This window comes from Carnobacterium viridans, assembly GCF_900102725.1.
Classification (GTDB): domain Bacteria; phylum Bacillota; class Bacilli; order Lactobacillales; family Carnobacteriaceae; genus Carnobacterium_B; species Carnobacterium_B viridans.
Genome location: NZ_FNJW01000008.1, coordinates 1,268,280 through 1,325,950 on the forward strand (window position 1 = coordinate 1,268,280; position 57,671 = coordinate 1,325,950).

General features: G+C 35.2%; 61 protein-coding genes (2 of these 61 cut by a window edge). 27 read left to right on the top strand and 34 right to left on the bottom strand.

The window, feature by feature from the left end; all coding sequences use genetic code 11:
- Positions 1 to 404: the 3' portion of a helix-turn-helix domain-containing protein gene (locus BLT48_RS07480; protein WP_089976781.1), read on the top strand. It extends 112 nt beyond the left edge of the window; only the last 404 of its 516 coding nucleotides appear in the window; the start codon falls outside the window, past its left edge; the stop codon is at positions 402 to 404.
- Between the two features lie 4 nt (positions 405 to 408).
- Here the strand turns inward: BLT48_RS07480 and BLT48_RS07485 are convergent, their stop codons facing one another.
- From BLT48_RS07485 to guaD, 3 genes are all read right to left on the bottom strand, one after another.
- Positions 409 to 888, bottom strand: a complete 480-nt coding sequence (locus BLT48_RS07485; RefSeq protein ID WP_089976784.1) for a DUF5626 family protein — start codon at positions 886 to 888, stop codon at positions 409 to 411.
- Positions 889 to 1,650: 762 nt separating this feature from the next.
- Entirely contained in the window at positions 1,651 to 2,970 is a 1,320-nt protein-coding gene (locus BLT48_RS07490) for a uracil-xanthine permease family protein (protein ID WP_089976787.1), read from the bottom strand.
- Positions 2,957 to 4,354: a guanine deaminase gene (gene guaD, locus BLT48_RS07495; RefSeq protein ID WP_089976791.1), complete on the bottom strand. Its 1,398-nt coding sequence runs from the start codon at positions 4,352 to 4,354 to the stop codon at positions 2,957 to 2,959. Before guaD ends, BLT48_RS07490 begins: the two co-directional genes overlap by 14 nt.
- A gap of 292 nt (positions 4,355 to 4,646) precedes the next feature.
- Here guaD and BLT48_RS07500 point away from each other — a divergent pair, with 292 nt between their 5' ends.
- Positions 4,647 to 5,528, top strand: a complete 882-nt coding sequence (locus BLT48_RS07500) for a coiled-coil domain-containing protein (RefSeq protein WP_226776558.1) — start codon at positions 4,647 to 4,649, stop codon at positions 5,526 to 5,528.
- 219 nt (positions 5,529 to 5,747) lie between these two features.
- Here the strand turns inward: BLT48_RS07500 and BLT48_RS07505 are convergent, their stop codons facing one another.
- Both BLT48_RS07505 and BLT48_RS07510 read right to left on the bottom strand, forming a co-directional pair.
- Complete coding sequence (locus BLT48_RS07505) at positions 5,748 to 6,632, bottom strand: SDR family oxidoreductase (RefSeq protein WP_089976794.1); 885 nt, start codon at positions 6,630 to 6,632, stop codon at positions 5,748 to 5,750.
- Between the two features lie 113 nt (positions 6,633 to 6,745).
- The gene (locus BLT48_RS07510; protein WP_089976798.1) at positions 6,746 to 7,360 is read right to left on the bottom strand and encodes an HAD-IA family hydrolase; all 615 of its coding nucleotides are present in this window, start codon (positions 7,358 to 7,360) and stop codon (positions 6,746 to 6,748) included.
- 112 nt (positions 7,361 to 7,472) lie between these two features.
- On the opposite strand from BLT48_RS07510, the gene BLT48_RS07515 reads away from it, so the two are divergent.
- Positions 7,473 to 7,907 (top strand): GNAT family N-acetyltransferase, encoded by a 435-nt coding sequence (locus tag BLT48_RS07515; protein WP_280513127.1) that lies wholly within the window; start codon positions 7,473 to 7,475, stop codon positions 7,905 to 7,907.
- A 15-nt stretch (positions 7,908 to 7,922) separates the two neighbouring features.
- On the opposite strand, the gene BLT48_RS07520 is transcribed toward BLT48_RS07515, so the two are convergent.
- The 3 genes from BLT48_RS07520 to BLT48_RS07530 form a co-directional block, all read right to left on the bottom strand.
- A complete protein-coding gene (locus BLT48_RS07520; protein ID WP_089976802.1) occupies positions 7,923 to 8,381 on the bottom strand; it encodes an NUDIX hydrolase in 459 nt (152 codons plus the stop codon).
- A gap of 38 nt (positions 8,382 to 8,419) precedes the next feature.
- Entirely contained in the window at positions 8,420 to 9,040 is a 621-nt protein-coding gene (locus BLT48_RS07525; RefSeq protein WP_089976806.1) for a histidine phosphatase family protein, read from the bottom strand.
- Positions 9,041 to 9,217: 177 nt separating this feature from the next.
- Positions 9,218 to 9,964: a DUF2785 domain-containing protein gene (locus tag BLT48_RS07530; protein WP_089976811.1), complete on the bottom strand. Its 747-nt coding sequence runs from the start codon at positions 9,962 to 9,964 to the stop codon at positions 9,218 to 9,220.
- A gap of 253 nt (positions 9,965 to 10,217) precedes the next feature.
- On the opposite strand from BLT48_RS07530, the gene BLT48_RS13660 reads away from it, so the two are divergent.
- A complete protein-coding gene (locus BLT48_RS13660; protein WP_143019109.1) occupies positions 10,218 to 10,502 on the top strand; it encodes a hypothetical protein in 285 nt (94 codons plus the stop codon).
- 146 nt (positions 10,503 to 10,648) lie between these two features.
- Here BLT48_RS13660 and BLT48_RS07535 read toward each other — a convergent pair whose 3' ends face one another.
- Positions 10,649 to 11,299: an NADPH-dependent FMN reductase gene (locus tag BLT48_RS07535; protein ID WP_226776557.1), complete on the bottom strand. Its 651-nt coding sequence runs from the start codon at positions 11,297 to 11,299 to the stop codon at positions 10,649 to 10,651.
- 362 nt (positions 11,300 to 11,661) lie between these two features.
- Here BLT48_RS07535 and BLT48_RS07540 point away from each other — a divergent pair, with 362 nt between their 5' ends.
- The 4 genes from BLT48_RS07540 to BLT48_RS07555 all read left to right on the top strand — a co-directional run bounded on the left by BLT48_RS07540 (position 11,662) and on the right by BLT48_RS07555 (position 14,787).
- Positions 11,662 to 12,597, top strand: a complete 936-nt coding sequence (locus BLT48_RS07540; RefSeq protein ID WP_089976815.1) for a ring-cleaving dioxygenase — start codon at positions 11,662 to 11,664, stop codon at positions 12,595 to 12,597.
- A 42-nt stretch (positions 12,598 to 12,639) separates the two neighbouring features.
- Positions 12,640 to 13,632, top strand: coding sequence for a ring-cleaving dioxygenase (locus BLT48_RS07545; protein WP_089976820.1), 993 nt, complete (start codon positions 12,640 to 12,642; stop codon positions 13,630 to 13,632).
- Between the two features lie 38 nt (positions 13,633 to 13,670).
- On the top strand, positions 13,671 to 14,279 hold the full coding sequence (locus BLT48_RS07550; protein WP_089976825.1) for an alpha/beta hydrolase: 609 nt from the start codon (positions 13,671 to 13,673) through the stop codon (positions 14,277 to 14,279).
- A 253-nt stretch (positions 14,280 to 14,532) separates the two neighbouring features.
- Positions 14,533 to 14,787, top strand: a complete 255-nt coding sequence (locus BLT48_RS07555; RefSeq protein WP_244885813.1) for a hypothetical protein — start codon at positions 14,533 to 14,535, stop codon at positions 14,785 to 14,787.
- A gap of 130 nt (positions 14,788 to 14,917) precedes the next feature.
- On the opposite strand, the gene BLT48_RS07560 is transcribed toward BLT48_RS07555, so the two are convergent.
- The 9 genes from BLT48_RS07560 to BLT48_RS07600 form a co-directional block, all read right to left on the bottom strand.
- Positions 14,918 to 15,334 carry a cupin domain-containing protein gene (locus tag BLT48_RS07560; protein WP_089976833.1) on the bottom strand — a complete coding sequence of 139 codons (417 nt, stop codon included), beginning with the start codon at positions 15,332 to 15,334 and terminating at the stop codon, positions 14,918 to 14,920.
- A gap of 281 nt (positions 15,335 to 15,615) precedes the next feature.
- Positions 15,616 to 15,789, bottom strand: a complete 174-nt coding sequence (locus BLT48_RS07565) for a hypothetical protein (RefSeq protein WP_226776555.1) — start codon at positions 15,787 to 15,789, stop codon at positions 15,616 to 15,618.
- Positions 15,790 to 15,804: 15 nt separating this feature from the next.
- Positions 15,805 to 16,179: a hypothetical protein gene (locus BLT48_RS07570; protein ID WP_035020522.1), complete on the bottom strand. Its 375-nt coding sequence runs from the start codon at positions 16,177 to 16,179 to the stop codon at positions 15,805 to 15,807.
- 124 nt (positions 16,180 to 16,303) lie between these two features.
- The gene (locus BLT48_RS07575; RefSeq protein ID WP_089976837.1) at positions 16,304 to 17,053 is read right to left on the bottom strand and encodes a sulfite exporter TauE/SafE family protein; all 750 of its coding nucleotides are present in this window, start codon (positions 17,051 to 17,053) and stop codon (positions 16,304 to 16,306) included.
- A gap of 140 nt (positions 17,054 to 17,193) precedes the next feature.
- Complete coding sequence (locus BLT48_RS07580; protein WP_089976841.1) at positions 17,194 to 18,372, bottom strand: NupC/NupG family nucleoside CNT transporter; 1,179 nt, start codon at positions 18,370 to 18,372, stop codon at positions 17,194 to 17,196.
- The gene (locus BLT48_RS07585; protein ID WP_089976845.1) at positions 18,369 to 19,031 is read right to left on the bottom strand and encodes a deoxynucleoside kinase; all 663 of its coding nucleotides are present in this window, start codon (positions 19,029 to 19,031) and stop codon (positions 18,369 to 18,371) included. The genes BLT48_RS07580 and BLT48_RS07585 overlap by 4 nt, the downstream gene beginning before the upstream one ends.
- Positions 19,032 to 19,482: 451 nt before the next feature.
- Complete coding sequence (locus tag BLT48_RS07590; RefSeq protein ID WP_089976849.1) at positions 19,483 to 21,381, bottom strand: carbohydrate-binding domain-containing protein; 1,899 nt, start codon at positions 21,379 to 21,381, stop codon at positions 19,483 to 19,485.
- Positions 21,381 to 22,064: a DUF4956 domain-containing protein gene (locus BLT48_RS07595; protein WP_089976852.1), complete on the bottom strand. Its 684-nt coding sequence runs from the start codon at positions 22,062 to 22,064 to the stop codon at positions 21,381 to 21,383. The genes BLT48_RS07590 and BLT48_RS07595 overlap by 1 nt, the downstream gene beginning before the upstream one ends.
- Positions 22,061 to 22,810 carry a polyphosphate polymerase domain-containing protein gene (locus BLT48_RS07600; RefSeq protein ID WP_218123365.1) on the bottom strand — a complete coding sequence of 250 codons (750 nt, stop codon included), beginning with the start codon at positions 22,808 to 22,810 and terminating at the stop codon, positions 22,061 to 22,063. Before BLT48_RS07600 ends, BLT48_RS07595 begins: the two co-directional genes overlap by 4 nt.
- 138 nt (positions 22,811 to 22,948) lie before the next feature.
- On the opposite strand from BLT48_RS07600, the gene BLT48_RS07605 reads away from it, so the two are divergent.
- Positions 22,949 to 23,821 (top strand): nuclease-related domain-containing protein, encoded by an 873-nt coding sequence (locus BLT48_RS07605; protein WP_089976860.1) that lies wholly within the window; start codon positions 22,949 to 22,951, stop codon positions 23,819 to 23,821.
- Between the two features lie 292 nt (positions 23,822 to 24,113).
- On the opposite strand, the gene BLT48_RS07610 is transcribed toward BLT48_RS07605, so the two are convergent.
- A complete protein-coding gene (locus tag BLT48_RS07610; protein WP_089976864.1) occupies positions 24,114 to 25,358 on the bottom strand; it encodes a sensor histidine kinase in 1,245 nt (414 codons plus the stop codon).
- Positions 25,355 to 26,029 carry a response regulator transcription factor gene (locus BLT48_RS07615; RefSeq protein WP_089976868.1) on the bottom strand — a complete coding sequence of 225 codons (675 nt, stop codon included), beginning with the start codon at positions 26,027 to 26,029 and terminating at the stop codon, positions 25,355 to 25,357. Before BLT48_RS07615 ends, BLT48_RS07610 begins: the two co-directional genes overlap by 4 nt.
- A 278-nt stretch (positions 26,030 to 26,307) precedes the next feature.
- Between BLT48_RS07615 and BLT48_RS07620 the strand changes: the two genes are divergently transcribed.
- From BLT48_RS07620 to BLT48_RS07630, 3 genes are all read left to right on the top strand, one after another.
- Positions 26,308 to 26,622, top strand: coding sequence for a PadR family transcriptional regulator (locus tag BLT48_RS07620; RefSeq protein WP_089976871.1), 315 nt, complete (start codon positions 26,308 to 26,310; stop codon positions 26,620 to 26,622).
- A gap of 2 nt (positions 26,623 to 26,624) precedes the next feature.
- Positions 26,625 to 27,155, top strand: a complete 531-nt coding sequence (locus tag BLT48_RS07625; RefSeq protein WP_089976875.1) for a DUF2812 domain-containing protein — start codon at positions 26,625 to 26,627, stop codon at positions 27,153 to 27,155.
- Between the two features lie 185 nt (positions 27,156 to 27,340).
- A complete protein-coding gene (locus tag BLT48_RS07630; RefSeq protein WP_089976880.1) occupies positions 27,341 to 27,943 on the top strand; it encodes a hypothetical protein in 603 nt (200 codons plus the stop codon).
- A 108-nt stretch (positions 27,944 to 28,051) separates the two neighbouring features.
- Here the strand turns inward: BLT48_RS07630 and BLT48_RS07635 are convergent, their stop codons facing one another.
- Together BLT48_RS07635 and codB are read right to left on the bottom strand one after the other, a co-directional pair.
- On the bottom strand, positions 28,052 to 29,323 hold the full coding sequence (locus BLT48_RS07635; RefSeq protein ID WP_089978719.1) for a cytosine deaminase: 1,272 nt from the start codon (positions 29,321 to 29,323) through the stop codon (positions 28,052 to 28,054).
- Positions 29,324 to 29,339: 16 nt separating this feature from the next.
- Positions 29,340 to 30,590: a cytosine permease gene (gene codB, locus BLT48_RS07640; RefSeq protein ID WP_089976884.1), complete on the bottom strand. Its 1,251-nt coding sequence runs from the start codon at positions 30,588 to 30,590 to the stop codon at positions 29,340 to 29,342.
- A gap of 927 nt (positions 30,591 to 31,517) precedes the next feature.
- Between codB and BLT48_RS07645 the strand changes: the two genes are divergently transcribed.
- Positions 31,518 to 31,742: a DUF1858 domain-containing protein gene (locus BLT48_RS07645; RefSeq protein WP_035020550.1), complete on the top strand. Its 225-nt coding sequence runs from the start codon at positions 31,518 to 31,520 to the stop codon at positions 31,740 to 31,742.
- A gap of 4 nt (positions 31,743 to 31,746) precedes the next feature.
- The gene (locus tag BLT48_RS07650) at positions 31,747 to 33,066 is read left to right on the top strand and encodes a DUF438 domain-containing protein (RefSeq protein ID WP_089976889.1); all 1,320 of its coding nucleotides are present in this window, start codon (positions 31,747 to 31,749) and stop codon (positions 33,064 to 33,066) included.
- 102 nt (positions 33,067 to 33,168) lie between these two features.
- On the opposite strand, the gene BLT48_RS07655 is transcribed toward BLT48_RS07650, so the two are convergent.
- Positions 33,169 to 33,771 carry a hypothetical protein gene (locus BLT48_RS07655; RefSeq protein WP_176944096.1) on the bottom strand — a complete coding sequence of 201 codons (603 nt, stop codon included), beginning with the start codon at positions 33,769 to 33,771 and terminating at the stop codon, positions 33,169 to 33,171.
- Positions 33,772 to 33,865: 94 nt separating this feature from the next.
- Positions 33,866 to 34,759 (bottom strand): ROK family protein, encoded by an 894-nt coding sequence (locus BLT48_RS07660; RefSeq protein ID WP_089976897.1) that lies wholly within the window; start codon positions 34,757 to 34,759, stop codon positions 33,866 to 33,868.
- An 810-nt stretch (positions 34,760 to 35,569) separates the two neighbouring features.
- On the opposite strand from BLT48_RS07660, the gene BLT48_RS07665 reads away from it, so the two are divergent.
- The 3 genes from BLT48_RS07665 (at position 35,570) to BLT48_RS07675 (ending at position 38,361) form a co-directional block, all read left to right on the top strand.
- Positions 35,570 to 36,355 carry a DeoR/GlpR family DNA-binding transcription regulator gene (locus tag BLT48_RS07665; RefSeq protein WP_089976901.1) on the top strand — a complete coding sequence of 262 codons (786 nt, stop codon included), beginning with the start codon at positions 35,570 to 35,572 and terminating at the stop codon, positions 36,353 to 36,355.
- Positions 36,345 to 37,730 carry a M24 family metallopeptidase gene (locus BLT48_RS07670; RefSeq protein ID WP_089976905.1) on the top strand — a complete coding sequence of 462 codons (1,386 nt, stop codon included), beginning with the start codon at positions 36,345 to 36,347 and terminating at the stop codon, positions 37,728 to 37,730. The genes BLT48_RS07665 and BLT48_RS07670 overlap by 11 nt, the downstream gene beginning before the upstream one ends.
- A gap of 184 nt (positions 37,731 to 37,914) precedes the next feature.
- The gene (locus BLT48_RS07675; RefSeq protein ID WP_089976908.1) at positions 37,915 to 38,361 is read left to right on the top strand and encodes a hypothetical protein; all 447 of its coding nucleotides are present in this window, start codon (positions 37,915 to 37,917) and stop codon (positions 38,359 to 38,361) included.
- Positions 38,362 to 38,402: 41 nt separating this feature from the next.
- Here BLT48_RS07675 and BLT48_RS07680 read toward each other — a convergent pair whose 3' ends face one another.
- The 3 genes from BLT48_RS07680 to BLT48_RS07690 all read right to left on the bottom strand — a co-directional run bounded on the left by BLT48_RS07680 (position 38,403) and on the right by BLT48_RS07690 (position 40,540).
- Complete coding sequence (locus tag BLT48_RS07680) at positions 38,403 to 39,104, bottom strand: hypothetical protein (protein WP_089976912.1); 702 nt, start codon at positions 39,102 to 39,104, stop codon at positions 38,403 to 38,405.
- A gap of 1 nt (position 39,105) precedes the next feature.
- Positions 39,106 to 39,816: an ABC transporter ATP-binding protein gene (locus BLT48_RS07685; RefSeq protein WP_089976915.1), complete on the bottom strand. Its 711-nt coding sequence runs from the start codon at positions 39,814 to 39,816 to the stop codon at positions 39,106 to 39,108.
- Between the two features lie 88 nt (positions 39,817 to 39,904).
- Positions 39,905 to 40,540, bottom strand: coding sequence for a TetR/AcrR family transcriptional regulator (locus BLT48_RS07690; protein WP_089976919.1), 636 nt, complete (start codon positions 40,538 to 40,540; stop codon positions 39,905 to 39,907).
- A gap of 391 nt (positions 40,541 to 40,931) precedes the next feature.
- Here BLT48_RS07690 and BLT48_RS07695 point away from each other — a divergent pair, with 391 nt between their 5' ends.
- On the top strand, positions 40,932 to 41,948 hold the full coding sequence (locus BLT48_RS07695; RefSeq protein ID WP_089976923.1) for a N(5)-(carboxyethyl)ornithine synthase: 1,017 nt from the start codon (positions 40,932 to 40,934) through the stop codon (positions 41,946 to 41,948).
- 658 nt (positions 41,949 to 42,606) lie between these two features.
- Here BLT48_RS07695 and mgrA read toward each other — a convergent pair.
- Positions 42,607 to 43,596, bottom strand: coding sequence for an L-glyceraldehyde 3-phosphate reductase (gene mgrA, locus BLT48_RS07700; RefSeq protein ID WP_035020580.1), 990 nt, complete (start codon positions 43,594 to 43,596; stop codon positions 42,607 to 42,609).
- 469 nt (positions 43,597 to 44,065) lie between these two features.
- On the opposite strand from mgrA, the gene nrdI reads away from it, so the two are divergent.
- The 4 genes from nrdI to nrdF are packed head-to-tail and all read left to right on the top strand — an operon-like array spanning position 44,066 to position 48,741.
- Positions 44,066 to 44,530, top strand: coding sequence for a class Ib ribonucleoside-diphosphate reductase assembly flavoprotein NrdI (nrdI, locus tag BLT48_RS07705; protein WP_035020583.1), 465 nt, complete (start codon positions 44,066 to 44,068; stop codon positions 44,528 to 44,530).
- A gap of 22 nt (positions 44,531 to 44,552) precedes the next feature.
- Complete coding sequence (gene nrdE, locus BLT48_RS07710) at positions 44,553 to 46,751, top strand: class 1b ribonucleoside-diphosphate reductase subunit alpha (protein ID WP_089976926.1); 2,199 nt, start codon at positions 44,553 to 44,555, stop codon at positions 46,749 to 46,751.
- A 13-nt stretch (positions 46,752 to 46,764) separates the two neighbouring features.
- Positions 46,765 to 47,724, top strand: a complete 960-nt coding sequence (locus BLT48_RS07715; protein ID WP_035020585.1) for a ribonucleotide-diphosphate reductase subunit beta — start codon at positions 46,765 to 46,767, stop codon at positions 47,722 to 47,724.
- Between the two features lie 60 nt (positions 47,725 to 47,784).
- Complete coding sequence (gene nrdF, locus BLT48_RS07720; RefSeq protein ID WP_089976930.1) at positions 47,785 to 48,741, top strand: class 1b ribonucleoside-diphosphate reductase subunit beta; 957 nt, start codon at positions 47,785 to 47,787, stop codon at positions 48,739 to 48,741.
- A gap of 70 nt (positions 48,742 to 48,811) precedes the next feature.
- Here nrdF and BLT48_RS07725 read toward each other — a convergent pair whose 3' ends face one another.
- Together BLT48_RS07725 and BLT48_RS07730 are read right to left on the bottom strand one after the other, a co-directional pair.
- Positions 48,812 to 49,321, bottom strand: coding sequence for a GNAT family N-acetyltransferase (locus tag BLT48_RS07725; RefSeq protein ID WP_089976933.1), 510 nt, complete (start codon positions 49,319 to 49,321; stop codon positions 48,812 to 48,814).
- A gap of 14 nt (positions 49,322 to 49,335) precedes the next feature.
- Positions 49,336 to 49,788, bottom strand: a complete 453-nt coding sequence (locus BLT48_RS07730; RefSeq protein ID WP_089976937.1) for a MarR family winged helix-turn-helix transcriptional regulator — start codon at positions 49,786 to 49,788, stop codon at positions 49,336 to 49,338.
- A gap of 276 nt (positions 49,789 to 50,064) precedes the next feature.
- Between BLT48_RS07730 and BLT48_RS07735 the strand changes: the two genes are divergently transcribed.
- Positions 50,065 to 51,411 carry an FAD-dependent oxidoreductase gene (locus BLT48_RS07735; RefSeq protein ID WP_089976941.1) on the top strand — a complete coding sequence of 449 codons (1,347 nt, stop codon included), beginning with the start codon at positions 50,065 to 50,067 and terminating at the stop codon, positions 51,409 to 51,411.
- A gap of 313 nt (positions 51,412 to 51,724) precedes the next feature.
- Here BLT48_RS07735 and BLT48_RS07740 read toward each other — a convergent pair whose 3' ends face one another.
- From BLT48_RS07740 to aroE, 4 genes are read right to left on the bottom strand one after another with little or no spacing between them, the layout of a single operon-like run.
- Positions 51,725 to 52,561, bottom strand: a complete 837-nt coding sequence (locus tag BLT48_RS07740) for a prephenate dehydrogenase (protein WP_089976944.1) — start codon at positions 52,559 to 52,561, stop codon at positions 51,725 to 51,727.
- Complete coding sequence (gene aroQ / locus BLT48_RS07745) at positions 52,561 to 53,007, bottom strand: type II 3-dehydroquinate dehydratase (protein ID WP_089976947.1); 447 nt, start codon at positions 53,005 to 53,007, stop codon at positions 52,561 to 52,563. The genes BLT48_RS07740 and aroQ overlap by 1 nt, the downstream gene beginning before the upstream one ends.
- Before the next feature lies 1 nt (position 53,008).
- A complete protein-coding gene (locus tag BLT48_RS07750) occupies positions 53,009 to 53,530 on the bottom strand; it encodes a shikimate kinase (RefSeq protein WP_176944097.1) in 522 nt (173 codons plus the stop codon).
- Entirely contained in the window at positions 53,527 to 54,342 is an 816-nt protein-coding gene (aroE, locus tag BLT48_RS07755; protein WP_089976951.1) for a shikimate dehydrogenase, read from the bottom strand. The genes BLT48_RS07750 and aroE overlap by 4 nt, the downstream gene beginning before the upstream one ends.
- A 525-nt stretch (positions 54,343 to 54,867) precedes the next feature.
- On the opposite strand from aroE, the gene BLT48_RS07760 reads away from it, so the two are divergent.
- The 4 genes in view from BLT48_RS07760 to aroA are tightly spaced (at most 21 nt apart) and all read left to right on the top strand, a layout consistent with a single transcriptional unit that may run on beyond the window.
- The gene (locus BLT48_RS07760) at positions 54,868 to 55,404 is read left to right on the top strand and encodes a hypothetical protein (protein WP_035020599.1); all 537 of its coding nucleotides are present in this window, start codon (positions 54,868 to 54,870) and stop codon (positions 55,402 to 55,404) included.
- Positions 55,405 to 55,425: 21 nt separating this feature from the next.
- Positions 55,426 to 56,466 (top strand): 3-deoxy-7-phosphoheptulonate synthase, encoded by a 1,041-nt coding sequence (gene aroF, locus BLT48_RS07765; protein WP_035020601.1) that lies wholly within the window; start codon positions 55,426 to 55,428, stop codon positions 56,464 to 56,466.
- Positions 56,467 to 56,486: 20 nt separating this feature from the next.
- Entirely contained in the window at positions 56,487 to 57,572 is a 1,086-nt protein-coding gene (gene aroB / locus BLT48_RS07770; RefSeq protein WP_035020603.1) for a 3-dehydroquinate synthase, read from the top strand.
- Positions 57,569 to 57,671: the 5' end (the start) of a 3-phosphoshikimate 1-carboxyvinyltransferase gene (gene aroA, locus BLT48_RS07775; protein WP_089976955.1), read on the top strand. The gene runs 1,151 nt beyond the window's last position; 103 of the gene's 1,254 nt are visible here — the first part of the coding sequence; it begins with the start codon at positions 57,569 to 57,571; its stop codon lies off the right edge, out of view. The genes aroB and aroA overlap by 4 nt, the downstream gene beginning before the upstream one ends.

A 57,671-nucleotide genomic window follows, 5' to 3' on the forward strand; every position in this document is an offset into this window, starting at 1 on the left:
GAAATGGCTATCCAGATTTAGACAACTTAGTTAAATTAAGCGTGTATTATGAAGTTTCGATTGATGATTTACTTAAAGAAAATCAAAAACTTAAAAATAAAATCCACGAAAATGAAATTAAAATTGAAGAAAATCACCAAAAATTAGATTTTATCCGTGGATTTGTTGAAAAAGATGAAGGTCTACTATTGTTAACGATTGCCTTTATTGGGTGTTTGATTCCTCCATTAGGTTTTCTTGTGGCTCCAGTTATGATCAAACGAAATAAAAAAACAAATACACTTTATAAGTTTGTTTATTTCGCGTGTGCTTGTTGTCTATTAATTAATCTATTTGCTGTTTATAGTATTGCTGGAGACTATTTAGGATGGGGAACAACCACCGTTGAATACCTTGTTGAATAAACTCTTAATACGTAATAATAATACTGCTTCCGGATAGTTTAGCTCTTAAATTTATAGAAGATTCTAAACCCAATAGTGTTCGTTTTAAATAATAAGTAGCTTGCGTAGAACTATCGACTTTTAAAAGCAAACTTTTAAAGCTCCCAGTATATGCAGTTGCTGAGCCAGTGTGTGCTCGAGTAATTTTATTATTGCTTACATCAATTTTATAGCTTGCTTTCCATTGTAACGCTCGTTCTTTTGTAATTTTGTATGTACCATTACTAACACTACTTGTTGCTAGTAAAAATTGTGGTTCTTTTTCAACGGTAATAGTGTAACTTTCACCTAAATCATTTTCAACTTCAAACTGCTGTAAGCCACCCTGCTCTAAATCATAGATGACGGTGTTCTCAGTTTGAGCTATTGTCTCTGCAGCCTGTGCCTCTTTAGCACCAAAACAAAAAATAGTAAAACAACCTAAAATAAAGACTAATTTCTTCAAATAAATCCCTCCAGATAGTTTTTTTAATAACACCTATAATATAACAGATATAGATGTATTAATTAAGTGTTTTTTCAGTCTATGCAACGATCAGCACCATCAAAGAACTAACTGAAGAGTAATTATTTTACAAAGGAGAACTTGAGAAAACATGCTAGAAATTATGAGGAAATGAGATAATTAAATGAAACTACTATTATATATACTGATATTTCTTATTGGCTATTCCTTATTATGTACTTTAATAGCTTTACTAGTTGCATTATACAAGACACTTAGATATAAAGTATCTTTTAAAGAATCCTACAAAGAAACATTTTTGTTCTTTTTGTTTGAATTATTTGATCCATTTAATTATTTTTAAATGGGATAATTAAATGTGACACACGATCCATAATTGCTTTGCTTCTTTTCGTTTAGGTGAATTTTTGAACTTACTGATGGTTTCGACTAAAAAACACACTCCTTCGAACTTGTACGTATATATATAGTATAGGAAATCTTATATGGTTATACTATTACACCTATTTTTACTTTTTAGTACTTGATAAAAATAGAGCTTCAATTAAGAAAACAAAATTTATTCTAATTTTGAAAAACTATGCAGAACATAAATAATGAATCCTTACTACTACGCAAATTCATAGAAACCTGTAGGAAGGACGTTATTAGTAAACACTCTTAAATAAGAACGCAAAAAGAGAGGTGAATTAAATTCGCCTCTCTTTTTGCGTTTCAAGAATATTATTCAGCAATACTCAATTAATCTTGTGGCAACAATTTGTTTAAAATAATAGCCATTAAAGAGGCTATTGCGATTGGAGAACCAAAGAGATAGCGAACCATAGTCGGTAGACTATTTAAATAGTCAGATGGCAAGAACGTTAACGCTACTACTAATAGAATGGGAATAGAAACAACATACGTTGCCTTTTGTCCGATTGTTTCTTTTTTCAGCACCTGAAAACCACTCATTGCAATAACTCCACAAACAAGTGCGAAGACACCTCCAATAACAGCTGAAGGAATAGATGAAATTAACACAGAAAGTTTTCCCGATAAACCAAAAATAATAAACAACCCACCCGCAGCTAAAAAGACGCGACGGCTAGCAATACCTGTAATAGTAATAATACCAGCATTAGAAGAATATCCTGTTACAGGAGTAGTCCCCAGAAGAGCAGCTGTCATACAACCTAATCCTTCACCAATAACTCCTCGATTAAGGCGATCTTTATCGAGAGGAACTTTAGTTACATTACTTACAGCCAACCACGTACCAGTTGTTTCAGCTAATAAGACTATATAAATAATCAGCATGGTTATTATTGCTGAGAAATCAAATGAAAACGTGAAATCTTTAAATATAAATTGTGGCATAGAAAACCATTTTGCTTCTGCTACAGGTGTCAAATCCAATATCCCCATAAAGCCGGCAAGAATACTCCCAACAAAAAGAGCAATAATAACAGAAGAAATTCGAAAAATACGTCCACCTTTAGATGAGTGATTTCCTAAAATAGAACAGCCAATCATAACTATTCCCGTTATCACTGCTAAAGAAATATTCTGACCTATTGTCCCAACAGCACTTTGATAGATATTATCATTTACAGCTGCAGGCATCAAAGATAGACCGACACAAAAAATAATAGTGCCTCCTACTATCGATGGAACAAAGGAATCAATAAGTTTATGGAATAAACCAGTAAACCCTAAAATGGTTACGACAACAGCACCTACAAAACTAGCACCCATCGCCGTACTCCAACCTTCCATTCCTCCTCCATTAGCGAGTGTAATACCCGCAATGGCACCAATCGGAATAAACGAAGCCCTTTGAGCAACTGGCATTTTCATCAGTAAACCTGACTGGATTATAGTAGCAATGCCAGCAGCGATAAAAGTTGATTGAATCAGTATTGCTGACTGTCCGGAAGAAAAACCTACCGTCATAGCAACAATGAATGGAACAACATAAACATCCATTGCCAGCAAATGTTGTAATCCGAGTAAAAAACTTTGTTTCCAAGATACGTCATCCTCTGTTCCCACTGTCAAAAGCGTTTCAGTATTCTCCATTATAAGTATAACTCTCCTTCTTATTCGCTATTTTTTCTCCTTGTACCCATACAGAAATAATATTTTCACGTTTAGTCAAATAAAGCAGTTTTTGAAAAATATCCTCTAGAGGTTCATTTTCATCAAAAATTGGCATTGATGCTTGAGAAATAGTCGTATCAATTATTTGAGCATCGAATGCATAGTTTTCTGCAAGTCTGCCAATTGGCAAGCTTAAACTTTCTCCACCACCAGCTGTTGCAAAATAAAAAGCTTCTTTCGCTGTGACACGCGAATTGCTCCTACCACCACGGTCTTCAGGCGCTTTCTCTGTATCTACCCCATCTTCCAACACGCGAGAGGATATCACCGTTTGGCGTATTGCCGAGTAGATGCTTGGATCGTATCCTCCAGAAAGATCTGTTCCTAAACCAACCTCAACACCAAGATCATGGAAGTGTTTAATGGGAATCACACTGTTCGCAAAATACGCATTCGAGATAGGACAATGAGCAATAGCACTACCTTTCTCTTTAAAAGTACAAGCATCTGCTTCACTTAAAAAATTACAATGAGCCATAACGGACTTTTCTCTTAACAAACCAAATTCATTTAGTACTTGAGCATCATTTTTTCCAAAACGCTCTTTAACGTAACCATGTTCCCAATCACTTTCGCTACAGTGACTAGTGACATGAACATCATACGCTTCAGCTAATTTCCCTAAACCATCTAATGCTGAATCTGTACAACTCGGTACAAATCGAGGTGTGATAACGGGATAAACCCCTTGTATTGTCTCCTCATGTAAAGCTTTAACACGATTAATGAATCGCTCAGTTTCTTCTAACGCCGTTTGAGTATCATTATCACGGTAATAGTCAGGATTTTGGTCAGGATCGTCCATTATGACTTTTCCCACTAAGCCACGTTGTCCTTTTTCTGCGCAGATTTTAGCCAATTGATAGCTTGATTCTTCATGAACAGTTGCGAAATATAAACCAGTAGTTGTTCCATTTGCCAGTAAGGTATCTACTAAATGGGAATAGACCTTTTTAGCAAATAGTGTATCTTCAAATTTAGATTCTAATGGAAAAGTATAGGTATTCAACCATTGATGTAAAGGAATATCCAATGCTGTCCCACTCTGTGCCCACTGCGGAGCATGAATGTGTAAGTCAATAAATCCCGGTAATAGGTATTGTCCTTCAGTTAATTCAACAAGCTTATGTTCGTCTTTTGCATTTTGAAGTGTTGAATAATAATGTGAATTTGACGGGGATAAACGTTTTACAATCATTCCTCTCTCGTCTATGCAATAGAGATAGTTCTCCAACATTTCAATCTCCTGAGCAGAAATACTAGAAAATCCCGTTCCTTTTAAAACCTTAACAATATCTTTCATACAATCCACCTTCATTCGTCTTATTAGTACATTTCTCATTATATAGTATGAAAAATAGAATAGTCAATACGAATAACGAATTATAATCATCCTCCCATTTCGATTGTTCGCATAATTCACACTGCTTTATTTTTACAATAGTGACTATTAGAAAACTCAAATCCACCAAAGTTAATTTTTAAATTTAAAAAACGTCCTTTTTATTTATTGAGATTCTTATCCTCTTAAGTCATAATAGACACGAAAGATACTTTTATTGTTTTTAAATAATATGTACATAGGAGTGGATTTAATGATAGAACATTATGAAGCATTACAAGCAAAATTAAAATCGTTATTAAAAAAAGAGGAAAGTTCAACAATAAGATTTGAAGAAAATACTTTACGATATGAATCTGCAAAAACTACTTTTGATAAGGAAAGCGAAGACATCGAAAAATTACAGACTGAATCGTTGTCTACTTTCATGAAACGATTAATTGGAAGTTACGAAAAAAAATTAGATAAAGAAATTCAAGAACAACTGACAGCTAAAATAGAATTAGATTTGTCTTTAGCTTTAATGTTAGAATCTAGAGAAGATTTAGCTGATGTTCAATCAACCATTAATCAAACTAGGGCTGAACTTAATCAGTTAAAAGAACTTTTGTACCGACAAGATAGTGATTTTCGTGAAAAAATTAGTACTGAAGAACTTAAACGTGTTCATCTTAAACAAGAATTGATTGAGATTGAAGAAGCTTCTGCAGCCGGAGAAAAAGTCTTGAATGGAATAGATATTGCATTGGAAGACTTAGATTCAGCTGATTCTTTTTCAACCTGGGATATGTTTACAGATAGTAGTTTTATCATTGATATGATGAAATACGATAAAATTGATAAAGCAGAAGCTAAAATGAATCACCTAGAACAGCTCTTAGGACGTTATGCAAAGGAATTAAAAGATGTTTCTTTAGATACTTATCTTAGCTATGAAAAATTTAGTGGTATGGGTAAAACTTTCGATGTTTTCTTTGATAATATTTTTTCTGACTGGGATACAAAAGATAAAATTGGACGAAATATTGAAATGCTTGAAAACCTTGGAACAACCATTAAAGAACTGCAAAATAAACTTGAAACTAATAAAGAAGAGATTCTAAAACAAATCGAAGAGTCTGAAATTTTATATTAAAAGGATGAACAATAAGCTAATAAACTGCTCTTATTTCAGCAGAATGCGGGATTAAATCTCCAAAAAAGAAACTGACAACAGTATTAATAACATACAAAACTATACTCATTAGGCTACAAGTGAGCATTGCGGATAATTTTCACAAAACAGAGAACCGTCCACAGTAAGATAAAAAGCAAAAAAAAGAATTGCCTATAATTGGCAATTCTTTTTTTAAGTTTATAGTTTATCTTTTATCTTGTTTACAATTCCTTTTGTTGGTGTTGTAGCCGGTTCAATATCTATTGATTTTTGGACCATCTCATGTCTTTCACCTAGATTTTCATCAGTCTTTTTATCCCAAAGTTCTTTTTGTCTCTTTTGAACTATAGATCTCATTGCTTTAGGAATAACATTTCGGTAGTCCTTTGTTTCTCCAGTTAGTACTTTAATGGATTCTTTAATAACTTCTTCGGGATCAAATTGTTCATAAGGAAATGCTAATTGCTCGTAATCAAATAGACGCTCTTCTGGATTGTCTCTCCAAGCTCTCCAGGCTTCGAATTCTCGGTCATTGAATCCCGTCAAGAAGGGTCCCGGATTGATAGTTGCTACTTGCACATTAAACTCTTGAAGTTCTTTACTTAACGATTCCGCAAATGCTTCTAATGTGAATTTTGATCCGCCATAAGGTCCTGATATTGGGTCTGCCATTAGCCCTGAAACAGAAGACATAAACACGATTTTCCCACGTTGTTTCTTTGCCATTGCCTTAGCTATTTTTTGGGTCAATAACATTGGTCCGAATACATTCACTTCAAATTGACGGCGTAATTGTTCTTCTGGTATATCTGCCAGTGATCCGCCTTCTGAAATTCCAGCGTTATTCAAAAGGACATCAACATCCCACGTCCACGCTCTTTGTCTATCTGTTGGATTGGTTACATCCAATTTCTCAACTTGTATCTCAATTTTCTTTTCTTTTGCTTCATTTAACAATGCGGATACTTCAGACATTGTTTCGACTCCGGCGATAACTTTTTTCCCTTGTTCCGCCAAACCCAAAGCAATACCCTTTCCAAATCCTGTTCCTGCACCAGTGATTAAATACGTTTCTTGGACCATATACTATTCCTCCTAAAAGTTTAATAGATTGGTTAACTCATTAAGAAGTATAACGGTATATGGAAACCGTTTTCCAGTAATACGCATTCTTCCTTACAACTTATGTTAAAAACCTAAAGAACAGAATACAATTGCTGAAAGTGATCAATTGTGTAATCAGCATATTCATTTTCCTCTTTTTTATTGTTAAAATAACAAGCACTGATTCCAGCGTTTTTTGCAGCCAATAAATCTAGCTCTCGGTCTCCAATCATTAATGCTTCCTCAGGATGAATAGTGTGCTCATTAATCAGATAATTTAGTGCATCAGGGTTTGGTTTTCTTTCAAATCCTTGGTCAAACGTAATAAAATCAGAAAAATAATGATATAAACCATATTTTTTCAGCAATGTCACAGATGAATCTCCTCTGTGAGTATAAAGATAATTTTTTCTATTCGTTGAATGGATATATTTACAGATACCTTCAATGCCTTCAAACGGTTTGGCTAATTCAATTCCTTTAGTTTTCTGTAGAAGTTTATAGTCCTCTATAAACTCACTGCTTATTGCATATTTTTTTTCATAGTATGTTAAAGCAAATGACATAGACACTTGCATGTGTTGTTTGATTTCATCTAACGGCTCTTCTATTCCTTCTTTCTCCAGTAAATCTTTAAAAATTTTTGCCATTACTGGATAAGTATCAAAAAGAGTTCCATCAAAATCCCAAATTACGTGTTTAAACATCTTCCATTTTCCTCCAATAAATAATTTTTCTTAAAAGTATTAGTGAGAATACTTATAATTACAATTGTTATGATAAAATAACCTTACTATTCTTTATGAAAAGAGGACAATTATGATTCGAGTTCGAGATATGCAACTAATCGATGCTGAGGCAATCAACTTACTGAATACTGAGTCTCTAGGATATGACATTTCCATAGAAATAACTAAAAAGCAGATGGAAAAGTTATTAATTAACCCTAACCATCATATTTTTTACATTGCTGAAGAGGAAGAATTAGTTGTGGGGTATGTACATGCCGAATTGTATGAGACACTCTATTCAGAACCTATGCTAAACGTATTGGCTTTGGCAGTTAATCAAACTTATCAGAAAAAAGGTATTGGAAAACAATTAATGCAAAAAATCGAACAAGCAGCTAGTGAACGTGATTTAGTTGGCGTACGCTTAAATTCTGGAGAAACTAGAACCGGAGCTCATAAGTTTTACGAGTCTATTGGCTATAGTAGTGATAAAAATCAAAAAAGATTCCTGAAGATTATCTAGTAGCGTCTATTTGAACTAACGATAAAAACCCAATTCTCCAGAAAAATAGTCTTTTATTGCGTCTTTGTGCTGTTGATTGGCTATTTCTGGTAGATTAGTTTTAGAAAAAAATCCTAAATCTAACGTTTCACTATTCTCAATAGAAAGGTTGCCTTCAACTAATTTAAAAATAAACATTGTTGTAATAGTTTGAGCTTTATCCCCGTTAGGATAGGTATCAAAATAATTGGAATAAACACCTAACAACGATACAACTTTTACATGCAAACCTGTTTCTTCTAGCACTTCTCTGACTGCAGCCTGTTCAACTGTCTCGCCCTTTTCAACAGCCCCACCAGGTAAGCCCCACAAATTTTTATCGCTTCTTAACTGTAGCAAAACTTCATTTTTTTGATTTGTTACGATTCCTCCTGAAAAATTTAAGATAATCTCTTGATTGCCAATATAACTTCTAATCCAAGATATGTAATCCACTCAGCATCTCCTCATTACTACTTTTTATGAGTCCAAATTCATTTAACCTGATCCGTCAACATAGGTTCGCTCAAACCGATAGTTGTGATCTCATTATTTTTAAATACATCAATGGACTCTATTTTTATAGAAATCTGATTTTCAAACGACATTTTTACGATCCAAGGCATTAACCCTTTTATTTTTGAAAAGTCTTCGAAACCAAAATGAGGATTAAAATGATTGATAAGTGTACTTAGAGCCGTTCCATGACTCCCAATAACACAATTCGCTTCCGGATGTAACTGTACTAGTTTCATTAACGCCTTCACATTTCTTAATTGAACTTCTCTTAGACATTCTCCATCAGACAATCTATAGTCAAAATCATTCCATTGTCGCTGACTAAAAGTAGCAAAGTCCTCAACCCACCTAGAGATACCACGTTCTCTAAAGTCATCAATACACGTCACATCAATAACAAGCCTTTCAGATAAGTCTTTAACTGTATCAACTGCTCTGACATAAGGGCTAGAATAGATGTATTGAATATTCTTATCTTTCAAATAGTTGGTAACTAACGCGCTATCTCGTATGCCTTTTTCAGTTAACGGTCTTGAAAACTCATCATGAACTCTAATATCTGACTCAGCGTGCCTAACAAAATAAATATCTCCCATTTCTATTCCTCCTATACACTAAATAGATGAACACCTTTTTCCTTTCAAATTTACTTCTTCCATATTTTTTAGAAAATAGTTTAAGAAGAAAAATGAATACCAAATAACCTAATATGTAAAATAAATAAAAATTGCAACTCTATTCTATTATGTACTTATTTGCTTTAAACAGCCTATCTATAGTTGTTTATGTTCTTCTAAATCAACTTTAAAATACATAGCTCTTAAGTAATTACGAATGTTACTAATTATTCGAGTATCTAAATGACTATAGGTTTTCTTTGATAAAACATGATTAATCAAACTCTCTATTTTGTCGATAAATTCCTGAGAGATTCCATAACGATTAATCAAAGCAGCAGAAGGCGTTGAGAGTCTTTCTATTTCATCATCTTCATAAACAAAAGGACTATTTACACAGAAAATTAGTGCTTCTACCACTTTTTCATACATGCTTTGTTCAAATAATGGATGAGTAATAATCTCATCTAATAAATCAGCACAATGTGCAATCGAGTGTGCCCAACCTTTCTCTTCAGTAAAACCACGTCTATCCTGTTCATTTACAAGATAAAAACAAGCCCTATCTAATACAAAAGAAATTTGAGATTTTTCAAGAAGCTGCTGTTCTTTGTCTTTATTGATTAAAAGTCCTAGAACAAGTGCTGAAAATGAACGTTTATAAACTGAATCACTATTCTTAAATCCAATTCCATACAATAAATACTGATTAGATAGTAATTGATTAAATAAATTTTTTAATTGATCATTCGTTAAATAATCTTTAGTAATCATTCCTATAAAAGCATTATAGATCAATTTATCTCTAATATAAGAGTTAACATTGCCTATATTTAGTAGCATTTCTTTTAAAAGCCATTCACTATCACTATAATTTTTTTCTTCTAGTTTTTTAATCAACATTTTTTTACTCCTTAAACTATTCCTTGTCTTTTTATATCTAATACAAATAAAATAAGTTAAAATTAAAGAATGGTTAACTTAAGAATATAACACTCTAATATTTTAAGTATATTAATCTTAACCCAAAAGAACAATATTTTTTTAATAAAATAAAATTTCTAGGTGGTTTTAATAGATTCTTATGGTAGTGATTACTTAGATTTGATCAGTTAGAAGGGATTTTTAGTCTCAGTTAGTCGAATTGAAGCTTGTTATGCTTACTCAAATAGAAAGTTGCTTTGAGTTAATTGAATTAAGATTTGTTACGTCTACTCAAATGAAAAACACTTCTGAGTTAAACGAATTAAGCCTTATTGTTTCAACTCAATTGAAAAACACTTCTGAGTTAACTGAACTAAGTCTTGTTACGTCAACTCAAACGAAAAACACTTCTGAGTTAATCGAATTAAGGATTATTGCGTCTACTCAAATGAGATTCTACATTGAGTTGATGCTCCATTCGTTTTCATTGTCAAATTTATCTCTTTCGAAACAGTAGTAGCTTATTTTTCTGCTACTATACAAACACTCATTCACAAATCATTGTTAAACTTTAATCTAATAAGGTGAACTCTTAATAAAAGCGTACAAAAAAACAAGCCATATCAGATTTATTCTGGGATGGCTTGTTTTTAATTTGTGTTCTTATCTAATTGTGTTAAGAGCTTTCGTCCATAACAACAAGTCATCAAACATGCCTTGTGCATTTACTTTATTGTAGTCATTTGGTTTGAAAACACTCATGTTTTCAAAGTCCGTCATTAATGAGAAGTTTGTTGTTGTGTGCACTGATGCCACACTCAATTCTCCTAAGATCACACGCATATTTTCGTGAGCACGTGCGCCACCTAAACTGCCGTATCCAACTAATGCTGCTGCTTTGTTCGCTACTTCTACTTTTAAGAAGTCGGTCGCATTTTTCAATGCTCCCCCTACTGCATGGTTGTATTCTGGAGTGATAAACACATATCCATCAAATGAAGCCATTTTTTCAGACCATGCTTGAATAGCTGCGCCAGCTGTTGCTTGACGTTCTTCAGAAAGTTTAGCGCCTAATAATGGTAAGTCGTAATCTGCTAAAGCAACCATTTCATATTCGACACCTTCATCATTTCTGTTTAATGCAAATTCATGGATCCATTCTGTTACTGCTGCTGAGTTTCTTCCTTCACGTACGCTTCCTGAGATAATACCGATTTTCATAATTTTGTTCCCCTTTTCTTCTATTTTATTTGTTTGTTCTTTCTTTCCGAATAAAGCTTCGCTCATTCGAGTAAATACCGATTTGTTAGCCAATGTGTTTCCTCCATTACAGATCATTTAATTGAAGGTCACCCACCAATTAACACTTACATTTCGTAAGTACATTTACTAGTATGCCATAGATCGAATTTTATTACAAGTCTATTTATTCTTAATTAGAGATTTTTACTAAAAATAAGTGATTCTTCTTTTTATACACCTCTAAAGTAAGGTTTCTTCTATAAATAGGTTGTAAAAAAAGGATTAGATTACTCTATTTGACAAAATTAATTAATCGTATTACAATTACCTCGAATTAGTAATATATTAATTCGTAATTAAATTCAAACATTATATGTAGCTTTATAACATTTAAAATCTGTAGTTCAATTATTAAAACATAAGGAGCGATTGATATGAAGAAAACAGCAGGTATTCATCACATTACAGCTATCGTTGGGCACCCTCAAGAAAACGTCGATTTTTATGCTGGTATTTTAGGTTTGCGACTTATTAAAAAAACTGTCAATTTTGATGATCCAGGTACGTATCATCTCTATTTTGGAGATGATGGTGGAAAACCCGGGACTATTATTACCTTCTTTCCTTGGGCTGGAGCTGCACAGGGAAAAATTGGCGGAGGTCAAGTTGGCGTGACCACTTATGCTATTCCAGTTGGATCCTTAGTTTATTGGGAGACTAGATTAAGCAAATTTGCTATCCGTTACGAAAAAACAAGTCGCTTTGGTGAAACCTATTTACAATTTGAAGACTACCATGGTTTACAACTAGAATTAGTTGAACGTGCAGATGGTCAACTTAACCATTGGACTTTTGGGGAAGTAACCCCTGATGTAGCCATAAAAGGATTTGGTGGAGCAATATTGTATTCAACTGATCCAAATTCAACAATTGAAACACTTCAAGAAACGATGGGTTTGGAAAAAATTGCCGAAGAAGACGATCTTATTCGATTGAGAGCTTATGGAGAAATTGGAAATATTATCGATGTTAAACAAAGTGCACTTGCTCAAGGGATAATGGGCGTTGGGACTGTCCACCATATTGCGTGGCGAGCAAAAGATGAAGCCGATCACGTTGATTGGCAAGATTATGTTTATAACAAAGGGTACGGTGTAACAGAAATAAAAGACCGCAACTATTTTAACGCTATCTATTTTAGAGAATATGGCGATATTTTATTTGAAATAGCAACCGATACTCCTGGTTTTGCACATGACGAATCATATGAGACAATGGGACAAAGTTTGAAACTACCAACTCAATATGAAAGCGCGCGAGAAAAATTGATCACTAACCTGATTCCAATTGAAGTCAGAGAATTGGATTAAACGCTATTTTAAAACTAAACCAACTAATTGGAGGAATAATTTATGAACGAATTTACAGGAATCCACCACGTAACCGCAATAACAAGTAGCGCTGAAAAAATCTATGACTTTTATACAAATGTCTTAGGTCTTCGCTTAGTTAAAAAAACCATTAATCAAGATGATATTCACACTTACCATCTATTCTTTGCAGATGAAAGCGGCAGTCCAGGAACAGATATGACCTTTTTTGATTTTCCAAATGTTCCAAAAGGATCAAAAGGAACGGATGACATTTCAAGAACTTCTTTTCGTGTACCAACTGATGCAGCGCTAGATTATTGGGTTAAACGATTCAACAAATATGCGGTTAAACATGGAGAAATCAAAGAAATGTTTGGGGTCAAGACTTTACAATTTGAAGATTTTGATGAACAACAATACCAATTGATCTCGGATGAAAACGATACTGGAGTCGCTTCTGGGAAACCTTGGCATAAAGGTCCTGTCCCTGACGAATTTTCCATTACCGGTTTAGGTCCTATTTTTTTTAGAGTTTCAAATTTTGACTATATGAAGCAAGTTCTTGAAAAAGTTCTTTTATTCAAAGAAATCGCATTTGAGGGGGACTACCACCAATTTGAAGTTGGAGAGTTTGGTGGTAACGGCGCTCAAATCATTGTTGAATCAAATACGAGTATGCCACGTGGAAGACAAGGATACGGCAGCGTACATCATGTTGCTTTCCGTGCAAAAAGCCGTGAGAATCTTGACTATTGGACAGAACGGATGCAAAGTTTTGGACTGCCAAATTCAGGATATGTCGACCGTTTCTATTTTGAATCCACGTACACAAATATCTATCCTGGTATTTTATTTGAGCTAGCTACAGATGAACCGGGTTTCATTGATGATGAAGAATCTATTGAGACTTTAGGTGAAACACTTGCTTTACCGCCAGCTTTTAGAAATGACCGTAGTCGTATTGAGTCATTAGTTCGTCCTATTGATACTGTACGTAGCACAAAAGTATTTGAAAAAGAGTATTTAGAGTAAGTGACCTATTAGGAATAGAATAATGAAGGAGGAATAGTATGAAACATTTATTTATTAAAGGAAAAGATCAAACGAAACCGACTTTGCTTCTACTACATGGAACGGGAGGCACTGAACGTGACCTTCTTCCTCTTGCAGCAGAAATCGATCCAGATGCAAATGTCTTAAGTGTCCGAGGAAATGTTTCAGAAAATGGCATGCCGCGCTTTTTCCGTCGACTTGCTGAAGGGATTTTTGATGAAGAAGATTTAGTTTATCATACAAAAGAAATGAACGAATTTCTTGATGAGGCTGCTAGTCAGTATGAGTTTGACCGTACAAACATTTTAGCTATAGGGTATTCAAATGGTGCAAACATTGCTGCTAGTCTTCTCTTTCATTATGGTGATGCATTGTCTGGAGCTATTTTGCACCACCCGATGGTCCCTAGAAGAGGCATTTCTTTACCTGATTTAACAAGCAAAGCTGTCTTTATCAGTGCTGGAACAAACGATCCAATCTGTCCTTCAAAAGAATCCGAAGAATTGTATGCTACACTGGAAAAAGCACATGCCAAAGTTGAGATTCACTGGGAAAGCAACCAACATCAATTAACGTATAGTGAGGTTGCTGCTGCAGCTAAATGGTACCAACTAACTTATGCTTAAAAAATATTAATTTAGATAATCTAACCAGATTAAAATAATCCTTAAACGAATGATTCTCTTCGCTTAAGGATTATTATTTTTGGTTATTACTAACTTTATTTAATGAGTCCACAAATTAACCTTAGAACACTTAATAAAACTACTCTAGGTTCTACGTAGCTACGTTCCGTTTAACCATATGTTATACTTTATAATAAATGAAAGGAACGTGATATTGATGAAACTATCTTTAACTAATCCGCATACTCACCAAATGAAGCACGTAAAAATTGGTTTTTCATGGACGACCTTTTTTTTTGCTTTTATGCCTGCTCTCTTTCGTGGAGATTTTAAATGGTTCTCTATTCAACTCGTTTGCGCTGCCTTTTCTTTGGACTTTTCCAGCTTAATTTTTGCTTTCATCTACAATAGATTGTACATCAATGACTTACTTGAAAAAGGTTATGTACCGGCAGATAAACATGCTGCTAACGTATTAGCAACCAAAGGGTTTATTGGACGCGATTAAGACTATTGTCTTAGCTTAGTCCGCACTTTTTTTAAAATAGTTATAAAAAACAGATTAGGTGCACAGTTGATTGCCGCACCTAATCTGTTTTTATTTACTTAAATTTTATATAACCGAATCTAGCTATTTTTTAATCAACATGTGGTGGTGCATCTTCTCGCAAAATATGAATTGTTCCTTCTTTGTGCTCTGGTGTAGAGTATAATGTATACAGCTTTAAGGGTTTGCCACCTGTGTTGATGATGTTATGCCACATGTTTTCAGGCACCAATACAGCATCATTCGTGGTAATGGCTCTTTCAAAGTTTAAATTATCTTTGGTTTCACCCATTTTACATACGCCCTGTCCCTCTACAATTCGTATGAACTGATCAATGCCTTCATGAATTTCCAATCCCGCTTCCTCATTTTCCTTAATGGACATCACCGTTAGTTGTAGGTTTTCACCGGTCCAAATCGTGGTACGGAAATTATTATTTTGGATAGTTGCCTCTTCAATGTCGAACATATAAGGTTTTTTGCCATGATCTTTAAATTCCATTGCTATTTCCCTCCTTATGATCTAGTTACTAGTACTTATCTACTTCTTCTACACAGGATTTCACATTTATTGTAGCGCTTTCAAACAAAAAAATCATCTTTAAACACTTTAAATTAAACTATCAATCCTTCTTTCATTTTATCAACCAACAAACGAGCAATTTCACCAGAAGAATGGCTATTGGCGAAAAAATATAACTAATATTATTCAATTTCCGCTTCTATCATTGTTATTTCTCCATCTACTGAAACCTTGCTTATACCTCTATATTTACTCGCTTCGTTTTCCTATTTAATTAGGTACTCGTTATCTACTTTTTCTGTAGAAATGATCGTAGCCTCACCTGTCTGATTGCTGTACTCTTCTATAATTAGTTGTTCGGCCTTGTTTTCGGATATCGTTGCACAGCCAGTTAATGCAAAAACAAGTGAAATATAAGTGAGCAATAGTATTTTACTCATAAAGTAATCTCCCGTTCACTTTATTATTTTTTTAAGAACAACTGCTGAGATAGTAAAGCCAATCAAAAGAGACCCTGAAATTAACAAAAATGAGGGTAAGGCTTGGTTCAAACCAACACCATAAAAATAATTTTGGAATAACTTAAAAACACCGAATCCTACGATAGCAGACGTTAACAATCCGATAACATAAAATAATAAAGTATGAGTAAACGTACTATTATCATTCACTCTTTCATCATCATTGTTCATACTCCCACCTGTGTGTACAGGTTCAGCACTATCTAGCGAATTTTTGTTGGCATCTTGACCAACATTTACTCTAGCATATAAAGAATTTGAAATATTACTTTGTTGATTATACTTATTTTGTTTATCGCGATCGCTCATTTTTAAATCCTCCTTTTATTCTCTACATCTAGTTGTTAACTGATTTGTTTAATCTGAAGCAATTATAACGTTATTACCTTTATTTCGAAAGCGCTATTTTTAATCAATCAAATTATTTGTTCTTTTAGGATACGCTTAAGAAGAGCACCATTCCTAAAAAAATAATAAAAAAGAATAAGAGCGTTTCAAACCGATGAACTGGAAGTCGTTGGCGAATTCCATTGCCAATTTTGTGGGCTAAATAAATTGCGGGAAGAGAAGCAATATAAAAGATAAATAACTCTTTTGACCACAATCCTCCTATCGCTTGTCCAGTAACTATTAAAAGACTTGAAATAATAAAATAGCTTTGTAGAGTACTTTGAAAAGTCTTCATTTCCCAATCTCGGAAGGTTCCATAAATTACAATAGGAATCCCATTCATGTTATAGGCACTTCCAAGAACACCTGATAACAGGCCAAAAGGTAATGGTAAAAAATTACTTTCTTTCCATTTTTTGGGTAACTCCAGTTGAAATCGTTGTTTTATCAATGAATAAACACCATAGAAAAGAAGAAAGATCCCTAAAATTAGTGTTACTCTTTCTTGAGGCATATTTTTGACTAGATAAAGCCCAATAGGAATTCCAACAAAAGTACTAATTGAAAGAAGAATAAGTATACGACGATCAATATACTTCCATGCAGAAAATAGAGCCATGAGCCCGACAGACAAACCAGTTAAACCAATAAGAGAAACACTTGTATGAATAGAAAGCGGCAGTAAAGCTAATAAAGGCATAGAAATAACTGAATCTCCAAACCCAAAAGTAGAACGGGTCAACGAACCTAGAAAAACGGTTATAACTACTAAAATAATGACAGAAACAGGCATTAAAAAAAACTCCTTTTATAATTAAATAGTTAACCTTTATTGTATCATAGTTAAATTTCAAACCTGTATATTAAACAAAAAAGTCATTAACTGTTTAGAGTTAATGACTTTTTAGATCAATATAAAAATATACTGAGTTTTTATAAAAACAATCCAACAAACATTGCTGATAGGATAGGAACAATAAATCCGCCTAACATTCCTCGTAGAGCAAGTTTAGATAAATCATTTTTCCTAGTTGGCGCAAATACTGACAATCCTGTTACGCAAATCGCAATACTGGCAAACGCTCCAAAACTGCCTACAGCAATGGATAACATAGCTACAGCTCGTTCAGATAGTTCAGCCATCATAGGCACTAAGTCGGCATAAGCGACAAATTCATTAATAGACATTTTAGTACCTAAAATTTGCCCAGCAATCATTGCTTCAGAACCGCTTAACCCCATCAACCAACCAATTGGTAGAAAGACATAGCCTAGAGCCTCTGTAAAACTCGTTCCTATTAAGCCTAAAATGCTGTTTAATAAGGCTACAATTGAGATCACGGCAATCAAACTAGCACCAATACCTAGAACCATTTGCAAACCATTATTGATTCCTTCAGCCATCGCAGAAAAAATTGACGTATTAGATCCTTTACGATCTAACGTTACGTCTGATACTTGACTAATTTCTGTTTCAGGTGTCAAAATTTTAGCAACCAGCATTGACCCAAACGGAACTAAAGCAGTTGTGATTAGCAGCCATTTCATAGGAATACCTAACAAATTATACCCTACTAAAATAGAAGCTGACATTGAGCCCATTCCTGAAACCAAAACCGTCATCAGTTCCGAATTCGTCATATTTGGCAGATATTTGGCTACTAAGAAAGGAGCCTCTGTTTGGCCTAGGAACATATTAGCCACAGCTACAAACGACTCTGCTTTCTCTGTGCCTAACAATTTACCTACAGCACCTCCAATTACTTTCACGACCCAACCTACTACACCTAAGTAACCTAGGATACCTGTTAAAGCCGATAGGAAAATAATGACTCCCAGTACATCAATAAAGAAATACCCTTGTCCAAATAAATCTCCAAATACGAAGGTTAGCCCTTCATTAGCAAAACTAAACAACTTTGTTACACCGCTTGCTAATTGTTCAATAATCCAACTACCAATAGGAACTTTAATTAAGAATAATGACAAAACAATTTGCGCTCCTAAAGCAGTAAAGACTGTTCTTTTATTAATAGCTTTTTTATTATCAGATAAGAGATAAACAATCCCCAACATAACGATAATTCCTAAAATCGTGATCAATTTATTCATTTATTACCTATCTCCATCTCTGCTAATTTATCTTTAACCATTGTTACGACCGTATAGGCATCTGCAGGGTTATTGACTACATCAATCTTATCTATGTTGATAATCAACACCTCAGAGGCATCATAATGTTTGGCAACCCAATTGTCATAACCTTCCCAAAGAGCTTTATAATAATCCAGCAACCCTTGATCCTGTTCAAAGTCTCTGCCGCGCAAACCAATACGGTAAAGAACCGTTTCAAAAGACCCTTGCAAATAGATCATTAAATCAGGTGATTTTTTTGGCAATTCTTGTAATTCTTCCATCATATTATTAAGCAACTTTTCATATATATTAAATTCCGTTTCAGAAATACGCCCTAGTTCAGTATTTACTTTCGCAAAATACCAGTCCTCATAGATTGATCGATCTAAAACATTATTTTGATTATGTAGCGCTTCTTTAATACTTTTAAACCGACTATTCAAAAACTCCAATTGCAGTAAAAACGGGTAACGTTTGACTCTTTGCTCCTCTTCGCTTGCTGTATAAAATAAAGGCAATATTTCGTTGTCCTCTACATTTTCATAAAAGACCTCAGTACCCAAAGAGCCTCCCAAAAGTTCAGCCACACTTGTTTTTCCTGCTCCAATCATTCCACCAATTACTAAAATTGCCATCTACCCCTCTCCTTATTTCAAGGAAAAAGAGTAGCCCGTTGAGCTACTCTTTTTCTATTTAGTTAAATAGTATTATCTTGATTATCTTTGTTGCTTTAGTTCAAATTGGTTTGCTAAACAAATTTCAGGCTAACCTTCATTTCATTTAAAACTACTTATTCTATAAATAGTCACAACCTCATCCAGCAGCACCTTAATTATAATACTACTATCCCCAATCTTTTTCAACAAAAAAACACAACATACGCTATTTAAAATAAAAAAAACACAACATGTTGTATTGTCGCTAATTTAATGTTTTCATTTACTTACTATATCTTAAGGCTAAAAGACATCCTAATGTGCTTTATTTATTTTAGAATAGTAGAATGCCAACTTAATTTCCAATAAAAAATAGACAAGGCCAAGGATATTTCCTCTAACTTGTCTATTTTTGTTTATAAACCTTTATTTAATTAAGTGCGGGCATACTATCTGGTTTTTCTCCACTAGGTTTTTGCATGTCATCGCCATTTCCAGGCTGTTGCATGCCGCCTCCCATTTGTCCTGTTGTAGTGCCTACTGTCGTTGATACTGAATCAATTGGAACTTCAAAAGTCTCATCATTAACGGATAAAGCGTATGTTTCATCTACTGCTAAATCAGCTGAACTGAACTGTACAGAAGAAAAACTTTTATCCGCTGTCCATGACAAGAGAACCGTTCCGTCTGCATCACTTAGTTCAATTTCGCTACCCGCTTCATAAGTCGTTTCAAATCCATAAAAAACACTAACTTGACTAGAACTGTCTGAAAAAGTTACAGCCATACCTGAACTACCAGCAGCCATTAATGATCCTCCAGTGATAATAGTATCTCCATTTGAATCAATTGTTCCATTTCCGTCATTTTCCGGCCCACTAACTGTCGTTAATCCTCCAGAAATTTCAATCGTTCCATTTGAATCTAATCCATCGCCGCTACTATTTACTGTCAGTGTACCACCAGAAATGACTAATGCATTTTCACTGCTACCAGCTGTTTCACCGGGACCAGTTTGTTCGCTAGTTGACGAAGTACCGCTAGATGCGTTTAACCCATCATCATTGGCTAAAACCGTTATCTCCCCGTCACTGATTGTGATTGTCTTGCCTTCAATACCCTCATAACTTTCTGTAATCGCAACAGTTGAACCGCTTAATTCCAAATCATTGTCAGCATGTAAGCCATCATCGCCAGAAGTTAATGTCAGAGACCCACCTGAAAGGATTAGATTACCATCTGTATGAACACTGTCATCAGCTGAATCAATTGTGATCGTGCCATCATTAACAATCAACTCACTTACAGATTTCAACCCTTTTGTACTTATTGAACTGATTTCATCGCTATCCGCATTTTCTTCTTCATCGGCCTTTTGAGCAAAGAAATCCATCCCTTCTTGGGTTTTTGCTACTGCATTAGCACTTCCACCACCTGTTGTGATATCAAACGTTCCGCCATCAATTTGAAGCAACGTCTCAACTTGAATACCATCTTGCTCAGCATCAATAGTAAAGTCTCCGCCAGCAATATAAACAAATCCTCTGCCTTCTTCCTGATCATTATCCGATTGGATTGCGTCAGTTCCTGTATTCAACGTAAATATCCCATCTTTGATTTTAACTGCGTCTTTTCCTGACAGGCCTTGACCTGCTGCAGTGATTTGATACGTACCGCTTACGATAGTTAAATCATCCTTTGATACGATTCCGTGATTCGTATTCCCATTTATGATCAAGCTACCAGAACCGTTTACTGTTAAATCAGCCTTACTAAAGATTGTTCCATCAATACTCGTTGCATCAGTTCCTATACCGATAGTTGCTGTGCTGCCGGCTTTATCTGTTAATGTATTTTCTGAATCTTCAGCCAGTGTTACAAAAACTTTTTCAGCTTCTTCAACAAGCAGAGGTGCACTGGTAGAAGAAGTAATATCCACTCCATCCAAAATCAAATGAACTTCTTCGGTATCTGGAGCTATTACTTTTATCTGACCATCTGAGAGTGTCCCACTGATTAGATAAGTTCCTCCTGTTGTAATCGTAACAACATTGCCATTGACTGTTACTCCCTCTCCACTACTTGTGCTTTGGTCATCAGCTAGTTGGATAGTGGTTGTATCAGACTCATCATAACCGACTTCAAGATCATCTGAGCTGAATTCTAAGTCATAGTCCACTGTACTTTCCGAAGTACCAGAGTTAGCAGTTACAGTAGATTCTGTGCTTTGGGCAGTATCAGAAGAAGTTACTTGGCATCCGGCTAACATAACTAAAACAGCTAGCGACAAAAATGGGGTAATTTTCGTATGTTTCATCTTTTTTTTCATTAGAGTTCTTCCTTTCCAGTTAACGAGCGACCACAACTAATTTCCAAGTTTCCATTCCTGCAACGCAAAGCATCAATCAGTTGTTTTTCTTGCATTTGATCCTTCAACTCGATTGTGTATTCAAGACGAAACAGGCTGCCCATATTAGTCGTTTTCACTCTCAGCATTTGGTAACTTGATAAGTGTTGTTCGAAGATATCGTCAAAAATCGTGCTATAATCCAGATTTTCGGGAATAGTGATTCTTAACATACGGACTTGTTCACCCATTTCGCCAAAGCGGGAAAGATTTAAAATCATCATTACACCGCAAATGATTACGGCGAATACTACAGCAAATCCTATATAACCCATACCAGTTGCTAAACCAATAGCCATGGCTAGGAAAATACTGCTGATTTCTTTAGCCGAGCCCGGAACTGATCGGAATCGTACTAGACTGAATGCTCCCATTACTGCAACTCCGGCTCCAACGTTCCCATTAACCAACATGATAACCATTTGCACCATGGCTGGTAATAGAAATAATGTACCTACAAACCCTTTAGAATAATGATTTTGATGCATATAGGTCCATGCAATAAATCCTCCTAAAATTAAACTTGCTAGTGTACAAAAAATAAAACTCGTAATTGAAAACGCAGATGTGTTTTCCATATATAAACTATTAAATAAATCACTCATGCACTATAAACCTCTCTTTCTTTTACTTCTATTGTTGTTTCTCCTTGTTTCTTTAGATAGTCTTGGTACCCATTAGCATATTTAGAAAATTTTGCTGGGTAAATTTGTTGCCCGGATAAAATACGAGCAAGCCATACAGGCATTGCACCGCAAATTTTTATTTCCATCAATAAGTGATTTTCTGGTAAAATCGGCTCTCCATAAGATCCAGATGACAAAGAAAGATCCTCTGTGCGGTATAGAATTTCTTGATCAAAAGTGATCCGAATACTATTATCCAACTTTCCAAAGTAAGCTAGCCTTTTATAAGACAAATACATTGCTGGCTCTAAGTCGGGATAAAAAGCAAGAACCGACTCAAATTCACGTACTTTTTGATTATCATTGACAGATTCAAGCTCATTTTGACGTGCTAAAAACCTTTCTGCATTTTTCAATTGCATTTTGGTTCTTCTTTTATAGACAATTCCATCAAATTTTTTCTTAATTTCAAGATAGACTGAATCTTTTTTTGTTGGAACACCATAACTGCGCAATCGAACTTTTTCTTTGTAGAGCGGCTTACTTATTGAGTGACGTATCAAATACCAACTCGGAGTATCATAGTAAATATTTGTAATCAAATGCTTGCCATATTGGTCCAATTCCATATACGGTCTAAGCTCTATAAGCAATTTATTCCATTGATCATAAGTAATTAAGTACTTTGTTTCCTTTCGTTCAAAAACACTTTGATAATTAGCCATATCCATTACCTCCTTGCTCGATGGATACAATATAAAACTTGGACCTTAATTGAACCTTAAGTCTAAAATTTAAAAGCAGATTTATTTGTAGAATGCGTATTTAGTTAGTGAGGCTAATTTAGCGAGGAGGTCTAATGTATGTATCACCCACGAGAAAAGCCCTATTTATTAATAATAATGGAGTCTTTAGCCGTAAGAGGAACGTTAACCAGCAAACAGAGGCAGTATCTGAAACATTTGCAAAAAGGCTTTGCGGGTGAACAGCTGTTTGACAAGCTGACTGTTCAATTGAATAGCAACTGTTTAACTTTGAACGATTTGTTTCTACAGCCTCATTTATCAAACGCCTTTCAAATTGATTCCTTGATTTTGACTGAAAGGACTCTTTATTTGTATGAAATAAAAAACTATAGTGGAGAATATTATTACGATGAAGAAATGTTAGTGAAGATCCCTAATTTCAAAGTGAGCAATCCTTTGATTCAAGCACAAAATACTAAAAATAAACTCACCATTTTTTTGAAAGAACTCCGGTACGAGATTGAAATTAAAGCTTATGCTACTTATGTTCACCCAGAATTCACTTTATTTAACGCTCCGAAACACGAAGGCATTCTATTGCCTTCACAGCTGAAAAGTCATTTTGATAACATTCAAAAACAAAGTAAGCCTTTGACTAATTTCCATAAAGAAATAGCGGCAGATTTAATTGCTCATCAGACTGATCCGATGTTATTTACTAACGATATTCCAAATTATTCATTTGCTGGTTTGCGCAAAGGGTTATGCTGCGAGGAATGCAATTCATTAGATTTAGAATTGCGTCGCAATCAGTATCACTGCTGTTCATGTGGTTATGAACATTTTATTAATTCTGCGCTCTCAGCATGTATCAAGGAGTACCAACGTCTTTTCCCAAATGATAAGCTGACTACTTCAATACTTTATATTTGGTGTGCTGGAAAGATTTCGAGAAAAAGGATTACTCGAATGCTAAATACACTTAACTGACCTGTAGTGGACAAACTTTCCTTTTTTTGACAGAGTTTGTCCCATTTTCTCTTTTTCGGGACAAACTTTCCTTTTTCTGGCGGAGTTTGTCCCATTTTCTCTTTTTCGGGACAAACTTTCCTTTTTTTGACAGAGTTTGTCCCGTTTTCTCTCTTTCGGGACAAACTTTTCTATTTCTGGAAAAGTTTGTCTTGTTTTCTCTTTTTCAGGAAAAATTCACCACTCTTTTTGTTTAGATTACACAAAAAAGACAAGTCTTCTGATTTATATCAGTAACTTGCCCACATATTTTTCATTTTAATGGCAATACAACTTCAAAAGCAATGGTTTCTTCATTCAACGGACTAGCTTGGATTTGCCCATGATAACTTTCTACTATAGCAGCCGCCAATGACAATCCGATTCCATAACCACCAGCAGTGTGCTTTCTTGCTTGGTCTTCACGGTAAAAGCGATCAAATAGCCGATTAAAGTTTTGCGGCATTTCGCTAACAGTATTGGAAATGATCAATCTAATTTTATGCTGGTGACTATCTAAACGGACTTGAATGGTTCCCGGTTCTCGAACATATTTATTTGCATTATCCATTAACAGTGAACACAACTTGTTGATTGCATCCCTTTCTGATTGGATAATAATATTTGGCTGGATATCTAAAGAAACAGTAACATTTTTTTTTTCACCAATCAGAATGTATGGTTCACATGCTTCTCGTAAAACTTGCGAAAAATTAATAGGTTCAATTTTAGGTTGATAAGTTTCTTCTTCCATCTGTGTTAACTGAAGCATGCTCTCCATTAAACCATTTAAACGGTGAATTTGCTTTCCGGTACTTTTTGTCCACTCAGTATCTCCGTTAAGCATTTGCTGGACGTCATTATTAGCTGAAATAATGGCCAGAGGTGTTTTAATTTCATGACCCATATCGGTAATAAATTGCTTTTGTCGGTCAATACTTTCTTGAACCGGTTTAATAATTTTCTTTGAAAAATAGAAAACCAGTAAAAAAATAAAAACTAAACTAATTAACCCAATTGATAATGAATTTTGCAAGAATGCTCGCATGGTCTGCAATTCTCGTTGACTATCAACGAATAGCAACAAAAAAGTCCCATCCTCTTTCTCTACAACTTTATAACGAAAATCATCTAGATATCCTTTTGTTTTGTTAGAAGCTAAGACATCTTCCGCGTATATCTGGCCAGCTTCAGAATCAACCGACCGAATCTTTGTTGTATCAATTTGGATGATTTGTCGATTTGAATTAGTGATTGCAGTAAAATAACGGGTCTCAAAAGGAGTCTCTATTGAAACTGCTTGATTTGGCGGAATACTCCCAGACTCAAATGCTTTTCCTGAAAATTCCTCATCCGGAAATTTCCCGCCGTTTCCAGCTAAGACACTCAAAATCTCATCAGCTCGTTCAGCTGTATGAAAGTAATTCGTGGCATTCAACGCTACTAAAACGACGAGCATCACAAGAAAAACGATGGCCATTGTAACCAAAATAAATTTTCTCCTCAACTTCTCTATCATTTAGTAACCTCCAGCGAATACCCTACACCACGAGTAGCAACAATTTTGACGTGAACATCCAGCGTTGCTAATTTTTTGCGCAAATTACTTAAATGAACCCAGATACTATTCATTTCAACGTCCGTGTCCCATCCCCAAATTTGTTCAATCATTTGTTCTGCAGAAAACAATTGTTTAGGATTTTCCATCAACAAATGTAAAATTTGAAATTCTTTATTTGACAATTTTAGTTCTTCCTTGTCTTTACTGATGCGCATAGTGTCACTATCCAACTTTAAATCTTCAAAAGTAATTATTTTAGGTTGCAATATCGTTTTGCGCCGAGTCATTGCTCTCACTCGCGCCAGCAATTCTCCCATTGCAAATGGTTTCGTTAAATAATCATCTGCTCCTAAATCCAGCCCATCGATTCTATCCTCAATAGCTGCTTTTGCCGTCAAAAGTAAAACAGGGGTTTGTTTGCCCTCTTTTCGTAATTTCTCTAACACTTCCAGTCCAGAATACGTGGGCATCATGATATCAAGAATAATGCCATCGTATTCAGCTAAATCAGCATATTCATAGGCATCTTTCCCATCATAAACACTATCCACGGCATACCCTTGGCTCTCTAGAATCACTTGGATTGCACGAACCAATTCTTGTTCATCATCTGCTAATAACAGCCTCATATCCCGACCTCCTCAAAACTTCTTTTGATTAGCATATTCTACTCCGCTAAGATGCGCAAGAACATTTATTTTCAATACCTTTTCTTAGCATCACTTTGTAGCTGTTCTTTTATTTACATTCATACCTACCAAAAAGAGATTAAACAAGCTTTAATCTGCCTTATTATTTCAACAATCTGGCAACGACAATTATATCGCGGTACGATACTTTTTCCTTGCTAACGATATCTCACCGTGATATAGTTTAATTAGCAAATACATCGAGGTGTGATATAGCAATGGATATTAAATTAAAGAAATCTTACTTTCCAATGACTGAAACAGCATTCTATATTCTTTTATCTTTAGCTACACCTAGACATGGATATGCAATTATTGATCATGTTAAACAACTGACTAAGAAGCGAATTTCACTAGGACCAGGAACCATTTACGGAACATTATCAAAGATGAAAAAAGATGGTTTGATTGAACCGGTAAAAGAAGAAAACAACCGAAAGATCTATCAAATCACACGATTAGGGGAAAAAATTTTAGAGGCTGAGAAAGCTCGCATCAAAGAGCTTTATATGAATTCTAAGGGAGGGATATAATCATGGAGAAAAAAGTCTTTAAGTTTATTACAGTAGATCAATTAGAAAAAGAGCAAGAATTTTTGCATGAGATGGATTTAAAAGGTTGGCATTTTAAGTGTTACAAGAACTTAAGGTACCATTTTGAACAAAATCCTCCAGCGAATTATGTTTATTGGATCGACTACAAAGAAACACTAGCAGATCTAGATGAGTATCTAGCTATTTTTGAAGATGCAGGTTGGGAAGTCGTTTACTCTTATCCTATATTTCAAGGCAGTTGGATCTATTTTAGAAAACTTAGCACAGATGATTCTCGAGATCTCGAAATTTTTACGGACAGGGATTCGATGGTTGATTTATTAAAAAAAGTAAGAATGCATTGGACTTGGTTTGGAACAGCTATGTCACTTTTGTTGCTTTTTTTTACAATCTTGAATTTATTTATCTCCAAGTCTCTTGTCAGTGGTGTTCCAACAGCCCTTTGTTTCCTTTTTATTGCAATTCTTTACGTAAAACTTTTCATTAATCTAACTAAAAAATCAAGCAACTAGAGCAGAATTAATGTTTTTAATTGATTGTTTTTGAAGAATACGGTACTCCTTACGAGCAAACAGAACATACTTCAGGTCATAACAAATTGATTGCAACACATGATTCAAATTAAATAATAACTATCCTCTATCTTTTGATGATAGAATAGAATAACTAAATAGGCTAATGAAACGAGGTGCTTTACATGAACACAAACGATAGCGATAAACAAAACAGCCATCTTGATTTAACCGATTCAGATGTAAAAGAAGTTTTTACCCTTTATAAAGATCACGAGGAAGTTCCTTATATCTCACCGAAACGCAACTTGAAAGAGTGGTTAGATTTGGTGAATATCGGTTCCGAAAGCTTAGTCCCTAAACGAAACATGATGCGGTTTAAAGAGGGTATCCTTCCCGGTCACCTTATTTTGTTATGGCGTATTCAGTTCGGCACGTTTACAACCAGCAGTGGTTACCCTAAATATTTTGAATATAATTATGGTATCAATGCAGAACAAGCTCTTAAAGAAGTTATTGAAAAAGGGTACGCAGATCAGTTGTCCGCGATGGATTCTTTGCCCTACTTAAATGCTGCTCAACTAAAAGCCGTCTTGAAACAATTTGGACTTAAAGGATACTCCCAGTTGAATAAAGAAGGACTTATGGAACTGGCTCAAGCAGAGTTGACAGAAGACCAAATCAGTTCTTACTTCACTATCAGAGGCTATAAAATCACCCCAGCTGGAACAGAGATACTTGCTAACTATCCAGAAGTCGTTGATCGTCACCCTAAAAAGAAGTATTAATCTATTGTATATGGTAAACAGTAACACATCCTGTTAATATACAGCTGTCTTTTGACATAAAAACAACCCCTAAAAGTTAGATTTTCCTAACTTTTAGGGGTTGTTACTTTAACGACTGAATTGCACAGGTTCCTTGAATCCGTCTATCATGGTCCGTGTTTCACTTAATGTAGTTTCTGCAATTTTTTTGCCTTTTTTATAAGAATAGCGGACCGGTACTTGCCTGCGGATTGCTTCGTACTCATTTTCAGCCGGCAGAACAATAAAGTCAGCTGGCTTTCCTTCTTCAATGCCATAGTGTTCTTCAATATGCAGTGTTTTTGCACTATTGATCGTAATCAAATCCATAGCATTCATAATCTCTTCATAACCTGTCAGTTGAGTGGCATGCAGCCCCATCAACAGAACTTGCAGCATATTTCCTGTTCCTAGTGGATACCAAGGGTCGTAAATATCGTCATGACCGAAACAAACCGTTAAATCAGCTTCCAATAATTCTTTGACACGTGTCAGTCCCCGACGTTTCGGATAGGTATCGAACCTTCCTTGCAAATGCATGTTGACCAATGGATTGGAAACAAAACGAATATCAGATAGTTTCAATAGTCGGAATAATTTAGACGTATATGCGTTATTGTATGATCCCATCGCTGTTGTATGGCTGGCTGTTGTACGTGAGCCCATTCCTCTTTCGTAAGCTTCTTTTGCCACCACTTCTACAAAACGTGATTGTTCATCATCGATTTCATCACAGTGAATATCAACTAGACGATCGTATTTCTCCGCCAAGTCAAAAGCAAACTTAAGGGATTCTACGCCATATTCTCTAGTGAATTCATAGTGCGGAATGCCGCCCACTACATCAGCTCCCATTTTCAAGGCTTCTTCCATCAGTTCTTTTCCATTTGGATAAGATAAGATGCCTTCTTGTGGGAATGCAACGATTTGGATATCGACATAAGGTGCCATTTCTGCTTTTACTTCTAACATAGCTTTTAAGGCCGTTAACTTTGGATCTGTAACATCTACATGTGTGCGTACATACTGAATCCCTTGAGCAATTTGCCATTGTAGGGCTTTTTTTGCACGTGTTTTAACGTCTTCATGTGTTAGAAAAGCTTTGCGTTCAGACCAACGCTGGATGCCTTCGAATAATGTTCCGCTTTGATTCCATTCCGGCTCGCCTGCTGTCAATGTTGTGTCTAAATGGATATGCGGTTCAATAAACGGCGGAAGCACCAGTGAACCGTTGACATCTAAAACATCATTTGTTTTTTCTGCGGCTACCGGCTGCGGTTCAATACCGGTAAACATTCCGTCTTCAATTGTGATTTGCCAAAAGCCTCTTTTTCCTCTTAGCGCTGCATTTTGAATGATCATATATTCCACACTTTCATTAATTATTTTTTTCAACTGTTAGTGCTGTCTTAGCTTTCGGTAATTTCATCAATCCTATATAAACCACAGCAGTGCCCACTAATGCATTTAGCGGAGTAATTCCTGGTGCAAATTGAGCCAAAGCTACACCGATAGCCCAAGCCAGAAGTGCTGTCCAGTTGACGGATACAAAATCTGCTTCTTCAAATTTTGCATAGTTGCGACGCTTCACAAAAAAGTAATCTGCGATGATGATTGCTCCAATCGAGGGAATAGCCGCACTCAGCAAGTTCAAAAAGCCGACAAAATTAGTGTACATCCACATAGCCAGCACGGTACCAACCATTCCGTTCACAAAAACCCAGAATTTTTTAGAGATTTTTGTAATATTGGCAAATCCTAAACCAGAAGCGTAAAGCGCGTTATCATTAGTGGTCCAGATGTTCAGAGCCAGTACTAAAATTGCCGGTATCGCCAAACCTTGTAAAAATAAAACTTCTGAGATATCTGAGAGTCCATAAACCATCGACCCCACAGCTCCAAATAAGAACATCAACGAATTGCCCAGGAAGAAAGCTGTTGAGGTAGCCGCAACAGCTGACCGCGAAGTTTTTGCAAACCGGGCAAAATCGGCTGTCAATGTACCTCCGCTAATAAAGGATCCGATACAGATTGTCAAAGCAGCTGATATAGTGAGACTTGATTGGGGTTCATACTCGAAAAGAGCTGACAAACCGCCCATGAATTGGGTTGCTTCAATAGCAGAGTAGCTTCCTAAAACCGCAATCAAGGGAACCGCTATAAAGCTTAAAATCACCAGCGACTTCATCCCATAAAGAGAAGCCAACGTGATTGCGGTCCCAAAGACGAAAATCAGCAAGTAACTATTCCAGCCCATTTCTTTTGCAATCGGAACAGCAAACATCGCCACACCGACTCCAAACCATCCAACTTGCGTAAAGCCCAATAAGAAGGATGGTAAGTATGAACCTTTCTCACCAAACGAGTATTTTGCCAGCAAGTGAGTAGACAATCCCATTTTAGCTGCAATGTGCGCCAATGTTCCAGTATAAAGACATAGTGCCAAGTTTCCCAACAAAATGACGAGCAAAAATTGAGAGAAAGTTAAACTTAATCCCAATTGCCCTCCTGCTAGCATGCTGGCTGAAAAAAAGGTGAAACCCAGCATTACAGCCATTGTTTTTGCAAAAGAATTCCGGCTCGTTTGCGGTACCGTTTGTAATGAAAACTCTGTATCAATTTTCTTCATTATATTATTTCCTCCCATTTCTATGGGTACCAAAAGCAAAAAAAAGAGACTGAATATCAGATTTCCTGACATTCAGCCTCTTTCTTTAACCTAAGAGAAAAGTGTATATATCCACACTTGCACACATTTCTCTTAGATTTTCATCCGCTTCCTTGTCAGTCTCTCTGGACTGGTTTAAAGGTACCTGTATTTACTTAAGCTTATTATTCCAGAAAAAATTTTCTCTGTCAACTAGAAAATTCTCGACTAAGCTACCTAAATGTAATAAACCGTTACTATTCACGGCCAAATCGAAAAGTAATTTTTCAGCATTCAAATAAAGGTTCTTCATTTTCTGGCGTTGATAAGGAAATTTCCTCCGGATTACGGGATAGCTTGCGGAAAGCCATGGGACCATTTTGAGCCGAAGAACGCGTCTCAAAACTTGCAAGCGTCAAACTTAACGTAGCGGCTAAAGCCGAACGCTAAGTAATTCTCAATGCATCCTCTTTCATGGCTGCAAGCTCCTCCTATTCCTCCGAAAATTTCTGGAATGTGTTAAAAGAAACTCAATTAATTACTGACCAACGTCAAATGTTGCAGAACCATTTATATCACATACTCTTTTTTAATTCCATTAATTTATACCGAAATTTGCTATTATTCAGCTATTGTGTCGGTTTTGTTCACAAGTGATTAATACTAACTAGCATTTTGTTCACTATTTCTTAAACTCTTTTTTATTTTTATGACACAAAATCGCTATACTGTAGAGATAGTTTCAGACAATATTCCTACAATAAACGTTGACATTATGACAAAAAACTCACTCATAAATAGTTAATTTTTCTGTAAAAATTCATTTCCATTCAATATTTTAATTCTAACAGATTCAAATTTGTGATATAATTAACAATGAAGTTCATTGTTAAAAATGGAGTGTTTGTTATGAAAGAAATCAATCTAGACTCTTCTGTTTATGAATTAGTTACAGCGTACCCCGAAATTCAAACTATTCTATTTGATTTAGGTTTAAAAGACATCCAAAAACCTGGCATGTTAACGACTGTAGGAAGATATATGACTATTCCAAAGGGAGCAAAGATGAAAAAAATTGATTTGAAAGTTATTATTGATCAACTAGAACAACTAGGCTTTACTATTAAGGAGTGAGTTTATGGAAAACAATACTGTTCAGCGTCAGAAAAAAATTGTTGAAATTTTAACCTTACTTCATGAAGGTGGAGAGTTTGAAGAAGCTAAGCGTCTCTTCGACGAGTCTTTTGATGGTGTGGATGTCAGCGAAATTACAGCTGCAGAAAGAGAATTGATTGCCAGTGGTTTAGATCCTTCAGAAATCCAACATCTATGTAATGTTCATGCGGCTGTATTTAAAGGTTCTATCAGAGATATCCATCGTTCAAATTACGAACATGAGTATCCTGGCCATCCTGTTCACACTTTAAAGTTGGAAAACAGAGTCATTCACTCACTCTTAGAAGATGAAATCCAAGAAGTTTTTGATCGATTAGCTAAAGGGGACTTTTCTCAAAAAGAGCGTCTACAGCATGCTTTATTAGATTTGACACAAATTGATAAACATTATGCACGAAAAGAAACATTGATTTTTTCTTATATGGAAAGATATGGCATTACTGCGCCACCAAAAGTTATGTGGGGTGTTGATGATGCTATCCGTGCAGCTATAAAAGATGTAAATCTTTATTTAAGTAGCGATAAATTTGCCATTAACCCTCTAAGGGAGAAAATCGAACACATTATAACAGAAGCAGAAGAAATGATTTTTAAAGAAGAAGAAATTATGATTCCAATGGTTCTAGATGTTTTTTCCTTAACAGATTGGCAAAGGATTGCTGAAGATAGCTTAGATATTGGTTTTGCTTTCATTCCTAAGCCTTTAAATTGGAAACCTAGTAAAGATGCACTAGCGCAAGAAAAAGACCAGCAAGAAGCTCGGACACAAGCAGCAAAAAAAGCCGCTGATATGACAGCAGCTATCTCGCAAGCTCCTCCTATTACTGAGACAGAACATTACGATTGGCAGGACGATCCATTAAGTGAAGGCTCTATCGTTTTACCAACTGGTGTCCTTCAGTTAAAAGAATTAACAGCTATTTTTGGTGTTTTACCTGTGGATCTCACTTTTGTAAATCATGAAGATCGCGTACGCTTTTATTCAGAAGGAAAGAATCGTGTTTTTCCTCGTACAAATTCTGTCATTGGACGCGAAGTGATTAATTGCCATCCTCCTAAAAGTATGCATATGGTTCAGAAAATTCTTGACGATTTTAGAAGCGGTGAAAGAAATGAAGCAGAATTTTGGATCAATCTACATGGAAAAATGATTTATATTCGCTATTTTGCTATTCACAATCCTGAAACAACTGACTATCTAGGCTGTTTAGAAGTCACACAAGATATTACCGAAATTCAAAAAATCCAAGGAGAACACCGATTATTGAGTGAGAGCAACTAACCTTATTCAAAAATATTAAAGTTAGGAAAACTATTGAACTTAAGACGATCAAACAACCCATCATTCCATATAAGGATGACCGGTTGTTTGATCGTCTTTTGGTTATCCTAATTTAATTGTAAATTCAAAACCCGTTGAATTTACTTTAAAAGGTCTACCAGGTTCTTTGAAAATAAGTTCAATTCCAGAAACATCATCTGGCAAAGAGGGTGATATAATATAGTTTTGACTCATATGCCCGGTTGTCCCACCGCCAACTTCTGAACGGCAGTCGTATATATCATTAATGGACAATTCAAAAAGATCAGGATTATAGTTGTCTTCACTATTTTCTTTTGCCTCCTCCCAATCTGTATCTAGATACAACACGCTAGCGTTAGCATATTGCCGAATAAAGGTCACCGTATATATGACTCCATTATTTTCATACATCTTAAGTACTGGTACATATTTTTTGAATTCAACAGGCACAACCATTGGCTTGAGACTAGCTTCCATGGCCATTGTCGTAAAGATCGATTGTAAATACTCTTCCTGAAGGTCGTACTCTTCTGCAAAACAAGAAACAACCTCATCTGGTGGAAAAAATATATTTTTTCCTTGAACTACCTTACGTTGGTTTAATAAATTACAAATCTTTTTATCAATGGATAAGAGGCTTTCGTTATAATAAGAATTTGTTCTTTCTATTGGTTCAAAGCTCATATTTAGTTCCTCCATTTTTTCTATATAAAATAATGTTTATCTTTTTAATGACCGGCAATACAACATACGGGTTTATTCAATCAAAAGAAGTGATTTAACTCATTATATTCTTCTTGTAGTCCACCGTTTGTTCAAAATGAGCTACCGCACCAATCAAATTAGCATCATTGTGAAATTTACAAACTTGGATATTTAATTTTACATCTTGTGCCTTTTGACGTTCTAAATAAAAGGAAGTTCGTTCATGCAAGCGTTGAATAAGGTCTTCTCTGACAGATATGCCACCACCAATAACAACCATATCAGGATTAAAACTAATAGAAAGGTTATAAATTCCACGTGCCAAGGCATCAATAAGACCATTCACATATTTCACAGCCAAGGGTTCTCCTCTATCCGCTTCTTTGAAAAGGTACTTTCCATCTACAACTGTATCTAATCCTATTTCTTTTCCATAGCGTTTTGCAGTTTGAACTGGACTTCCCATTTCACTTAACGTATGTTCACCATCTAACAACATATAGCCAAATTCTCCTCCGAAAAGGTCTTTTCCTTTAAATAACTTACGATCAATAACGACGGATCCGCCAATACCAGAACCAATGATTAGGAACAACGCATGTTGGATATTTTTTGCAGCACCATGCCACACTTCTGCTAATGCAGCACAATTAGCATCATTTTCCATTGAAACGGGCACTCCAAATAAATCTTCCCATTCTTTTTTGATTGGAAAGTAATGGAGGTAAGGAACAGCACTGATTCCATTGATAATCCCTTCTTTTGCATCAACAGCACCCGGAGCACTGATGGCCACGCCATTCACTGAATAATTTTTTGTAAAGTTATGATAAACTTTCATCATTTCTTCTTTCATATCATCCCAATTTTTGGGTGTATAAAATGAACCTTTATTGCTTAAGCCTTCATTTTCCCATAATCCAAATTTCACTGCTGATCCGCCGATATCAAATACCACTATACTCATTTAGTCGCTCCTCGTTATTTTAATTAATAACGTTTTCATTTTCTTAATCCATAATTCATTTTAAACCATTTAACAACTTATCTAACCAGTCATTCACCTTTTCTTACAAGTTAAACTATTAAAAAAGGAAAAAGCCAACGACAGAGAATAAAGAACTCTCTTTCCTTTAGAGAGTCCTTTTATTTCTTAGCCTTTATTCTATAAAATAATCTGATTTCCACCATTTTTTTTGCAACTTCTACTTTCACAGATACCTTTTGAATCATTTCATTAATTGTTTCACTAACTCATAATACTGCTTTGAAGAGTAACTTAGAGATATCCTTATTCTATTATATTACCCTCATTATGTTTCTTAGTTTAATCCATTATTAATTCAATTACAATAATTAAAGTATGGTAACTTACAGTATGTAATAAAAAAACTGCATTTTAAAGTCCCATAGAAATTTTAATCTTCGGATAGTTTCTAATAAAATCCTTTTTTATTTTTATTAGTCTTTAGATAATTAGAGGCATAGCACTAAGAAAGTACCGTACCTTTAATAAGATTCCTTGTTACCTACTTTTCATTAACAGATTAATCGATTGTTGAAGGCTTTCTTCTCCATTGCTGCCATCGTTGTTGTTTTCCTGGATACACTTTACTAAGTTTTCAGCCACTATTAAACTAATTACAAAACTTGTAAAGCAATCTATTATTTTTTCTGCACGAAAACAACATAAAACAAAAAAAATATTACATTTAGTTGTTTTGTGTTGTTTTAACTTTATAAAATGTTAAGATAGAAAAGAGCAGGAGGTGTTTTATTGAATCAATTAAAAAGACAAGAATTGATTTTTAATTTGCTAAAAGTCAATGGAGAAGTGTCATCTAATGAACTTGCTGCTGAATTAAGCGTTTCCATGATGACGATCAACCGTGATCTTAAAGAGATTTCCACATGGGAAGGTATCCATCTTGTACATGGAGGAGCTGTTTACCGAGGAGAAAATGCTTTAGAAAATCCTATCTCTATTAAAGAAGAAGTTAGTGTTCAAGAAAAAAAACAAATTGGTAAGTTTTGTAGAAGCTTAGTCAAACCCGGCAGTGCTGTTTTTATTGAGACAGGAACTACTGCTCTGGCTGTGGCAAGAGAAATATTTACTATTGAAGGATGTCAGTTTTATACCAACTCCTTATTAGTTCTCAATTCTTTATCCAAATATGAAGAAATTCATTTGCACAGTGTTCCTGGAAAGTACCGTGAATTATCTAAAGGTTTTTTAGGATTAGAAACGGCTGATTTTGTTAGAAATTTCAACTTTGATGTAGCTTTTATAGGTGCTGAAGGAATTAGTGCTGACTTTGGGATCACTTTGCCCAATGAGGAAGATGCTTTTACAAAAAGAGCCATTATGAATCAATCGAAGAAAACCATTTTAGTGGCAGATCATAAAAAATTTGGCCTCTCTTACCTTCATAAAATCGGGGATATCGAAGAGGTTGATATGATCGTGACTGATTTAGACAGCCAGCAAACAAATTTTAAAGAATTAAAATCATTGACGACTATTATTTCTATTAAAGATGAGGAGAATAAACATGAATATTAATTTAAATAAAGTAACTCTACCAACTATCCACACAAATCTTAAATCGATTTATTTAACAGACAAAACAATGACCGCTCGAAAGGAAAATTTTTTAGCAAAAATGAAACAGCAATCTATCGATACTGCAATTATTTATGCAGACCGTGAGCATGGCGCAAATTTCGAATATTTCACAGGATTTATTCCTCGTTTTGAAGAAGCTTGTTTAGTGATGCACGCCAATGGAGACAGCTATTTGTTACTAGGAAATGAAAATTTAAAACTAGCATCTCACTCTCGCATTCCTGCACATGCGATTCACGTGCCTTACTTCTCTTTACCGAATCAACCGATGAATGGAGAAAAGGCACTAGCGGATTATTTTAAAGAAAGCCAGATTTCTCCCGATGCTATAATCGGTGTTATTGGATGGAAATTATTTACTTCTAGCCAATACGACAATAGTGGATTATTCGACTTGCCTTTCTATATCGTAGACAGTTTAATCCATTATGTTGCAGACCGTAAGCAATTAAAAAACTTTGCTTCAGCTCTTATCTCTCCAGAAGGCGGATTACGCACGACTCATAACGCCAACGAGATCGCTCATTTTGAATATGGGGCAACCTTAGCTGGAAAAGGTATGTTCGCAGCGATCCAAGCTGTGGAAGTTGGTAAAACAGAGAAAGAAATTGGCGCTTTACTCGCTCTAGATGGCCAACCGAATACTGTGACGACGATTAGTGCTGCTGGCAAACGGTTTACCAATGCTACTCTTTATCCAAGAGACAACGAAGCCTTGTTAGGCGATAACTATTCTATGACAGTAGGGTATAAAGGTGGGTTAAGTAGTCGTGCTGGCTTTGTAGCGTCTTCTGAAAATGACTTGCCAGAAAAACAATCTGATTACTTGGAAAAAGTTGGCATTCCTTATTTTACTGCCTATACTACTTGGTTGGAAAACATAAAAGTTGGTACAGTGGGAGATAAATTTTATTCCATGATCGAAGAAGTCTTTCCTTCTGAGATGTACGGCTGGACATTGAATCCAGGGCATTATACAGGAGATGATGAATGGATGTCATCACCATTCTTTAAAGGTTCTACAGCTGTTGTGAAGAGCGGTCAACTGTTCCAAGTAGATATCATTCCTAGTGTTCTTGGCTACTCAGGAGCAAGTTGTGAAGAACCTGTCGCTATCGCGGATAAAGCACTACAAGATGACTTAAAAGAACAGTATCCTGATGTGTGGAAACGAATTGAAGAAAGAAGAAATTACATCAAGAACGTTATCCACATAGACTTATCAGATGACGTATTGCCCTTAAGCGATACCGTTGCATTTTACACGCCGTTCTTATTAAACAAGACATTAGCTTATACAAAGGAAGTCTAAACGTGAAAAAAATGGTCACGTAATATACTAATCGAGGACTTTAAATCGACATAGCGCCTATTAAAATAACAATTATCCATTTATCAAGAAGAAATCAATGGTTTTGTCGAAATAACCTTGTAAAAGCCTATCAAACGCTATAGTATGGACTTTAAGACACGAAACAGAAAGAGGCAACAAACTTATGACCATTATTCAAGCAGAACCAGCTAATATTGAGGAATTAAAAACTAAGGCAAATACAAAAGACAATTGGAAAATCAGACTTGAAGCCGTTACTGAATTAGCAAACTATGACTGTCAAAAATCAAGATATATCTTAACAAAATTGGCTTCAAATGACCGTGTTTTCGCAGTAAAAGAAGCAGCTTTTAATGCTGCACAAGCGATGGGCATCACGAAAAAAGGCTTGCCTTTAGAGTTGAAACGAAAAGATATCAGATACAGCAGTAAAGACTTTGCAAAAGTTTTTAGTCGTGTTAAACGTGATACACAAATGGAAGAAATTGATTTGGATGCCTTCAAAAAACAATTCCAAATCGTTAGTCCTGAAATGTATGATGTTATGCAATACGAAGAACAAGATAACTTCGATTTGTGGATTGTAGCTTCATATGCGAATTTAAGATAGATTTTGAAATAAAAAAAGAACTCTTTTAGGAGTTCTTTTTTTTATGCTTCCAATCGTGACACTTTTTTTGTAATGAGTAAAACTACTAGCATACTTACTACTAACAAAATTACTGTAATTGCTAAGACTACTTGAACTCCACCAACTGTCACTAAATTACTCGGTATACTACAAAAAACTACAGCTGAAACGATGGCTAAAGCTAACGAATTTCTCCACCATCCAATAGCGAAAGAAATTAAACTAATACTCGTAACTAAGATAACAGCAACGATCATAAGAGGGATCTGGCCCACAATTTTATCGAAAGAGAGCGAATCATTGACTACAGAAAAAACAGACTCTGATACAAAAAACAAACTGTTGGTTAATAAAATACCAAAAAAAACACCAATCCCACAAAACAGTTCACAAAAAATAATTTTTGCTCGTAAGATTTTCTTTCTTGCTATAGGATAACTTAACGTCAAGTAAAGGTAATTGTCGTTATAGGATTCCATCACAACTTTTCCTAACATTGCCGTACCTAAACATGAAAAACCTGCTACATTAATAATAAAAGATAAGACATATAAGAATTTATAGGTCCCCATTTCTGGATCCGTTACCAAAATGCTTGGATCAATCCGCGGAGCATAAGCTAATAAGTTGATCATTGCTAATGTAACTAATGGTATCAAAACGCTAGCAAGCAGATATGGGGTTAGTGCGATTTTTTTCATTTCTAATTGAATAAGTTTCATTTTAATTTACTCCTTCCATTTTGTTGATTAAGAAATTTTCCAAGCCATCTTGATATTTAGCTACTAAATCTTGCTTTCTTTCATCTAAAACAAGTTGCCCATCATAAATTACTCCGATTCGTGTAGCAACAGATTCTACTTCAGTTAAAATATGACTCGACATAATAATCGTCTTGCCTAACAATGAAATTTCTTCAATCAGTTCTCGAAATTGTTTTATCCCTCTAGGATCAAGACCATTTAATGGTTCATCAATGATCAGTAACTCAGGATTATGAACTAAACACCTTGCTAACACTAATCTTTGGCGCATTCCTAAAGAATATTCTTTTACAGGACGATCATTGTCGATTGTTAAACCTACAGTTTTAAGCCACTCACTAATCTGATTATTAGAAACTCCCATATACTCACAATGAATTCTCAAATTTTCATGTGCACTTAAATGTTCGTAAAAGACCGGTTCGTTGATATTGGAACCAATTTTTGTTTTTACTTTTTCCAAATCTTTACTTTCATTTAAAATGATGATTTCTCCATTAGTTGCTTTAGATAAACCTGTCAGAATTTTAAATAAAGTCGACTTTCCTGCACCATTTTTTCCAAGTAAAACATAGACTTCTCCTTTTTCAACGCTTAAACTGAAATTTTTCAACACTTCTTTTCTTCCATAGTTCTTCTCTATACTTAAGACTTCAACACTTGTTGTCATTTTAATTTTCCTTTCTTAATTGTTTTATATTTAATAGCGAATGATAGATACCACCGGTATGTATATTTGTAAAAAAATAGCTTTTTACTCAGCTATTCTTTTTTAAAATAGAAAATAGTTTGAAACTTTCTTGAACGATTTCATCTGTTAATAAAGGAACACCTACTCCATTAAACATCTTTTGGATGAATAAAATTTTACGGCGCAGTTCTTCTTCTGATAAAACACTAAGTTGAAATCCTATCCATAAATTAAACGTTAGCATCAGCAATTCTGAAATCTCTTCTGGATAATCCGTTTGAATGGATCCATCAACGACTCCTTCATCAACTATTTTTTTCATTTCTGGGACAAGATCATTGAAGACTTGCAAATATTGTTCGCCCAATATTCTGGGACTTCTCAACGCAACTGCAGCAGAATAACCGATTGATTGTCTTCGATAAGCATTAAACGTATCTTTTAAGACATTTTGCAATTTTTCTAATCCAGTGTCTCCATGCAAATTATCAGGGACAGCTTGTTCATCTGCTTCGCCCATGAGCGTTTCTAGAATAGCGAATTTTGATTTAAAGTGGTGGTAAATAACCCCTTTGGTCATATTCCCTAGACCATCAACAATGTCTTGAATAGAAGTTCCATCATAGCCTTTTTCTAGAAATAATTTTTCTGCTACATCCAGTATTTTCTTCTTCGTTTCTTCAGGGTACTTGTTTCTTGCCAACTATCTCACCTCACATAAATACCAGTGGTATCTGTGTCAATGATTTTGTCTTGATCTATTTCACCGCTATCTATTTTGGAATCATTTTTTTACTGGACTGCCTCTTTCCAATTGATTTTAACTGGTATTAACCATATCATTATGTATTTCTCATATATGTCTTATCCGACGTACAAACTGTTGCTTAACCCAATGAATTTTCAGAACCGTTTAACTTGCGATTCTGAAGGTATTTTTGTCTAAAAAAACTAAATATAACGTATCTAATTAGTCAAAATTCTACCCTTTTCAACTTCTTATGTTCTCAAAATTTGTAACCGATTGCAATTAGTGCAATAATAGGGTGACGTGTCCAGTAATTCTGTACATCATCAATTAGGGGGTTACGAACATGCATCAAGAAAAATTAAAAACAATTGGATTTGTTAACAGTCACAAAACTGGGGAGAAACGAATCGCCTTATTGCCTAAAGACATTACACGAATAAATCACAGAGAAGTTTTATTTTTTGAGGAAGGCTATGGAAGTGATTTAAATATTTCTGATACTGAGTATGCTGCATTAGGTTGTCAGGTTGTTCCAAGAAACGTTGCTTTGGAACAAGATATTATTTGCGATCCTAAAATTGGAGACGCTACTTTTATAAAAAATCTACGTCCAGGACAAACGATATTTGGATGGGTCCATGCTGTTCAGAGCAAAGAAGTGACAGATATATTAGTAGACAATGAGCTTTCTGCTTACGTTTGGGAAGATATGTACGAAGACAATCGCCATTCTTACTGGCGCAATAATGAGTTGGCTGGAGAAGCTGCTGTTATGCACGCTTACCAGTTAAACGGAGTTATGCCATATGATACGAAAGTTGCTATTTTAGGGCGTGGAAATACAGCACGCGGTGCACAACGAATTTTAATCGGATTAGGTGCAGACGTTAGAGTCTATAATCGCAATCAAGAAAAGCTCTTCCAAAAAGAAATGACCGAATTTGATGTGATTGTTAATGCAATCTTATGGGATACTTCACGTAAAGATCATTTGATTTATCAAACAGACTTAGAACGATTTAAACCCGGAACACTGATTATTGATGTCAGTTGTGACGAAAATGGAGCTGTTGAAACGACTGTACCTACTACTTTGGAAAACCCCATTTACGAAATCAATAGTGTTATACACTACGCAGTCGATCATACTCCAACCATTTTTTATCGCTCTACTTCAAGTGCGATTTCAAAAGAAACCTATAAGTATATCGACGATTTAGTTGAAGGGCGTCCTAATGTTATTTTAAAAAATGCTCTAATTGTTGAGCAAGGTCGTATTATTGATGAACGCATCAATCAATTCCAAAATAGAACAACACCTCTCCAAGTTGTTAATTCTGATGACAGAAATCCTGCTTAACTCATCTGCTTGAACCTATTCTACTGCAGGTATTGTTTGGAACATTGCTTATGCGCACTTTGAATCAGCACCAAATATTCATATTTTATCTTTACTTGTTCATTTATAGTACAGCAAAAAACTCGACGAAATACTTGTCGAGTTTTTTATTCATTCTTAGGTCAGGCGTTACTTCATGAACGTGTTCCAATGACTTGCCATAAAGGTCATCACTTTTAGTAACTTTACCCATATGGTCTACACTATTTTTTTTGCGTACCATTATGTACCATATGGATAAAGATTTTTCATCTTTACAGTACTCAAAAAGGTTTTGCGTACTGTATGACTGGATTTCATCACACAATATGGTATGCAAACAGCTTTTATGTACCGTATTACTGCCACTCAATCCTTCATATGGTGGTCAAACAGCTTTTATGTACCCCATTACTGCTATTATACCCTTCATATGGTACACAAACCGTCTTTATCTAACTCAATCCAACAAAAAGGGAATGCACCTAAAAAGTGCAATCCCTTTTTGTTGGATTACTTTCTTAAATATTTAGTGTTTCAAAGAACTAAATATTGCGCATTTTTTTCCATGTATTATTCTAAGAACAACTCCTAAATTGTTTCCCTATATTAGAAGGTAATCAATAAAAAGCTCAATTGATTAAGCTTTCAATATCTTTTCAATTTCGGTTAATTCTGAAGGAGAAAATTCAAGGTTATCTAATGCTTTGACATTATCCTCAATTTGGCTTACCTTGCTGGCTCCAATTAATACGCTTGTGACTTTCCCATCTCTTAAAATCCATGAAACAGCCATTTCAGCTAACGTTTGACCTCGGCGTTTTGCGATTTCGTTTAGTGCTCTTGATTGCTCTATGGTAGCATTTACTTTTGCTTCATCTAAGAATTGACTTGTTGTCCGACCAGCTCTCGAATCTTTTGGAATGCCATTCAGATAGCGATCTGTCAACATACCTTGCGCTAAAGGACTAAATGCAATCGTTCCTAATTGATTTTCTTGTAAAACATCTTGTAAACCATCTTCTATCCAGCGGTTATACATGCTGTAAGAAGGTTGATGAATAATGAAAGGCGTTTTTAATTCTTTAAATATCTTTGAAATTTCAGCTGTTTGTTCGGCAGAATAATTAGAGATTCCAATATACAAAGCTTTACCTTGGCGAACCATTAAATCCAATGCATGTGCCGTTTCTTCAAAAGGCGTATCCGGATCTGGACGGTGAGAATAAAAAATATCAACATAATCTAAACCCATCCGCTTCAAACTTTGATCAATACTAGCAGTCAAATACTTTTTAGATCCAAATTCCCCATACGGACCTGGCCACATATCATATCCGGCCTTGCTTGAAATAATCAATTCATCACGGTAAGGAAGCAAATCTTTTTTTAAAATGCGCCCAAAATTTTCTTCGGCACTACCCGCTGGAGGACCGTAGTTATTGGCTAAGTCAAAATGCGTGATTCCCAAATCAAATGCACGATGAACCATTTTACGGCTGTTTTCGAATAAATCTACATCACCGAAATTATGCCACATCCCTAAAGACAATGCTGGCAATTTTAATCCGCTGTTCCCCACACGATTGTAAATCATATTGTCATAACGATTTTCTGCTGCTTGATACATTCAATCACTCCATTTTTTATCTATTTCTTCCTTTTCTAATTATAACGCTTTCAAACATAAGAAACAATCAGCTGTAAAAGATTCCAGCGTCATTTGATTAGGAATCGATAGTTAAAATTTCCATTTCTGTAAATCAGACGTTCCTATGGCTCTCCACAAGCAACACCGTCTATTCCAGAAGAAATGTTATTTTCTTCTATCCACACCATTTGGCGAAGATCTCATTATTTTAATGAATATTACTAGTATGAAACTAAATTCTTATAAACTGACGTTCAACATTGAATTTAAATCAACTGCAATAGAGGGTTATCTCCCCTTTTTTTGGAGTAGTTGATACAGTTTATCTTTTTTCTCATTAAAAAAAGCTTTCTAAAAATCTACATATTGTGTTATCATAATCAAACAGACACAACATATAGGTTTTTGGCGTCTGTAAAAATTATTGTTCAATAGAAGGAGACTTTTAATGGTAAATAAAATAAACATTATTTACATCAGTTTAAATGGGAATACGAAATACTTCGTCTCATGTTTAAGCGATTACATAAAAGAAAATATGGATGTAATGGTAGAATCACTGAATATTAAAGATTTAAAAGGAGAGACTTTTCCAGTTGATGAACCTTTTGTCAGTTTCTTGCCAACTTATTTAAACGGTGGAAATGGAATCCATACCGGTGATAAGGAAGTATTAACCACTAGACTAGGAGATTTCATAGCGTCTAACGATAACTTTAAACTCTGTTACGGAATTATTGGCAGTGGGAATCGGAATTTCAATAATCAATTCTGTCTCAGCGCTAAGCAATATGTAGAAAGATTTAGTTTTCCATTAATCGATGTCTTTGAATTACGCGGGACACAGACAGATGTAAAACGAATTGCCAACTTGATTATTAAACATCACGAAGAATTTCTTAAAAAACTTTAGAAAAATCTAGGAGTGAATACCTTTGCTAAATCAAACAACTACTATTAAAAGTCCTAAAACTTATTTTTATCTTAATAACTTAGTTAATATTCCAATCAATGGTGAAATTCCTTTACAAAAGGATCAAGAAGCATTAAAAGCCTATTTTGAAGAAGAAATTATTCCTAATACTTTAACATTTCCTTCACTAGAAGAAAAATTGGCATTCTTGGTGGATAACAACTACATTGACTTAGACGTTTTAAATCTTTATAGACAGCCTAATAGTGAGGGCTACGATTTTGTATTTATTAAAAAAATATTCAAGCAAATTTATGCTGCGAACTTTAAGTTCAAAAGTTTTATGGGTGCTTATAAATTCTACTCACAGTATGCATTGAAAACAAATGATCATTCGAAGTACTTGGAACGATTTGAAGATCGTATTGCTTTTAATGCTTTATATCTTGGTAATGGAGATAAAACATTAGCTGTTCAGCTTGCTGAGGAACTTATCTCTCAACGTTATCAACCAGCTACTCCTACTTTTCTAAATGCCGGGAAAAAGAAACGTGGGGAAATGATTTCTTGTTTCTTAATTGATATTGCTGATTCAATGCTTTCAATTGGTCGGGGAGTAAACTCTGCTTTACAGCTTTCTCGCATTGGTGGTGGAGTTGGAGTTAACCTATCCAATATCCGCTCAGCTGGCGATCCAATTAAAGATATCGCCAATGCCTCTTCCGGTATTCTTCCAGTAATGAAGCTATTAGAAGATGCCTTTAGCTACAGTAACCAACTTGGGCAGCGGAATGGTGCAGGTGTAGTCTATTTGAATGTTTTCCATCCAGATATCTTAGGTTTTTTGTCAACTAAGAAAGAAAATGCAGATGAAAAAATACGAGTTAAAACGCTCTCTTTGGGGCTAGTTGTTCCTGATAAATACTATGAATTAATAAAAACAAATAAACCGATGTATTTATTTAGTCCTTACAGTGTGGAAAAGGAATATGGTATTCCCTTCTCATATGTAGACTTGTCTGCTGAATATGACAATATGGTTGCAAATTTGAACATCAAAAAAACGCACATCAATGCTCGTGAGTTGGAACAAGAAATTTCTCGGTTGCAACAAGAATCCGGCTATCCGTATATTTTAAATATTGATACAGCCAATAACACCAATCCTGTTGATGGAAAAATTATTATGAGTAATTTATGTTCAGAGATTCTTCAACCCCAAGAACCTTCTACACTCAACGCTGACTTATCTTATGAGCAAACAGGTACTGATATTAGTTGTAATTTGGGTTCGAGCAATATTATGAATATGCTGCAATCACCAAATTTTGCTCAATCCGTTCATTTAGCAGTTCGTGCACTAACAACAGTTACAGATTCAAGTCATGTTCTAGAGGTACCTTCTATTAACAAGGGCAATTCTATGTACCATACGATTGGTTTAGGCGCTATGGGATTGCATACCGCTTTAGCTTTGCAAAAAATTGAATATGGTTCAGAAGAATCGATTGAATTCACTGAAGCTTATTTCTTAGCTCTAAATTACCATTCTTTGGTAGCAAGTAACGAAATAGCTCAAGAACGAGGAGAAACATTTTTTGGATTTGAGAAATCCAAATATGCTGATGGCACATACTTCCATCCTTACCTAGAAAATGAATTCACACTAGTAAGTGAAAAAGTAAAAAACATCTTTGCTAACGTCCAATTGCCAACAGTTGCAGATTGGAAAGACTTAAAAGAAAAAATCTCTAAGCATGGTTTGTATCACCGCAACCGTTTAGCCGTTGCACCCAACGGTTCTATTTCATATGTAAATGAAACGAGCGCATCACTACATCCGATTACTCAACTTATTGAGAATCGTCAAGAGAAAAAAGTTGGTTCTATTTTCTACCCAGCGCCTTTCCTTTCAAATGAAACTCTTCCATACTATAAATCAGCTTATGATTATGATCAGCGTAAAATTATTGATATTTACGCCGCTGCTCAAAAACATATCGATCAAGGTATGAGCTTGACTTTATTTATGCGCTCAACACTTCCTGAAAATATATACGAATGGAAAACAAGAGATTCTTTAAAACTGACAACTAGAGACTTGAATCGTCTGAGAAATTACGCTTGGACCAAAGGAATAAAGTCACTTTACTATATTAGAACGTATACCGAAGATGATGAATTTACAATGGCCAATACTTGTGAATCCTGCATGATTTAATAGGAGGGAAATTATGTCTTACTTACATTACAAAGCAATCAACTGGAACGAAATCGAAGATCTTTTAGATCATTCAACTTGGGAGAAATTAACGTCATTATTTTGGTTAGATACTCGAATCCCTGTTACAAATGAAAAATCGCAATGGGAAGCTCTTCCAGAAAATGAAAGAGAAGCATTCATGAAGTCGTTGGCTGGATTAGCTTCAGCAGCTACGTTTCAATCAGAAAAAGGTTACCTAGTAATCAATGAAGGAAAACACACTCAGCAAGAAGCTGCCATTTATAATAATATTCAATTTATTGAATCTGTTCATGCTAAAGCGTATAACACAATCCTAATAGGATTTAACGAACCAAAAGAAGTTGATGATCTCTTAACTTGGGCAGATAACAATAGAGAACTTCAATACAGATTAGATCGTATTCTTGAAGTCTACAAGACAGGAACTCCACTCCAAAAGCGAGTTGCAAACTTACTCTTGGAAGGAGTCCTAACTTATAGTGGATTCTTTACTCCGTTGCTGTATTGGGCACAGAAGAGATTCACTAGCGTTTCTGAAATGATTAAGTTAGTTCTCACGAATGAATCTCTACATTGCTTTTATATTAGTCACAAATTCCAATTAGGTTTTTCTGAATTAACTCAACAAGAACAAGCAGAATTGAGAGATTGGACTTTTGATTTGTTTGTTGAGCTAGTAAACAATGAATTAAATTCTATAGAACAAATTTACTATAAAACCGACTGGCTTGAGGAAGCTAAAGATTTTGTTCGACAACAAGCTAATAACGCTCTTAAAAGCTTGGGTTTCGAACCGCTTTATCCAGAATCAGTTGCCAACAGCATCTATATTGATTCCATTAATACTATCTTGACTAAACTAACTCATCATGATGTAAGTAGCCAAACAAACATTAGCTTTCAAATTGACAAAGAAAATCTAATGACTGAAGAAGACTACGACTTTTAACGAATACATCCAGAATTCAAACTTAAAGAGTCTGAATTCCATTTTAAGGAGGAAAAAACTATGACTTCAAAGCATAAAGTGATCAATTGGAACAGAATTGAAGACGAATTAGACGATTATGTTTGGGATAAGGCAACCTCACAATTTTGGCTAGACACTCGTGTTCCTATTTCAAACGATTTAGCAGATTGGCGAGAACTTTCATCTATTGAACAAGACGTTATTAAAAAGGTCGTTGGAGGCCTAGCTTTGCTAGACACATTACAATCTGAAAAAGGTGTTAACGCTATGCGGGAGGACGTTCGTACTCATAAAGAAGCTGCTATTCTGAATAATTTTTTGTTTATGGAAACCATCCATGCGAAGAGTTATGGAACGATTCTAACTTCTTTGAACAGTATCAAAAGCATCAATGAGATTTATGATTGGATGAATAATGATGAACGAATGCAATACAAAGCAAAACGGATTAATGACATCTATCAAACTGGTAATGGTTTGCAAAAGAAGATTGCAAGTATCTTTTTAGAAGGTATTTTATACTACAGTAACTTCTTCGCCCCCTTATGGTACCGTGGCAGTAATAAACTGGCTAATCTAGCTGAGCTTATTAAATTGATTATCCGTGATGAATCAGTACATGGTACTTACTTAGGGTATAAATTCCAATTAACTTACAATGAGTTACCTGAAGAAGAGCAAAAGAAATTGCTGGATTGGATGTACCCTTTGTTGGAAGATCTGATGGAAAATGAGTTGGCCTACACTGAAGAAATCTATAGTCCCATAGGCATAGCTGAAGATGTTAAAACTTTTGTTCGTTACAATGCTAATAAATCATTGCAAAATATGGGGTTCCAGGCTTATTATGAAAATGCTGATTTAAGTGATGTTAACCCTATTGTGATGAATGGTATCTCAATTGAAACATCGAACCATGACTTCTTCTCACAAGTTGGAGCTGGATACCTTATGGGTGATGCTGAATCAATGGTAGACGAAGACTACGACTTTTAATACAAAAAGAAGAACCGCGCTTGTAATAGACGGTTCTTCTTTATTTTTGCTCTGACTAGCTGCATCCATATTAAATTGTCTTGGTCATGATCAAATCAGTTTGCTCATCATCACCCATGAAGAAAGAATGTGAACTGATCTGAATAAACCCTTTCTTTTTATAAAAGGAAAGAGCACTTAGATTTTCTTCCCAAACACCTAACCAAATTATTTTTTTGTTTTCTTCTCGTGCAAACTGTTCAGCTTTCTGTATCAAAAACGTCCCATATCCTTTTCTTTTACGATCACTTCGAATGTAAATTCTTTCAATCTCTACAGCATTTTCAGCAATATCTTCTGTTTGAGCATCATCTATGTTTAATTTTAAGTAACCGACTATTTCTTCATTATCTAATAAAAAGAAAAATGCAGAATTTTTATTTGTAAGTTCTTGTTTGAGTTGTGTACTATTGTAGGCTTTTTCCAAATAACTTTTTAAATCTTCCTCAGTGTTTTGATTCTTAAATGTATCCGTAAATAGTTCTATACTGATTTTTTGAAGTAATTTTAAATCTTCTAAGGTACATTTTTTCAATTCCATAGTACTAGTCTCCTTTAGTAGTCACGTTTGTTTCCTTTTTTCACAAAATCCCAATCAGTTTCCGTATTTTGTTTTATTTTATTTAAAATTCGAGAAAAAATTTTGACTTCCTCATCTGATAAGCCTTGTAGAGCAATCTTATTAGAATAAAGATTTTCTTTCACAATATATTCCGCCAATTCATCACCTTTAAGTGTAGTAAATAACCTTTTGATTTTTTTATTCACTGAGTCAGCTCTTTTTTCAATCAGACCATTTCGTTCAAGTTTTTGAATAGCCCTCGATGCAGTAGTACGATCTACTTTTATCATTTCACTTAAATTATCCGGTATAATTCCTGCATTTTCTTTAATCCTTACTAAGTAGAGGTATTGACCTCTTGTAAGATTGAGATCTTTAAATTCTATATTAGCGATAGAGTCTAAGGATCGTGCTATCACACCAATGTCACGAAGAATGTCTATCATTCTATTCCCCCTTCTTGTTCTTAATAATTTCTATTATAGCGACTTTTGTTGTAAATACAACAAAAAAATCTCTTTTATACTTGTTTATTTAAGCATATGATCCACAAAACTTTAGATACGTATTTTTGATTACTTGGAAGCAGGCGTTTTTCTCAATTAAAATTGCAACTACTATTTATAGTAAACTTTTATGCTATAGGCAGATTATTTCATAAAAATACAAATAAGTGGTAAGGTTCTTTTTGGAACAAAAACTTATTACTGGGGGCCATTTTTTTGAAAATTATTGTCGTAGGAACATCACATGCTGGCTATGAAGCCATTCAAACATTATTGAAGGAGCAACCAGATGCTGAATTGCATTTGTATGAACGTGGAGATACCGCATCATTCTTATCTTGTGGAATTCAAAGTTACTTAGAAGGCATTGCTGAGTCTTTAGATAGTTTACATTATGCAACAGAGGATTCGTATATCGAACAACATGTAAATGTTCATATGAATAGTGACGTTGTTGGAATTAACCCAAAAGCTAAAACCATTACTGTTAAAACAACTGATGGAGAAACTGAAGAAAGCTATGATAAATTGATTCTTTCTCCTGGTGCAGCGCCTGTCAGAATTCCAATTCCTGGTGCTGACTTAGATAATATCTTCTATGTACGTGGCCGTAATTGGGCTGAAAAAGTTAAAACACGTATGGGTCAATCGAAAAAAGCGGTTGTTGTAGGTGGAGGTTACATCGGTATTGAAGTTGCTGAAGCATTTGCTAAAGTAGGTATTGAAACAACAGTTATTGATTCTTTAGACCGCGTATTGAATACGTACCTAGATAAAGAATTTGTTGATGTATTAAATGAAAATATGAATCATAATGGATTGACTGTTCGCACAAGCGAAATGGTAAAAGAAGTTGTTGGCGAAAACGGAACGGTTAAAAAAGTTGTTACGGATAAAGGGGAGTACGAAGCAGACACTGTGATTATGGCTGTAGGTGTTCGTCCAAATACGAAATGGCTTCAAGGAATCGTTGAATTGAACCCCGACGGAACGGTCGTTATTGACGACTACCTAGAAACTTCTGAAAAAGATATTTTTGCAATGGGTGATGCTACAAAAATTCCATTTGCACCAAATCATGGTAAAAAACTAATTGCTTTAGCCTCTAATGCTCGTCGTCAAGGAGTCATTGCGGCTAAAAATATTTTAGAGAAGAAAGTAAAAATGCCTGAAGTATCTGGGACATCTGGTTTAACATTATTCGACTACAAATTAGCTTCTACAGGTGTGAAAGACATCGATCAAGACTCCATTGACGCTGAAGTAGCTAGCACATTCGTAGTAGAAAATATTCGTCCGACTTTTATTGATGACGAAAAAGTCATGATGAAAATTCACTTTGAAAAAGACAGTCACCGCATTGTGGGTGCTCAATTGATGTCAACTTATGACGTTACAGCTTCTATCAATGTACTATCGGTAGCTATCTCTTCAGGTTGGACTTTAGAAAAATTAGCCTTTGCTGATTTCTTCTTCCAACCAGGATTCAACCGTCCATGGAACTACCTAAATGTTCTTGCTCAAAAAGCTTTAGATGATAACTTTGATAGTGAAAAATTATAGTACTTTTGTAAACATACTAAGTTTAAAAGACTAATATAGTAAAAAAATAGCTTCCTAGTAGAAGAATATCTACTAGGAAGCTATTTTTATACGTCAAAATTTGAAGCTTTAATCACCTTTTTTGATTTTTAGAACTTAAGTTAACATTAGTTTTCAAAAAATTCCTTCTACTACCTATTCACTTTTCTGAAGGGTTGCTTTTATTTACTACAACTACAATCATTTTCTGTTTGCTTATTCCGTATAGATAATAACCACTATTTCAAGAAATGGAAAGTATTATAGATTGAAACTCCTTTTTCAGGGAAAGCACTTAGTACCATTCTCTTCGTTTACTAGTAGCCTGTTTAAATATCTTTTTCAACTCGTCTTCATCATTATCTGCTAGCGTAAGTTTCATAGCATTTAGTTCAGTCTCAAAGTGTTCAATCGACGTTAACAAAGCTGTGCGGTTGTTTAAAAACAGTTCACTCCATAGTTCCCCATTTATATCCGCGATTCTGGTGAGTTCTTGAAAACTATTTCCAGCAAACGTCAGTGTTTCTTCTGAAGCTTGTTGGCTATTTACAACTGCTACAGACAAGACATGCATCAATTGACTGACATAGGCGATTTGTTCATCATGTTTTCCAGGAGAAACACGCGTTACTTGATCAAATCCAATCTCTTTATAGAGCTTTTCAATGAGTTGTAAAGAGGCTTCTTTATTTGTCGGTATAGGAGTAATCAAAGCATTTGCTCCTATAAATCGCGTGTGGTCTGCTCCAATGATTCCTTTTTTTTCACTTCCGCGCATCGGATGAGCAAATACAAAGTCGACTGTTGAAGGAAGTACCTTAGAAACTTTTTCTATAATGGCTGCTTTAACACCTGTCACATCGGTTAAAATGGATCCATCTTTCAAGATATTTTTATATTGTTCGACAAATGGCGCAATTTGATTTGGATAAAGAGAAATCATAATGACATCCATATCCTGTAAAATGTCATTAGCCTCTACAAATCCTTTTTTTATCATTCCCTGATTTACAGCTGTTTTTAACGTGGATTCGCTGACGTCTATCCCATAAACATTGTTATATCCAGCTGCTTGAAGACCTTTAGCAAACGAACCTCCAATGACTCCTAAACCGACAATCGCAATGTTCATTAGTTCTCACCTTTATTTCTGGCTTCTTTCAATGCTTGGATAGCTAACAAATAACCGGTTGCTCCAAATCCTGAAATTTGTCCAATACAAGCAGGTGCTACGACAGAGTCTTTCCGGAAAGATTCTCGAGAATGAATAGCACTTAAATGCACTTCAACGGTTGGTACATTTACGGATTTTACTGCATCATGAATGGCATAACTGTAATGGGTATAAGCTGCAGGATTAAGAACAATTCCATCTACCTTATCAATATGAGCTTGTTGGATTCGGTCAATCAACTCTCCTTCAGAATTGCTTTGGAAAAAGGAACAGTCTACTTCTTGATTTTCAGCGTACTGCTGAATCTTACGTTCTATCTCTTTTAATGTTTGCTTACCATATATCTCAGGTTCACGGGTACCTAAAAAGTTTAAATTTGGACCATTAATAATAACGATTTTCATGCTAGCCTCTCCTTTTATGCGTAATGGTTTTTGGAAGATTATTCTTGATAGTGTTCAGTACATCTTCTAAACCGGACTGATTGTCTACTCTAAAATCAGCGAATGACTGATACAGATTCAAACGCTGTTCGTGAAATTGGTATAGTTTACCCTTGCCTTCTTTTAATAACGGTCGATGTCCAATTTCGATATCTTTAATGATGTGTTCGATAGGACGATCGATGAACACAATCCACCCTGTTTTTCTTAGTGCCTGAATATTTTCGGGATTCAAAACTACTCCGCCACCACACGAAATAACTGTGTGATTTTCAGTTGCTGCTATTTTTTTACAGGCTTTTGTTTCAATTGCTCTAAAATGAGCTTCGCTTACTTCAAATAGTTCCGGAATGGACTGTTTTGTTGTATGTTCAATAAAAAGATCGATATCTTTAAACGGCATGCCTAGTTGTTGACTAAGTTTTTCTCCAATAGTACTTTTCCCGCTACCTGTCATACCAATCAACACAATATTCGTCTTCATAAATTTTCACCATTTTTTGTTTTCCATTCAGAAATCAACTCTTCCGTAACTTGTTCACCAATTGAACACTTTTCCCAGATTTCTATTGCTCGAACAGCTTGACCCACTAACATATCTAAACCATTAGCCGTTTGCTTGTTGTTTTCACGTCCCAATCTTAAAAAAGTAGTTTCACTAGGGTTATAAACCAGGTCAATCAAATAATCAAATTGCTGAATAGTCTTCTCACTTAATGGAGACTGATTGATATTAGGGTACATGCCAACAGGCGAAGTATTAATTAAAAAATCTCCCATTAAAGATTGGGCTTCCTCATAATTGGTATACCTTTTATTTTCGGTATTTTTAAACCGTTCTGGCCTCCGTGACACAATATAGATCATCTTAATCCCGTAATCCATTAAATACGCTTCAACTGTTTTCGAGGCGCCTCCTGAGCCTAAAATAACTGCTATTTTCCCGTTTACCTCCCATTGTCTACGGCTTAAAATCAAGCCAAAGCCAGCGTAATCTGTATTGTGCCCAATTAACTTTCCATTTGCATTTTCAATCGTATTCACTGCTCCCATTTTTTTGGCTAACGGACCGACTTCGTCTAGATAAGGGATAACAGCTTCTTTATAAGGAATTGTGACGTTTACCCCATTGATGGATAACGTTCGAATACCATCCATCGCTTGTTTTAATTGTGCTGGTGGAAACGCAAAGAGCTTGTAAGCAGCGTCTAGTCCTACTTTTTGATAAATTAACTTATGGAGGCTTGGAGAATGGCTATGTACAAGCGATTCTCCTAATAATCCGTAAAAGTTCATAAGGCACCTCTTCCCATCCTTTGATAATGTGTTGAAGTATAGACAAAAGAAACCTAAAGTTCAATTAAAAATTTATTTTAAACTTATTTTTAATACTTCTCATTCTTTTAATACCATCGTTTAACCTGCTTTTAATATTATTTTTAAAAATTAATTTTTTATTTTTTGTTGACAATACTTTTTTTACTTGCTAATATTGGTCTCACAGTTGGTAACCAGCTGATAATGATCAATTGAGGAGAGACCACCATGAACTTACAAGCACAACTTAAAACTGCAATGGACTCACAATTGAATAATTATTATTTTAGCTTCTTTATGAGAAAATCTATAGAGGCTAAAGTTTTTTAAGCTGCTAACAACAGTTGCCCTATAGATTTTGAAAGAAATCGAAGGGGCAACGAACTAATCTGATTTTATTTATACTATTAGTGAACTTACCTAACGCTACATTCGATAATCTTTCAATAGACTATCGGGTGTGGCGTTTTTTCGTTTTTCAATAATTTTAGTGGAGGAAAATAGATGATCATTCATACGTTAGGACCAAGCAGCACAGATAGTTATACAGTCGCAGAATCTTTACTCCATTCAGAAGACGATGGTATTGTAGGCTATCCATCTTTTGACAGCTTATTACACAATATTCATCAGTTATCCGAACAATACGTATTGTTTCCTGTAGCTTTTAAAAGCGCCCGAAAAGATTACGGGTGGAAAGAATTTAATTATGATTACTGGGATAAAGTTGAATTGGTAGATGTCTTCCAACGAAAAACCAAGCCCATGGTTCTCATTAAAAATAGCTTTTATGCAGAAAACCGAGCGATGATTCATCCAGCCACCACTATTTTTTTGAAAAAATATTTAATCAAAAAAAACGAAGATACAGTAATTGAATTTTCAGACAGTAAATTCAAAGCTTGGTCAGCCTTTTGTAAAAAGAATCTGAAATATACGATTATTAGTGAGGATGTGTTTGAAAAAGAAAAAAAGGTAGGGTACACGATTGAAGAACGTTATGAGCCAGTAATGGTGTGGTGTTTGTACAAAATAAACTAAACAATACAGAGGAGAATGACTATGATAATCGTATTAAAACAAGGAATTAAAGCAAATGAGGTTAAAGAATTAGCTGCTAAATTAGAATCTCAAGGAGTTACCGTGAGTCATTTCACCGATATCAAGCGCGATTTTCTAGGTCTGATCGGCGATACTAGTGGAATCGATGCTCACCAATTGCATGCTTTTTCGGAAGTAGAACAAGTTATTCGTGTAGAAGACCCTTACAAAAGAGCGAATAGAAAATTTCATCCTGAGAATTCTATCATCAAAATTGGTGACGAAACAATCGGTGGTACTAAATTAGGTATTATCGCGGGACCATGTTCTGTAGAAAGTGAAGAACAAATTGTGACTATTGCAAAACAACTTAAACAAGCTGGTGCGAACTTCTTACGCGGCGGTGCATTCAAGCCAAGAACTTCTCCATACAGTTTCCAAGGTCTTGAATTAGAAGGATTAAAAATGCTCCAAGTTGCTAAAGCTGAAACGGGTATGCCTATTGTGACTGAATTGATGTCGACAAAATGGGTCGATCAATTTGTTGACTCAGTAGATATCATTCAAATTGGCGCACGCAACATGCAAAATTTTGATTTACTAAAAGAAATTGGACGAACGAATACACCAGTCCTATTAAAACGTGGCTTATCTGCAACTTACAAAGAATGGTTGATGTCAGCTGAGTACATCATGGCTGGAGGAAATGAAAATGTTATTTTATGCGAACGCGGCATTCGGACATTTGAAACAGAAACCCGCAATACACTAGATATCCAAGCTGTTCCTGTCATTAAAGAACTTTCTCACTTGCCGATCATTATCGACCCGAGCCATGCTGGTGGGATGTCTTACTTGGTTGAAGCAGGTGCTAAATCAGGGATCGTTGCCGGAGCAGATGGTTTAATGATTGAAGTTCACAATGATCCAGCTAACGCTTGGAGCGATGGCGAACAATGTTTGACACCAGATGAATTCGCTAGATTGATGGAAAAAGCTCGTAAGCTAGCTGAGTTCGAAGGTCGTTCAATCGATGAAGCAGCTACTATTTTGACCAAATAAATTGTGGGAGGATAACATCAATGTCTGTCTTAACTATTAAACTTCCAACAAATGAAGTGAGTTACGAATTAAAGATTGAAAAAGGAATACTCAACCGCGTCAGTAATGAAGTCTCAAAAGTCTTTACTGGAGCCAAAATTGCCATTGTCACCGATGAAACCGTCTATGACCTTTACGCTAAATCCATTATAAAAGATTTGGAAGCAGCGGATTATGAAGTGCAGTGCATTGTTTTGCCTCCTGGAGAACAAACTAAAACATTTGACTCGCTGCCCAATCTCTACAGTGCATTTGCTGAGTTTGGCTTAACACGTAGCGACTTGATCATCGCTCTAGGCGGTGGCGTGATCGGCGACATCACTGGTTTCGCCGCTTCTTCTTACTTGAGAGGTATCTCCTATGTCCAAATCCCCACCACTCTGCTAGCGCAAGTTGACAGTAGTGTAGGAGGAAAAGTTGGCGTCGATTTACCTGAGGGAAAAAACTTAGTCGGTGCTTTTTATCACCCCCTACTCGTCTTGATTGATCCATTGGTTCTAGAGACGTTGACAGATTCTGCCTTTGCTGATGGAATGGCGGAAGTAATCAAGTATGGCTGTATAAAAGATCTCAATTTATTTCATCGTCTGATGGACTTGTCTTCTCGAAAAGAAGTCATGCAACACATCGATTGGATCATCGAAACTTGTTGCACGATCAAACAAGTGATTGTGCAGGCAGATGAAAAAGATTTGGGTGAACGAATGGTGTTGAACTTTGGACATACGTTGGGACACGCTATTGAAGCGTACTACCATTATAAAACATATACCCATGGTCAAGGTGTGGCCATTGGCATGGTTGCGATTTCAAGAATTGCAGAATCCAAACAGCTGACAACAGATGGAACCACTGATCGATTGATTACTCTTTTACAACAACATCGTTTACCTACTGAACTAGAGGATCCTGAAGATTACCCTAAACTATTGCCTTATATCAAAAAAGACAAAAAAAATATTGCAGGCAGTTTATCCGTGATTGTTTTATCTGACATCGGAAACGCTACCGTACATCAAACGTCTTTATCATTTTTCGATTCTTTAGACACTGGAGGAACAACATGACTAACCTAACTCTTACTCCTACTACATTAAACGGAACGGTTATTGTCCCGCCTTCTAAAAGCATAGCACATCGTGCAGTGATCTGCGCCAGTTTAGCAA

Bases quoted from the DNA above. Each gene is read 5' to 3' on its own strand.
- BLT48_RS07490 (WP_089976787.1), bottom strand. From the start codon at position 2,970: ATGGAGAATACTGAAACGCTTTTGACAGTGGGAACAGAGGATGACGTA.
- guaD (WP_089976791.1), bottom strand. From the start codon at position 4,354: ATGAAAGATATTGTTAAGGTTTTAAAAGGAACGGGATTTTCTAGTATT.
- BLT48_RS07500 (WP_226776558.1), top strand. From the start codon at position 4,647: ATGATAGAACATTATGAAGCATTACAAGCAAAATTAAAATCGTTATTA.
- BLT48_RS07505 (WP_089976794.1), bottom strand. From the start codon at position 6,632: ATGGTCCAAGAAACGTATTTAATCACTGGTGCAGGAACAGGATTTGGA.
- BLT48_RS07510 (WP_089976798.1), bottom strand. From the start codon at position 7,360: ATGTTTAAACACGTAATTTGGGATTTTGATGGAACTCTTTTTGATACT.
- BLT48_RS07515 (WP_280513127.1), top strand. From the start codon at position 7,473: ATGATTCGAGTTCGAGATATGCAACTAATCGATGCTGAGGCAATCAAC.
- BLT48_RS07525 (WP_089976806.1), bottom strand. From the start codon at position 9,040: ATGGGAGATATTTATTTTGTTAGGCACGCTGAGTCAGATATTAGAGTT.
- BLT48_RS07530 (WP_089976811.1), bottom strand. From the start codon at position 9,964: ATGTTGATTAAAAAACTAGAAGAAAAAAATTATAGTGATAGTGAATGG.
- BLT48_RS13660 (WP_143019109.1), top strand. From the start codon at position 10,218: ATGCTTACTCAAATAGAAAGTTGCTTTGAGTTAATTGAATTAAGATTT.
- BLT48_RS07540 (WP_089976815.1), top strand. From the start codon at position 11,662: ATGAAGAAAACAGCAGGTATTCATCACATTACAGCTATCGTTGGGCAC.
- BLT48_RS07545 (WP_089976820.1), top strand. From the start codon at position 12,640: ATGAACGAATTTACAGGAATCCACCACGTAACCGCAATAACAAGTAGC.
- BLT48_RS07550 (WP_089976825.1), top strand. From the start codon at position 13,671: ATGAAACATTTATTTATTAAAGGAAAAGATCAAACGAAACCGACTTTG.
- BLT48_RS07555 (WP_244885813.1), top strand. From the start codon at position 14,533: ATGAAGCACGTAAAAATTGGTTTTTCATGGACGACCTTTTTTTTTGCT.
- BLT48_RS07565 (WP_226776555.1), bottom strand. From the start codon at position 15,789: ATGAGTAAAATACTATTGCTCACTTATATTTCACTTGTTTTTGCATTA.
- BLT48_RS07570 (WP_035020522.1), bottom strand. From the start codon at position 16,179: ATGAGCGATCGCGATAAACAAAATAAGTATAATCAACAAAGTAATATT.
- BLT48_RS07575 (WP_089976837.1), bottom strand. From the start codon at position 17,053: ATGCCTGTTTCTGTCATTATTTTAGTAGTTATAACCGTTTTTCTAGGT.
- BLT48_RS07580 (WP_089976841.1), bottom strand. From the start codon at position 18,372: ATGAATAAATTGATCACGATTTTAGGAATTATCGTTATGTTGGGGATT.
- BLT48_RS07585 (WP_089976845.1), bottom strand. From the start codon at position 19,031: ATGGCAATTTTAGTAATTGGTGGAATGATTGGAGCAGGAAAAACAAGT.
- BLT48_RS07590 (WP_089976849.1), bottom strand. From the start codon at position 21,381: ATGAAAAAAAAGATGAAACATACGAAAATTACCCCATTTTTGTCGCTA.
- BLT48_RS07595 (WP_089976852.1), bottom strand. From the start codon at position 22,064: ATGAGTGATTTATTTAATAGTTTATATATGGAAAACACATCTGCGTTT.
- BLT48_RS07600 (WP_218123365.1), bottom strand. From the start codon at position 22,810: ATGGCTAATTATCAAAGTGTTTTTGAACGAAAGGAAACAAAGTACTTA.
- BLT48_RS07605 (WP_089976860.1), top strand. From the start codon at position 22,949: ATGTATCACCCACGAGAAAAGCCCTATTTATTAATAATAATGGAGTCT.
- BLT48_RS07610 (WP_089976864.1), bottom strand. From the start codon at position 25,358: ATGATAGAGAAGTTGAGGAGAAAATTTATTTTGGTTACAATGGCCATC.
- BLT48_RS07615 (WP_089976868.1), bottom strand. From the start codon at position 26,029: ATGAGGCTGTTATTAGCAGATGATGAACAAGAATTGGTTCGTGCAATC.
- BLT48_RS07620 (WP_089976871.1), top strand. From the start codon at position 26,308: ATGGATATTAAATTAAAGAAATCTTACTTTCCAATGACTGAAACAGCA.
- BLT48_RS07625 (WP_089976875.1), top strand. From the start codon at position 26,625: ATGGAGAAAAAAGTCTTTAAGTTTATTACAGTAGATCAATTAGAAAAA.
- BLT48_RS07630 (WP_089976880.1), top strand. From the start codon at position 27,341: ATGAACACAAACGATAGCGATAAACAAAACAGCCATCTTGATTTAACC.
- BLT48_RS07635 (WP_089978719.1), bottom strand. From the start codon at position 29,323: ATGATCATTCAAAATGCAGCGCTAAGAGGAAAAAGAGGCTTTTGGCAA.
- codB (WP_089976884.1), bottom strand. From the start codon at position 30,590: ATGAAGAAAATTGATACAGAGTTTTCATTACAAACGGTACCGCAAACG.
- BLT48_RS07645 (WP_035020550.1), top strand. From the start codon at position 31,518: ATGAAAGAAATCAATCTAGACTCTTCTGTTTATGAATTAGTTACAGCG.
- BLT48_RS07650 (WP_089976889.1), top strand. From the start codon at position 31,747: ATGGAAAACAATACTGTTCAGCGTCAGAAAAAAATTGTTGAAATTTTA.
- BLT48_RS07655 (WP_176944096.1), bottom strand. From the start codon at position 33,771: ATGAGCTTTGAACCAATAGAAAGAACAAATTCTTATTATAACGAAAGC.
- BLT48_RS07660 (WP_089976897.1), bottom strand. From the start codon at position 34,759: ATGAGTATAGTGGTATTTGATATCGGCGGATCAGCAGTGAAATTTGGA.
- BLT48_RS07670 (WP_089976905.1), top strand. From the start codon at position 36,345: ATGAATATTAATTTAAATAAAGTAACTCTACCAACTATCCACACAAAT.
- BLT48_RS07675 (WP_089976908.1), top strand. From the start codon at position 37,915: ATGACCATTATTCAAGCAGAACCAGCTAATATTGAGGAATTAAAAACT.
- BLT48_RS07680 (WP_089976912.1), bottom strand. From the start codon at position 39,104: ATGAAACTTATTCAATTAGAAATGAAAAAAATCGCACTAACCCCATAT.
- BLT48_RS07685 (WP_089976915.1), bottom strand. From the start codon at position 39,816: ATGACAACAAGTGTTGAAGTCTTAAGTATAGAGAAGAACTATGGAAGA.
- BLT48_RS07695 (WP_089976923.1), top strand. From the start codon at position 40,932: ATGCATCAAGAAAAATTAAAAACAATTGGATTTGTTAACAGTCACAAA.
- mgrA (WP_035020580.1), bottom strand. From the start codon at position 43,596: ATGTATCAAGCAGCAGAAAATCGTTATGACAATATGATTTACAATCGT.
- nrdI (WP_035020583.1), top strand. From the start codon at position 44,066: ATGGTAAATAAAATAAACATTATTTACATCAGTTTAAATGGGAATACG.
- BLT48_RS07715 (WP_035020585.1), top strand. From the start codon at position 46,765: ATGTCTTACTTACATTACAAAGCAATCAACTGGAACGAAATCGAAGAT.
- nrdF (WP_089976930.1), top strand. From the start codon at position 47,785: ATGACTTCAAAGCATAAAGTGATCAATTGGAACAGAATTGAAGACGAA.
- BLT48_RS07725 (WP_089976933.1), bottom strand. From the start codon at position 49,321: ATGGAATTGAAAAAATGTACCTTAGAAGATTTAAAATTACTTCAAAAA.
- BLT48_RS07730 (WP_089976937.1), bottom strand. From the start codon at position 49,788: ATGATAGACATTCTTCGTGACATTGGTGTGATAGCACGATCCTTAGAC.
- BLT48_RS07740 (WP_089976944.1), bottom strand. From the start codon at position 52,561: ATGAACATTGCGATTGTCGGTTTAGGAGTCATTGGAGGTTCGTTTGCT.
- aroQ (WP_089976947.1), bottom strand. From the start codon at position 53,007: ATGAAAATCGTTATTATTAATGGTCCAAATTTAAACTTTTTAGGTACC.
- BLT48_RS07750 (WP_176944097.1), bottom strand. From the start codon at position 53,530: ATGAAGACGAATATTGTGTTGATTGGTATGACAGGTAGCGGGAAAAGT.
- aroE (WP_089976951.1), bottom strand. From the start codon at position 54,342: ATGAACTTTTACGGATTATTAGGAGAATCGCTTGTACATAGCCATTCT.
- BLT48_RS07760 (WP_035020599.1), top strand. From the start codon at position 54,868: ATGATCATTCATACGTTAGGACCAAGCAGCACAGATAGTTATACAGTC.
- aroF (WP_035020601.1), top strand. From the start codon at position 55,426: ATGATAATCGTATTAAAACAAGGAATTAAAGCAAATGAGGTTAAAGAA.
- aroB (WP_035020603.1), top strand. From the start codon at position 56,487: ATGTCTGTCTTAACTATTAAACTTCCAACAAATGAAGTGAGTTACGAA.